This window comes from Aliivibrio finisterrensis, from assembly GCF_008933155.1.
Classification (GTDB): domain Bacteria; phylum Pseudomonadota; class Gammaproteobacteria; order Enterobacterales; family Vibrionaceae; genus Aliivibrio; species Aliivibrio finisterrensis.
Window position 1 is genome coordinate 1 of the sequence record NZ_WBVP01000022.1, and the last position, 47,473, is coordinate 47,473.

Consider the following 47,473-nt stretch of genomic DNA (forward strand, 5'->3'; position numbering starts at 1 on the left):
TTTTTTATGCGGTAGGCACAACTGGTGAATATTTCGATAAATCAGGCCGTTACTATGATCCCTCAACCGATTTAAAGTCACGTCCTTGGTGGAAGCGCTCCGTAAATGAAGGCAAGGCTTGGGCTGCAACCGTAATTGATATTCGCTCAGGTCAAATGAACGGTTCTATCTATATGCCAGTTTATCAAGATAATAAACTTGCTTATATTGCTGGTGCTGATATCAAGCTAGAAGCCTTACAAAAGCTATTACTAAGTAAAACTAACTATGGTGATGGTGCTGAATTACTTGTTTTTGATGATGAAGGTAAAGTGATTCTTTTTTCTGATATGAAAGAAAAAGACTCAAAAGAACTGACACTTCAATTATTAGATCAAGAAAACCCAGGCATAGCTCAACTGAATAATTCAAATGTAGCAACTGATGCTTTACTTAATCTGACATTAAAAGAGCAGCCTTATTATGCCGTTGTACATGATATTTCAGTCGCCCATCCCAACTTATCATGGCATCTAGCTATATTGGTTCCTCAATCGCAACTTGATAACCAATTATCCAATTTAATGCGTAATGTATTACTCGGCTCTTTCTTAGTAATCATTATTGTGGGTATGACCGTTATGTTCGTCATTAACCGCTCGCTACGTAATGTTAATACTATTGCTAATGAACTGGTTGCTCTTTCTCAAGGCGAAGGGGATCTAACGCGTCAGTTAGCTATTACCTCTAACGATGAACTTGGGCAATTAGCGCATGGGTTTAATGGTTATAACGCTAAAATTAAAGATATCATCAATGAATCAAAATTAGTGTCTACCGATGTTGCTGTAACAACACATAGCGTGAGTAATGCATTATTAAAAGCCTCTCGTGATATGGAAGAACAACGCTCTGAACTAGCCGTTATTGCGACAGCAACGACAGAAATGGATCATGTAGTCAAAGACATTGCACAAAATGCAGAGATGACTCGCCAGCATGTTTCGGAAGCGAAAAATAACGTTGAGCATGCCCGATCCCTTACTGAGGGAGCAAATGCGCAAGTACAAACGTTAAACACAGCACTCATTCATTCTGAATCTGGCGTAAATGCTCTTCTTGTAGATGCAAAACAGATTGGGGATGTATTGCGTGTAATCCAAGAAATAGCAGATCAGACTAACCTTTTGGCGCTGAACGCAGCCATTGAAGCAGCTCGCGCTGGTGAGCTTGGACGTGGATTTGCAGTTGTTGCTGATGAAGTACGAAGTTTAGCAAGTAAAACGCAGCAATCGACCCACAATATTCAGCAAATTATTGAAGGTATTCAGAGTAATACACAAAGTGTTGCAAATGACATGGCAACAAATCGAAAAAGCGCAGATCAAACTTCCGATAAAATGGAACAGATCACCCAAGCTCTATTAATTTTAATGCAATCATTTGAAACCGTTTCAATGCAAGCAGAACAAGTTGCATGTGCGACTTCGGAGCAAGCCGAAGCGGTAAAAGAAATTGAACGTAATGTCACCCAAGTTAATCAATTATCACTATCAGCTGATGAAAGCATTGCTGGCATCACAATCGAAGCGAAAGAGCTTCATAGTAAAAGTGACGATTTGAATACATTACTATCACGATTCAAAACCCAATAACTTACCTAAATAATCCTTTAAAACGCCGTGCTAACAACACGGCGTTAATTTACTTACTCTACCGTTACCGCTTTCGCTAAGTTACGAGGCTGATCAACATCCGTCCCTTTAATTAAGGCAACATGGTACGAAAGTAACTGCATCGGGATGGTGTAGTAAATTGGCGCAGTAATATCACTCACATGAGGCATGGTAATGATCTTCATGCTTTCATCCGCTTCAAAACCTGCTTGTTCATCAGCAAATACATAAAGTAAACCACCACGAGCACGGACTTCTTCTACGTTTGATTTTAGTTTCTCTAATAAATCATTGGTTGGTGCAACCACCACTACTGGCATTTCTGCATCAATAAGCGCTAATGGGCCATGCTTTAACTCACCTGCCGCATACGCTTCAGCATGAATATATGAAATTTCTTTAAGCTTCAAAGACGCTTCAACCGCAATTGGGTAAAACTCACCACGGCCTAAAAATAGCGTGTGTTGCTTGTCTGCAAAGTCAGGTGCTAGCTCTTCAATCTCTTTATCAAACGATAACGCTTGTTCAATTTGAGCTGGCAATGCATGCAAAGCTTCAACTATCTCTTTCTCTTTCTCTTTTGAAATACGATTTTGTTGTTTACCTAATGCTGTTACCAACATAAGCAATGCAGCAAGCTGAGTCGTAAATGCTTTGGTTGACGCTACACCAATTTCAGTTCCTGCTCGTGTCATAAAGGCAAAATCTGACTCACGAACCAGAGAAGAGCCTGCTACGTTACATACTGTCATTGCGCCCATGTAGCCACGTTCTTTAGCTAAACGAAGTGCTGCTAACGTATCTGCCGTTTCACCAGATTGAGATAAGGTAATTAATAAACTATTTGGACGACTCACAAATTTACGGTAACGAAACTCAGAAGCAATTTCCACATCACAACTCACACCCGCCAATGATTCAAACCAATAACGAGCTGTCATGCCTGCATTGTAAGAGGTACCACAAGCAATAATTTGTACGTGTTCAACTTTATTTAAAATCTCAACCGCGTTAACACCAATACTCTCAGTTACCACTGAATCATGAGTAATACGCCCTTCCATTGTGTTGATAAGCGCTTTAGGCTGTTCAAACACTTCCTTTTGCATAAAGTGACGATATTGCCCTTTATCACCCGCATCGTGCTCAGCGTTTGATTCTATTACTTCACGTTCCACTCGTTCATCGCGGGCATCGAAAACCACCACATCACGACGAGTAATCTCTGCAACATCACCTTCTTCAAGATACATAAAGCGACGAGTCACATTCAATAATGCCAGCTGATCAGAGGCTAAGAAGTTCTCGCCCACACCAAAACCGATAACGATTGGACTACCAGAACGAGCAACAACGATACGACTAGGATCTTTACGATCAACCGCCACTGTGCCGTATGCACCGTCTAATTGTTTTGCTGTTTTTTGCAGAGCTTCAACCAAAGAAGCTGACGTGCGAAGTTCCCATTCAACAAGATGAGCAATCACTTCGGTATCAGTTTGTGAAGTAAACACATAGCCACGCTCTTGCAGCAGAGTGCGCAGTGCTTCATGGTTTTCGATAATGCCATTGTGTACAACGGCAATATCGCCAGACATGTGTGGGTGTGCGTTTGCTTCAGAAGGCTCACCATGTGTCGCCCAACGAGTGTGAGCGATACCAGTACCGCCAATGACATGTTGTTGATCGACTGCGTCTGCTAACTCTTGAACTTTACCAAGACGGCGTACACGAGTTAGGTTAGACTCGCTATCAACAACCGCAACTCCTGCAGAATCGTAGCCGCGATATTCTAAACGACGTAATCCTTCAACTAAAATCTCCGCTACATCTCTTTGTGCAACTGCACCTACGATCCCACACATGGCAATACTCCAATTATTCTAATTTTAAATTCTAGGTTTTAAGAAGCCTCTTATTGCTTCTTAGGTTATAAATAACCGTTGATTGGCAGCAAAAAATATCAACGGTGTCATATAAATTAAATCACTGAGCTCTGATAACTCGTACATTATGTGATTCAATTTTTTGTTGTTGTTCTTGGCTTAAATCATTATTGGTGATCAACACATCAATGCTGCCCCATGGCAATTCAACGTTAGGAATTTTTCGGCCAATTTTTTCAGATTCCACCATTAAAATAACTTCACGAGCCACTTCAGACATCACGCGGCTTAACCCCACTAATTCATTAAATGTGGTTGTTCCCCGTTCCAAATCAATTCCATCAGCACCAATGAATAACTGATCAAAATCATAGGAGCGTAATACTGATTCGGCCACTTGACCTTGAAAGGACTCAGAGTGACTGTCCCATGTTCCACCTGTCATCAATAACGTTGGTTCGTTTTCAATTTCTTGCAGTGCATTAGCAACAGGTAATGAGTTGGTCATTACCACTAAGCCATTTCGTTTCGATAATTGATTAATTAATGCCGCCGTTGTGCTGCCACTATCAATAATGATCCTGTTATGATCCTTAATCAGATCCACCGCAGCAGTTGCGATAGATAACTTTCGATTCGAAACCTCTTCACAACTGCCTTCTTGTATAATATTTGATGGCATTAAAACCGCTCCGCCATACTTACGCATTAGTAAACCATTCTTTTCTAATTCTGTTAGGTCTTTCCTAATAGTTACTTCAGAGATATCAAATAAATCAGAAAGATATTCGACGCTAACTTCACCTTGTTCTGTTAGTAGAGAAAGGATCATATGACGGCGTTGTTTCGTGTTTCTTTTTGACATAACAAACCCAGTAAGTTTCGATTTGAAAGGATTTTAGTTTCGTTTCATTTGATTGTCTATAGCAAGAAATTAATTCGTTTTAAATATTAAGATCTCATCAAAAATGCCCGTTTATTTAAAATAAGAGATGAGTTAGAGAGACAGCGCAGACTTTAGCGACTAAAAATTGCTCAAAACCGAAGGGGATGTTAATTTTATTTAATCACTTATAAGGAATTTTGTAGCCATGGACGACAACTACACCATTATCATCGCGGACGATCACCCCTTATTTCGCAATGCGCTTTTTCAATCCATTCACATGGCAATCAGTGGTGCTAATTTAATAGAAGCGGATTCGCTTGAAGGGTTATTGACGGTATTACAAAAAGACTCCGATCCAGATTTGCTTCTATTGGATTTAAAAATGCCCGGCAGTAATGGAATGTCTGGATTAATACAACTTCGATCTCAATATCCAGACCTGCCTATTGTTGTTGTATCTGCCAGTGAAGAGCCTAGTATTGTATCTCAAGTCAAAAGTCATGGTGCTTTTGGCTTTATTCCTAAATCTAGCGATATGAAATCACTCATTGCAGCCTTAAATCAAATTCTTGCTGGTGATTCCTATTTCCCTGAAGGGTCAATAAAAAATTCTGCAGCGTGCGATGATCTCGCGACGAAAATTGCGGCACTAACTCCTCAACAATACAAAGTGCTTGGTATGCTATCCGATGGCTTACTTAATAAACAAATCGCTTATGATTTAGAAGTATCAGAAGCCACGATAAAAGCGCACATGACGGCAATATTTAGAAAATTGAGCGTTAAAAATCGCACTCAAGCGGTTATTTTATTGCAACAAACGGAAAGTTAACCTTGATATAACACTCTAACCGTTAAAATAAGTTAGGTTGCCCATTCATTATTTTAATCCCTCTGCGTAACCTAACCTCTGGGAGAACCCATGATAAGTATCCTCATCACTCAATTTGTTGTTCTTTGGGCTGTCATTGACCCTATAGGATCCGTTCCTGTCTATCTTTCACAAACTCAACACCTAACCGCTAAACAACGTAAAGTCGTAGCTCTTAAAGCGGTAGCGATCGCGACGGCTGTACTTTTATTTTTCCTTGTTATTGGTCAACTTCTCTTAGAAGCAATGCAAATTCCTTTACCTGCCTTTCAGGTTGCTGGCGGGTTAGTCTTATTAATCTTTGCTCTTACTATGATTTTTGGTGAGAGCAAGCCAGATCAAGAACAGAAGATGAGCGAGGAACTAAGTCATTCAGATCTAGCAGATTTAGCGGTTTATCCTTTAGCTATCCCATCAATCGCCTCACCCGGCGCTATGATGGCCATTGTGATGTTAACCGATAATTCTCGCTATTCTTTTTTAGATCAGTCAATTACAGCAGCAGTCATGATTGTCGTTCTCGTCATTACGTTATGTTTATTACTTGGTGCAACGTTTATCCATAAGATAATTGGCAACGTTGGTGCCGCGATTATTAGCCGCGTTATGGGATTAATCTTAGCCGCTGTTGCCGTTAACAATTTACTGCTTGGTATTAAAGACTTCTATTTTTAGTTATGAATATACCTTAGACCTTGGTATTAATTAACATAAAATTAACACACCAATTTCTGTAGTCACCTCACATAAAACGCTCATATTTTGGGCGTTTTTCTTTATCTGCTCGACTAAAGTTGCACTGCTTTCTTCTCTTCTCACTGCTAATCTCTTTTTGGTTACATATTATTAACATAAAAAAGGAGCTGGCTATGGCGTTCGAAACAAAAGAACAAGCACAAGCCTATTGGAAGGAAAATCTAGGGATCATGGGTGGACTGCTTGCGATCTGGTTTTTAGTCTCATACGGCGCAGGGATATTATTTGTTGACGCACTTAATACCGTTCAATTTGCTGGATTCAAATTGGGGTTCTGGTTTGCACAACAAGGGTCTATCTATACTTTTGTCGCACTGATCTTTATCTATGTTGCTCGCATGAATGCGCTAGATAAAAAATACAACGTACAAGAAGATTAAGAGGAATTATCATGGGTATCCAAACTTGGACGTTTATATTAGTCGGTATCACTTTTGCTCTCTATATCGGAATTGCAATTTGGGCTCGCGCCGGATCAACCAGTGAATTCTACGTGGCAGGTGGCGGGGTTCACCCTGTTGCTAATGGCATGGCAACCGCGGCGGATTGGATGTCTGCGGCGTCATTCATTTCAATGGCCGGTATCATCTCCTTTGTTGGTTATGATGGTGCTGTGTATCTTATGGGTTGGACCGGTGGCTATGTACTATTAGCGCTTTGTCTTGCGCCTTATCTACGTAAATTTGGTAAATTCACCGTGCCAGATTTTATCGGTGAACGTTACTACTCTCGAACCGCTCGTATGGTTGCCGTGTTCTGTGCCATTTTTGTTTCCTTCACTTATGTGGCAGGACAAATGCGTGGTGTTGGCGTGGTGTTCTCACGATTCCTAGAGGTTGATATTAATATCGGTATCATTATTGGTATGGGTATCGTATTTTTCTATGCGGTACTGGGTGGCATGAAAGGCATCACTTATACGCAGGTTGCTCAATTCTGTGTCCTCATTTTCGCCTTCCTTGTTCCTGCGGTTTTCACCTCAATTATGATGACAGGTAACGTATTCCCTCAAATTGGTATGGGATCAACCGTTACTGGCTCTGAAGTCTACTTATTAGATAAGTTGGATGGATTAACGACTGAACTGGGGTTTACTCCTTACACTGATGGATCTAAGAGCATGGTTGATGTCTTCTTTATCTGTGCGGCGCTAATGGTGGGTACGGCTGGACTTCCTCATGTAATTATCCGCTTCTTCACGGTACCTCGTGTTAAAGATGCACGTATCTCTGCGGGCTGGGCGTTACTGTTTATCTCATTCTTATACACTACAGCACCTGCGGTAGCCGCGTTTGCTCGTGTAAATATGATTGAAACGATTAATGGTCCAGATAGCCAAGGGGTTGCTGCGGCTGATGCACCAAGCTGGTATAAAAACTGGGAAGACACAGGCCTTGTTGGTTGGGATGATAAAAATGGCGATGGCAAAATGTTTTACTCTGGTGATGAACGTAATGAAATGGACATCAACCGAGATATCATCGTACTGGCGTCACCTGAACTAGCAAGTTTACCAAACTGGGTTGTGGCACTATTAGCTGCGGGTGGCTTAGCCGCTGCATTATCAACGGCTGCCGGCCTACTACTGGTAATCTCGACGTCTATCTCTCATGATTTATTGAAGAAAGGCTTTAAGCCTAACATGACCGATAAACAAGAACTGCTCGCCGCTAGATTGGCTGCCGTGGTTGCTATTATCGGTGCAGGTTACTTAGGAATAAACCCTCCGGGCTTTGTAGCACAGGTGGTTGCCTTCTCCTTCGGCTTAGCAGCAGCGTCCTTCTTCCCTGCGATTATCTTGGGTATTTTCTATAAGAAGATGAATAAGGAAGGCGCGATTGCCGGTATGATTTCTGGTGTTACCTTTACCACGGCTTATATTGTTTACTTTAAGTTCATTAACCCTGCTGCAAGCACACCTGATAACTGGTGGTTTGGTATTAGCCCAGAAGGGATTGGTACACTAGGTATGTGTGTCAACTTCATTGTTTCAATTGCAGTAAACAAAGTGACAGCAGAAGTGCCTAAAGATGTGCAGGACCTTGTGGAATCAATTCGTTTTCCTAGAGGTGCAGGCGAAGCACACGATCATTAATTGTATATAAATAACGTCAGATATTGACTAAGCAAAGGGAGTTAGTGAATGCTAACTCCCTTTTATTTTATTTCATTTAACTTTTATCTATTTATATCAATACAATCGCGCTTATTAATTCATGATTACTTTCTAACATGACGATTCAACACGGCTCTTAACTTTAAAGGTTTAACCGGTTTTGCAATAAACCCAAATCCATTCGTTTTAATACTTTCCAATAAATCATCGGTTTTATCCGCACTGATCATCACCCCTTCAAATGCATTCCCTAAACGTAAACGGCATTGTTGTAATACCTCAAGTCCTGTTCTGTCGTTATCCAATCGATAATCAGAGAAAATCACATCTGGTACCCAACCCTCTTCTAGACAACGCAGGCTACTCATTAAATCGGTGGCGGTTTTTACTTCACAGCCCCAACGAGATATCAATGACTCCATACCAATAAGAATATCTGGTTCATTATCCACGCATAACACGCGAACTAAACTCAATGGTAATTCAGGCTTTTGCTCTATCCTAGGCGAATTACTCTCAAGCAGTACCCCTCTATTAAGTGTGACTGAAAATACCGAGCCTTGATTAAGCCATGAACGCAATGAAATCGTATGACCAAGCGCATGAGAAATACCACGAGCAATAGCCAGTCCCAAACCTAAACCTTGGTCAGCTCGGTTTTGATCAACACGAGTAAACTCATCAAAAATGGCTTGTTGTTTTTCTTCAGGAATACCAATGCCGCTATCCCATACATCCAAACGTATTTTACCTTGTACCCTTCTTGCTCCGAGTACTACTTTACCTTGAGGATTATATCGAAACGCATTGGTTAAAAAGTTTTGCACAACTCGGCGTAAGAGTTTGGGATCGGATTCCACCACTACATTTGAATGAATAACCTTAAAATCAATATCTTGCAGCTTGGCTAACGCACCAAACTCCGCTTCCAAATTAGAAAACAGACTGTTTAATGAAAAACTTTGAACATGCGTTTCTAACTTACCGGCTTCTAAGCGAGAAATATCGAGTAAATCCCCAATCAGATCTTCAGCAGCACCTAACGCACTTTCAATATGGCCTGATATTTTTTTTGTTTCTACTTCTTGGGCAACCTCACTTAATGAAGAGGCAAATAAACGTGCTGCATTTAAAGGCTGCATTAAGTCATGGCTAACGGCCGCAAGTAAACGACTTTTCGATTGAGAAGCCAATTCGGCACTTTGGGTTGCTCCAACCAATCGCTGATTTAATTTTTCTAACTCTTTGGTTCGCTCGTGAACTCGTGACTCGAGGGTCTCATTGGTCTCTTTTAGCGCTTTTTCTGCCTGCCTAAATACAGTGATATCCGTAAAACTCATCACAAATCCACCACTGGGCATCGGGTTACCTTGCACTTCAATAACTTGACCATCAGGGCGAATACGAGAAGATACATGACGAGTTCCTCGCTCTAAATGCTCGACTCGTCGTTGAACGTGTATTTCAGGATCACCCGGTCCACACAAACCTTGCTCTGCATTGTGACGGATCACATCAGCTATCGGTCTACCCACTTGAATTAACCCTGAAGGAAAAGTAAATAACTCTAAATAACGTTGATTCCATGCAACTAATTTCATCTGCTTATCAACCACGGCGATCCCTTGGCTAATGTGCTCAATCGCCCCTTGCAATAAACCGCGGCTAAAATCATATAACTCAGAGGCTTCATCAACGATGGTTGCTACCTCTTCCAATTGCATATTTCTGCCTTGTAATGCTGAAGTAAGAACCAAACGAGAAGAAGAAGCGCCAAATACTCCCGCGAGTACACGCTCGGTATGGCGAATTAACGCAGAGCTCGCCTGTTGTTGCGGCAATAAGGATTCATCATGTTGTTGAGAGAATTGGCGAAAGGCTTTTTGAGCTCGGCGACGACCAACAAACCGTGAAGCCAACATTTCTAATTCACCGACAGTAACGCGAGTTTGATAAACACTGACATCTTCATTTTCTGGTAAAGGAGCGCCAACAAATGAAGCCGCTTGTAAGCGCTCACTTAATGATGCCCGAGTGATTGATGAAACAAAAATAAATAATAGGGTGTTAAGGCCTAAACTGAGCATCATTCCCCAATCTGAGGTTTTAACCTCTAGAATCTGTAGCCATTCAGGCGGGGTGATTAACCATAATAAAACGTTATTTTCAGCACTGCCTGCTAACATTTGAGTTTGACTCATCAGAGTAACAACCCAAATTAAAAATCCTATAATTAACCCTGCATACACGCCTTTTTTGTTGGCATTTCGCCAATACAATCCACCAATTAACGCCGGTGCAAATTGAGCAATGGCGGCAAAAGCTAATAAACCGATGACCGACAATGAATCAATCGAATCAAGTGCTTGGTAAAACCCCCAAGCCGCTAATAGCAGTAATAGAATAAGCACGCGTCTAATCGTTACTAATAATTTAGAAAAATGTCCGAACGATCGTCCTGTGGTTTTTACTCGACGTAATAACAGAGGCAAAACTAAATCATTCGATACCATAATCGCAAGCGCAATGGTAGATACGATAACCATGCCACTGGCAGCTGACGTTCCGCCAACAAAAGCCAGTAATGCCATATTCTCAGCACCGACCGACAACGGCACACTGATCACAAAACTATCACTAAGACCTCCAGAGAGTAGAGCTTGTCCAGCCCAAGAGATAGGTAGCACAAACAGACCAATTAATATCAGATAGAGTGGAAACACCCAACGCGCCATTCGTAAGTCTTGCGCCTGCTCATTCTCTACAACCGTGGTGTGAAACTGGCGCGGTAAACAAATTATCGCCGCCATTGTTAAGATCGTATGGAATAAAAGGGTAATAAGATTGGGGGATTGGTAGGTTTCTTTGGCAATAGAAATTAAATCAATATTAGCATCAGAATAAGTCAAATAAAGAATGAAACCGCCAACCGCAAGAAAGGCGACTAATTTCACTATAGACTCAAAGGCAACAGCCATCATCAAACCACGATGATGCTCTGTCGTATCAATATGACGAGTACCAAAAAGAATTGTGAATACAGCAAGAGCGCCGCCAACAAACCAAGAGATATGCCCATCTCGATAGCCTGAATCCAAAGCTAAGTTAGGCGCAACAAGATCAAGCCCCATGGTGATCCCCCTCAATTGCAACGCAATATAAGGCAGTATCCCAACAACAGCGATAATCGTGATCACCCCAGCTAATCCTTGAGATTTTCCATATCGTGCAGCAATAAAATCAGCTATCGAGGTAATGTGTTCTCGCTTGGCAATCAAGATAATTCTGGCAAGAAATCGCCATGCAAATACAAACACAAAAATAGGAGCAAGATAAATAGGAAGGAAAGACCACGGGTTATTAGTGGCTTGGCCTACGGTGCCATAAAAGGTCCATGAGGTACAGTAAACCGCAATAGAGAGGCTATAAATCCACGGGCGGTATTGCGCTAGCCACCCTTTTTGTCTATCGCCATACCAGGCAATTAAAAATAATAATCCTAAATACGCCAGCGACACTGGCACAACAATCCATCCTTGTGTCATCACTCATCCTTGTGGATACCACTCTAGTGCCATAAAAAACGCTAGAAGGGTACAAATACTCTGTAACACCATTCTAGCGTTATAATTGTCGCTTGTTTTTTACTCAAGCCTACAAATGTGATTAAAGCCTATTTATCGGTCACTTTATCCAATTTAATCAGTAAAGCAAAAGAGCCCATTGCTGCCATTAACCAGAAAATATTGGCACCCCACACTTCATATCCCCAACCACTTAATGTCGTCATTAGCGCAATGAATGCCCCTAACGGAATCGCATTGTATAATGCTTGCAAAGGGATCATCTTATTTTGAGGGAAGCGTTGAATGTATTGGATTGCTGCCAAATGAGCCATTGCAAATGTCACCCCGTGTAAGGCTTGAACTAACACTAACGCAAACAGTTCTGTCGTTGCTGCCGTTAGCCCCCAACGAACCATCACCCCAGCAGCAGTTACTTTAAATAGTGTTGATACCTTCCACCCTGCAAACAGTCGCTTACTAAACGCAAATACCATGACTTCAGCAACCACACCAAGACTCCACAAGTAACCAATCGTACTTTCTTGATAGCCCGACTCTTTCCAGTAGATAGAACTAAAACTGTAATATGCTGCGTGGCTACCTTGAATTAGCGAGACTAAAATAATGAACTTTAATACTGGCGTTTCGGTTAATAGTGCAAGTAATGGTGGACGAGTTTGATCTTCTTCAGACACCGAGACGGGCATTGGGTTTGGATTTCGCATCACTAAAAAAAGTGCCGCTAATATCCCAGCAATCGCGGTATACACGATCATGTCAGTACCGAACCCTGAGACTAAATACCCAACAACTGTAGAGCCAGCAATGAAACTCACTGATCCCCACAAGCGAGTACGTCCATAATCTAATAAATTATTCTTTGCGTAATAGTTTGTCATCGCATCAGATAATGGAACGGCTGGCCCACAGGATAAATTAAAGAGCACGGTGACAAATGCCATCCACCAGAAACTCCCTCCATTAATTAAAAACAAACCAAGGGCGATTAATGAGGCGAGAGTAAGAATTCGTAACGCGGGAAGTAAATATTCCACTCTATGCAAACGTGGAGTGATCACCAAGTTAGCCACACAACGCGTCGCAAACCCGAGACCAATTAATACACCAATATCTCCAGCAGATACGCCTTGTTCTTCAAACCACAATGCCCAAAATGGTAAATAAACACCATAGGCAAAAAAGAACCCACCAAAGTATTGAGAGATCCAAGCAAAAGGTGAAACGCGAAACATGACAATGTCCAAAGGGAATAAAAAGAGAGGCTCATTATGGCATTGTATGGGTTTATAAAAAGGGAAAAACGAATTGAAAAAAACTGCACCTTTTAAAATGTGACTTCACCTTCAATTTTCACACTCTTTATGAAAACTCTAGACTAAAGTCGTCTTCATTCTTATTGCATATCTAGCGAGAATAAGGGAAATCGTCAATTAAAGGGTGGAGCTATGCCAAGTGAACTCAATTTCTCAATTGCTCCATTTAATACCCTCACAGCAAACCAGAAAGAGCAATTAACACGTCATGTCGACATTGTCTACTTTCGTGAAAATGACATTATTTTACATCCAGGACAATCCTCAGAAAGCTTATACATTATTATCAAAGGCGTAGTTGAAGAGCGATCTAACGACAGTGGAGAGATCTATACTCATTATACCCATGATGATATTTTTGATGTCCGATCCCAACTCGACGGCTCAGTAAAGCATTGCTATCACGCCCTTGAAGATACGTTATGTCACCTTATTCCTACCGAAGTGTTTCTTTCCATTTATCACGAAAATGCTGATTTCTCTGCTTATTTCAATGGCAGTTTAGCGAAACGTAAAGCGCTTCTCACTCAAGCAAATCAACAACAAAATTTAGCCGAATTTATTCTGACAAAAATTGATGATGATACGATTCAAACCGCCATTTCTGTCGATTGGAATGCGTCATTAAAACAGGTCACACATTTACTTAAAGAACATAATATTGATGCCCTTTTTGTAGAACTAAACCAATGCGACCCAAGACATAAAGGGAATAAAGACTCATTGCCGATCGGGATCATAACCCGCACCGACTTATTACACGCATTAGTCCTCAATAATCACGAGCCGAATCACCCTGTAGGTCCAATTGCGACCTACCCTATCGTATCGATACAAAAACACGACTACCTTTTTAATGCCATGACCCTAATGACTCGCCACCACGTAAAAAGAGTTGCGGTGTTAGAGGAGAACAAATTAATTGGTATGCTCGATATGACACAGGTATTGAGTCTTTTTTCTACTCATTCTCATGTATTAACTCTACGCATAGCCCGCTCACAAAGCATTGAAGAGCTAGCAATAGCAGCCAATAGTCAAACCCAACTCATTAATACTTTAATAAATAATGGCATTCGTACACGATTTATTATGGAGCTAATATCTACCGTTAATGAACAGATCATTGAAAAGGCGTTTACGTTAACGATTCCAAAAAGCCTTCATGAGCATTGCTGTTTACTGGTTATGGGATCAGAAGGGCGTAGGGAACAAATTTTAAAAACCGATCAAGATAACGCTTTAATCATTAAAAACGGATTGGAATGGCATCAAGTTGGCGAACTGATGACACAATTTACCCAGACATTACTGCAACTTGGCTACCCTTTATGCAAAGGAAATGTCATGGCCAGTAACCCTCACTGGGTCAAAACAGAGCAAGAGTGGCTGCGTTATATTGAACGAATGTGCACAGAGCATAATGGTGAGAATATGATGAACTTAGCCATATTTTCTGATGCGCAAGCCATTGCTGGTAATCGAGATTTACTGACGCCATTAAAGCAGAGCATAAGTCATCAGTTAAAAGATAACGAACTTGCCTTAAGCATTTTTACTCGCCCAGCACTGCAATTTACAGTACCGTTAACTCTGTTTGGCAACGTCAAAAATAAAAAAGAAGGGATTGATATTAAACAAGGAGGTATTTTTCCCATTGTTCATGGCATACGCGCACTCTCTTTGGAACAAGGAATCAAAAAAAACAATACCTTTCAACGTATTGAAGAATTAAACTCACGCAAAGTTTTAGAGCACTCAACCGCAGATAACTTAACCGAAGCATTAAAATTATTTTTTAAATGGCGACTTCGTCATCAGTTAAAAAACAGCCAAAATAGAGAGTCTAATTACATTGACATTGAACACCTCGATAGAACGGAAAGAGATTTACTTCGCCATAGTTTGCACGTAGTGAAAAAATTTAAAGAATGGCTTGGCTACCATTATCAAATAAGGGATTAAACGATGAATGCCCTACAGCGATTATGGTGGCGATATAAATTAAAAGACCACTCTCATTATTCTTTATTTTCATCCTACTCTGGTGATGAATTAGTCTCGATTGATTGCGAAACCACCAGCCTTGCTCCTAATCATGCTGAACTGGTTTCTATTGCTGCTATTAAGATTAAAAACAATCGAGTATTAACCAGCCAAACCATTCACTTAAAGCTAGCACCACCACACAATTTAAACTCTGATTCGATTAAGATTCATCAGCTGCGACATCACGACCTCACCAGTGGATTATCAGAAAAAGAGGCGCTTAATCAACTGATTCAATTTATTGGTTGTCGCCCAATTGTGGGTTACCACATTCACTATGACAAAAAGATTTTAGACCGAGCCTGTTTGCGTCACTTCAATCATCCTTTACCTAATTCATTAGTTGAAGTATGTCATCTCTATCATCATAAATTAGAACGACTACTACCAAACGCTTATTACGACCTAAGCATTGACGCTATTTCTAGACATTTAGACCTACCGCAGGCCAAACGCCATGATGCATTAGAAGACGCCATTGCCGCCGCATTAATTTATGTACGCTTAACTCATGGGGATTTTCCAGATCTGCCTACAATAAGGCTAGGTCGTAACAATAACTGACACACTATTACTGATCTGCCTCTCAAAAAACTATTCTCGTCACGCTGAAAATTCAGTAAACCCTTCTTTCTCTGACTAAAGTCTAATTGTTGAAAACCTATTTCTAACCGAAAGTAATATCAACCCAATCAATAAAAAAGCAGAGCCAATGATGGTGCTGCAATGAAATCCAGTCATAAATTGGATATTTGCTGTATTCACAAGGAGAATCAACATGAGTGACATTCACGTATACCCTGTCAATCAAGACATCGCTAACAATGCCCACGCAGATGATGAAAAATATCGTGAAATGTACCAGCAGTCCGTTATTAACCCTGAAGGTTTTTGGCGTGAGCATGGACAGATCCTTGATTGGATGACTCCTTATACAAAAGTGAAAAACACCTCTTTTGATACTGGCCATGTCGATATTAAATGGTTTGAAGATGGCGAATTAAATGTCTCGGTAAACTGTATTGACCGTCACTTAGCTACTCGCGGTAATGAAGTCGCGATTATTTGGGAGGGTGATGATCCACAAGATGACGCCTCAATTACCTTCAACGAACTCCATGAGCAAGTTGGTAAATTTTCAAACGCGCTTAAAAGCCAAGGCGTTCGTAAAGGCGATGTGGTTTGTATTTATATGCCGATGGTGGCAGAAGCCGCAGTCGCAATGCTTGCTTGTACCCGTATCGGCGCGGTCCATACCGTTGTTTTTGGCGGTTTCTCCCCTGAAGCACTAGCAGGACGAATTGTTGATTCCGATGCAAAAGTCGTGATCACGGCAGATGAAGGCGTTCGTGGCGGACGCACGGTTCCACTAAAAAATAACGTGGATGCTGCTTTAAATAACCCAGCAGTTACCACGATTGAAAAAGTTGTTGTGTTCCAACGTACAGGTAATGACATTGAATGGACTGAAGGTCGTGATGTTTGGTGGCATGAAGCAACCGCGATTGCTTCTTCACATTGTGAACCTGAAGCGATGAATGCAGAAGACCCTCTATTTATTCTTTATACTTCTGGCTCAACAGGAAAACCAAAAGGCGTATTGCATACCACTGGCGGCTATCTTGTTTATGCAGCAATGACCTTCAAATATATTTTTGATTATCAAGAAGGCGAAGTTTTCTGGTGTACTGCAGATGTTGGTTGGATCACAGGGCACACTTATCTGATTTATGGTCCATTAGCGAATGGGGCAAAAACCATTTTATTTGAAGGCGTACCTAACTATCCAAGCACGAGCCGCATGAGTGAAGTGGTAGATAAACACAACGTAAATATTCTTTATACTGCACCTACTGCAATCAGAGCATTAATGGCTCACGGTAAAGAAGCGATAGAAGGCACATCAAGAAGCTCTCTTCGAGTGATGGGGTCGGTAGGTGAACCTATAAACCCTGAAGCATGGGAGTGGTATTACAACACTATTGGTGATGCTCGCTGTCCAATCGTTGATACGTGGTGGCAAACTGAGACCGGTGGAATATTAATATCTCCACTACCTGGTGCAACCGCATTAAAACCAGGTTCAGCAACTCGTCCATTCTTTGGCGTTCAACCTGCGCTGGTTGATAACATGGGTAACCTCATTGAAGGTGCTGCCGATGGTAATTTAGTTATTACTGATTCTTGGCCGGGGCAAATGCGCACCATCTACGGTGATCATGACCGTTTTGAACAAACTTACTTCTCAACCTTTAAAGGTATGTACTTTACCAGCGATGGCGCTCGACGTGATCACGATGGATATTATTGGATCACAGGCCGTGTTGATGATGTATTAAATGTCTCAGGTCACCGCATGGGGACAGCTGAAGTAGAATCAGCCTTAGTCGCTTTTGATAAAATAGCAGAAGCCGCGATTGTTGGCGTTCCTCATGATATTAAAGGGCAAGCCATTTATGCCTACATCACGCTAAATTCAGGTGAAATACCAAGTGCAGAGCTGCATAAAGAAGTAAAAGATTGGGTTAAAAAAGAAATAGGTCCTATCGCTACACCTGATTTTCTACACTGGACCGACTCATTACCAAAAACACGTTCAGGAAAAATCATGCGTCGTATTCTTCGTAAAATTGCCACTGGTGATACTTCAAATCTAGGAGATACTTCAACTCTTGCTGACCCAAGCGTGGTTGATAAACTGATTGAAGAGCAAAGAAAAATCGCCTAGAACCATTCAATACAATCTAATTTTTATCTCAATAAGCCACTATTGTTCGCAATGGTGGCTTATTTCATGTGACGCCCTGCTCAAATTTACAGATATGTTATTTCTTTACTGATAACGTGCTAAGTAAACAAAATTTAAAACTGTATAATTGTTCAACAAAGTTGAAAGTATTTGTTAACTAACAAGTAAAATAACGGAACTTAACGGCCCTCTTTGCTTCTTATTATCATATTTGAATTAAAATATGTTTTATTCTCTTCTCATAAAGTGAGAACTTAGAGCTGATAAGACCAGTATTTTGCTGCGATTTGCTGTGATATTGTCTATAATTGCTTTTTATGAGCATTAGCAGTGTAATATTTGCAAAAACTCATCAAATCGAATATATAAATTATGCTTTTTTTACTTCAATAGTAAGAACAAGGAATTTAGCATCACAATGTCGACTCAATCGCGAATTTTAGTTCTCAATGGTCCGAACCTAAATCTATTAGGTCTTCGTGAACCGGCCCATTATGGCAGTCAAAACTTAGAACAGATTGTTAATACTTTAACTATTCAAGCTAACGCATTGAATATTGAATTAGAGCATTTACAGTCAAATCGTGAATATGAGCTGATAGAAGCAATTCATAATGCTTATCAACGTATTGATTTCATTATCATCAACCCAGCTGCGTTTACGCATACTAGTGTCGCTTTACGCGATGCACTGCTTGGGGTTGATATTCCTTTTATTGAAGTACATTTATCAAATGTCCATGCACGCGAACCTTTTCGACACCACTCTTATCTTTCAGATAAAGCGGTTGGTGTGATTTGTGGTTTAGGCGCTGATGGCTACGAATTTGCTTTGAATGCAGCAGCAAAACGTCTGCGTTCAAATTGATCACTGAATATAAACAGAAGAGATTACACAATGGATATCCGCAAAATTAAAAAACTGATTGAACTAGTTGAAGAGTCTGGCATTGCAGAACTTGAAATTTCTGAAGGTGAAGAGTCAGTACGCATCAGCCGTGCTGTAGCACCTCAAGCTCAACTAGCACCAGTACAACAAGTTGCGGCACCTGTAGCTGCTCCTGTAGCAGAAGCAGCTCCTGTTGCTACAGCACCTATCGCTGAAGCTCCAGCAGAAGTTGCTGGTCATAAAGTTTGTTCTCCAATGGTTGGTACGTTCTACGGCGCTTCAAGCCCAGACGCAAAACCATTTGTTAAAGTTGGTCAACAAGTTACTGCTGGCGATACACTTTGTATCGTTGAAGCAATGAAAATGATGAACCAAATTGAAGCGGACAAGTCTGGTACTGTTACTGCTATTTTAGTTGAAGACGGTAACCCGGTTGAATTCGATCAACCACTTGTTGTGATCGCATAATAGAGGTCACTATGTTAGATAAATTAGTTATCGCAAACCGTGGTGAAATTGCACTACGTATCTTGCGAGCATGTAAAGAGCTTGGTATTAAAACGGTTGCAGTTCACTCTACTGCTGACCGTGATTTAAAGCATGTATTGCTTGCTGATGAAACCATTTGTATTGGTCCTGCACGCAGTGCCGACAGCTACTTAAACATTCCTCGCATTATTAGTGCGGCAGAAGTGACAGGCGCTGTTGCTGTTCATCCTGGTTACGGCTTCTTAGCTGAAAATGCTGACTTCGCAGAGCAAGTTGAGCGTTCTGGCTTTATCTTTGTTGGTCCTAAAGCGGAAACTATCCGCATGATGGGCGACAAAGTATCAGCGATTACATCAATGAAAAAAGCTGGTGTTCCTTGTGTACCTGGTTCTGATGGCCCGCTAGATAATGACGAAGCGAAAAACAAATCATTTGCAAAACGCATTGGCTACCCTGTAATCATCAAAGCCTCTAGTGGTGGCGGTGGTCGTGGTATGCGTGTTGTTCGTGCAGAAAAAGATCTAATCGAAGCAATCGCAATGACTCGTGCTGAAGCAACAGCTTGTTTTGGTGACGGTACGGTTTACATGGAAAAATTCCTTGAAAACCCTCGCCACATCGAAGTTCAAGTAATTGCCGATGGTCAAGGTAATGCGATTCACCTTGGTGAGCGTGACTGCTCTATGCAGCGTCGTCACCAGAAAGTAGTTGAAGAAGCACCAGCACCAGGTATTACCGAAGAAATGCGTAAATACATCGGTGAGCGTTGTACACGTGCGTGTATCGATATTGCTTACCGCGGTGCGGGTACATTTGAATTCTTATACGAAAACGGTGAGTTCTACTTCATTGAGATGAACACACGTATTCAAGTTGAGCACACAATTACTGAAATGGTAACGGGTATCGACTTAATCAAAGAGCAACTGCGTATTGCCGCAGGCCAACCTCTTTCGTTTACTCAAGAAGACATTAAACTACGTGGTCACTCAATTGAGTGTCGTATCAATGCTGAAGATCCTGTTCGTTTCCTACCTTCACCGGGTAAAATTGAGCGTTTCCATGCACCAGGTGGTATGGGCGTTCGTTGGGAATCTCACATTTATACAGGCTACACAGTACCACCACATTACGATTCAATGATCGGTAAGTTAATCACTTACGGTGAAAATCGTGATGTTGCTATCGCTCGTATGAAAAACGCATTAAGCGAAATGATTGTGGAAGGCATCAATACAAATATCTCTTTACACCTAGATATTATGAATGATGAGAACTTCCAACACGGCGGTGCAAACATCCATTACCTTGAGAAAAAATTAGGCCTTCAATAGAACGCAATTTTTCATCTTAAGTTAAAGAAGTAAATAAAGGCCGCGAGTGATTACACTCACGGCCTTTTTCTATGGTAAAATTCGCCGATATTTTCAACTAAACAAAGTGATCCCCATGCCTTGGATTCAAGTAAAACTAAATGCAACATCTGAAAATGCTGAACAAATCAGTGACATGCTAATGGAAGAGACGGGTGCTCTTTCGGTAACGTTTTTAGATGCAAAAGATGTCCCTATCTTTGAACCTCTTCCAGGAGAGACTCGTTTATGGGGCGAAACGGATATTGTTGCTCTTTATGATGCAGAAACCGACATGGATTTAGTGATTGCACAATTAAAAGCAAGCACGGTACTTGATGATAACTTTGCTTATAAAGTTGAACAACTTGAAGACAAAGACTGGGAACGTGAATGGATGGATAACTTCCACCCAATGAAGTTTGGTGAGCGCTTATGGATTTGCCCAAGCTGGCGTGAAATCCCTGAGCCAGATGCGGTTAATGTTATGCTTGATCCTGGCCTTGCGTTTGGTACAGGCACGCATGCAACCACAGCACTTTGTCTTGAATGGCTAGAAAGTATTGACCTTAAAGGCAAAACCGTTATCGACTTTGGCTGCGGTTCTGGCATCTTAGCGATCGCAGCGATCAAACTAGGTGCTGCAAAAGTCGTTGGGATCGACATTGATCCTCAAGCGATCACCGCATCAAAAGACAATGCCGCTCGTAATGGCGTAGCCGATCAACTTGAATTATTCTTACCTCAAGATCAGCCAGAAAACCTTGTTGCAGACGTCGTTGTCGCTAATATTCTTGCAGCCCCACTTCGTGAACTTTCAAGTATTATTACCGCTCACGTTGCTCCTGGTGGCGTGCTAGCTATGTCTGGTGTCTTGGATACTCAAGCAAATGATGTTGCTTCATACTACGCAGATAACTTCACCCTTGATGCTATTGCCGAGCAGCAAGAATGGTGCAGAATCTCAGGAATTAAGAAGTAATCGTCCCTCAGACCTACTCTTCCTAAAAAAACTTCAATGCCTCAATACTAAATTTGAGGCATAAAACCGTCTAATTGACTGAAATATAAACAAATTGCATAAACTATTTGTAAATGCTCAAAATTTGGTCTTTTCAGGCGAGCAAAAAATGCGTAAAATGCGCGCCCTTGCTGACACAAACGTGTGTGGATGTTTTGCAGATAGGTAAATATACATTAAAGAACAATCTTATCGTTGCTCCTATGGCTGGTGTAACCGATAGGCCTTTTCGTGAGTTATGTATGCGCTATGGCGCAGGCATGGCTGTGAGCGAAATGATGTCTTCTAACCCAAAACTATGGAAAACATCTAAGTCCCAAAATCGCATGGTACATGAAGGTGAATCTGGTATTCGCTCGGTACAAATTGCGGGGGCAGACCCACAGTTGATGGCGGAAGCTGCGCAACACTGTGTTGAAACCGGTGCTCAAATCATCGATATCAATATGGGGTGCCCTGCTAAGAAGGTGAATAAGAAACTTGCTGGTTCCGCATTATTACAGCGACCTGATTTGATTGAAGAGATCTTATTAGCCGTTGTAAATGCCGTTGACGTTCCGGTAACTCTGAAAACGCGTACAGGCTGGGATCCAGACAACCGAAACTGTGTTCAGGTTGCAAAAATGGCGGAGCAATGTGGCATCCAAGCTTTAGCGCTTCATGGGCGAACCAGAGCTTGTATGTACAAAGGTGAAGCTGAATACGACAACATTAAAGCGGTAAAAGAAGCGATTTCTATTCCGGTTATAGCGAACGGTGATATCGACTCACCGGAAAAGGCTCGTTTTGTGCTTGAGTATACAGGCGCTGACGCTTTAATGATCGGCCGTCCTGCACAAGGTAGGCCATGGATTTTTAAAGAAATCCAACATTATTTAGAAACGGGCGAAATCATGCCACCTCTTCCAATTGAAGAAGTGAAGACCACTTTACTTGGTCATGTCCATGCGCTTCACCAGTTTTATGGTGAATTTTTAGGCCCTCGCATTGCTCGTAAGCATGTGGGTTGGTACTTAAAAGAGCATGAGCAAGCAACCGATTTCCGCCGCAGCTTTAACGCGATAGAGGACGCTTCACAGCAACTCCATCAACTTGAAAGCTATTTCGACCACGTTGCATCATAATAAAAGAAGAGCTAAACAGAATATGTTCGATCAATCTATGACTTCAGAAGCATTAACAGTTACAACAGTTACAGCACAAGACCAAATTACTCAGAAACCACTACGTGATTCTGTTAAGGCTTCGCTGAAAAACTACTTAGGCCAACTAAATGGTCAAGAAGTTAACGACTTATATGAATTAGTATTAGCTGAAGTAGAGCAACCTCTACTAGACATGATCATGCAGCATACTCGCGGCAACCAAACTAAAGCAGCAAACATGATGGGTATCAACCGTGGTACGCTTCGTAAAAAACTTAAAAAATATGGCATGAACTAGTCACGCCTTATTTCGAAAATTTAAAGCAGTGTTAAGCAATTAACGCTGCTTTTTTTATATCTAAGATAACGGCATTCATCTCTTTCTTTGATCAACAGATATAAAAAAACCGATACTACATTTCTGTAATATCGGCTTTTAAATCTCTTACCTACTATGGCGGCCAAGCTCGTTTCTTGCCACCACCAGCACCAGCTCCTGAGCGAATAAGCTCAACGGCTTTTGCTGTTTTTTCTTCAATGCCTTTTAAACGCTCATCAAGTTCACTTAAATCAGCTGCGGCTCCCGCGGTATTCGAACCTTGAGCACCAACACCATCAATCATTTTAGCGATCTTGGCATTCTGAGCTTCAATACGCTTAATACGAGCATCAAGCTCCATTACTGCCTTCCCTTGCTCACTGATTTTTTTATCGATAACTTTCAGAGCGGAAAGCAATTTCATTACGTATTGTTTTTCCATTAATTGGCTCTCACCTAATTGTCGCTCGTATTCTTTCCACTAATTATCGACCATTTTATCAACATCTTGAGTAAACAGGCACAATAATTTATGCTTTTTTCTCTTCTAACTCAGCTAAGGCAGAAAGAATAGAGCAATGAGAGGCATCTTCGTCAACATGACCACAACAAGCATCATTAATTCGCTTTAACGCGGTTCTAATTTCAGTGAGTTGCTCAATCTTTTTATCTATTGTATTTAGTTTAGTTTGAGTAATCGCTTTTACCTCAGCGCAACTGTGCTTTGTTGCTTCCAATCTAATGTCGAGTAACTCTTGTATTTCATCTAACGTTAAGCCCAACTGCTTAGCTTTTAAAATAAAACGAATTTGAGCAAGATTATCATCATTATAAAGACGATACCCACTACTGCTTCTGCCTGATGGTATAAGTAACCCATTTTTCTCATAAAAGCGTAATGTGTCGTTAGTTACATTACATCGTTTTGCCAACTCTCCAATCAAATACATTTTCATTTCGTCTTTTCCCTCTCTTTATGCGCTTTATTTGTATCGTTTTTTAATAAAAATGACATCTTTTTCTATATATGCAATCGATTGCGCGAGCTTTTTTGTTTAAGTTTAGTTAGAATATGCACCATTACGTTAATACAACACTTAATACTTTACTCTTTTCAATTAGGGTGTTTCCCAAAACTGGCCAATATCTGCTTCTCCTTAAACAAGAAATAGAGCAGAACAAGTTCATTTTTGGCAAAAATCCTAACTTAATTCTAAAGGAAGAAAGTAGTCATGAATAACGCACGTCCGATCCGTCGCGCGCTAATTAGCGTATCTGATAAAACTGGTATTGTAGAATTTGCTCAAGCACTGACTGAGCGCGGAGTAGATATCCTATCTACTGGTGGTACCGCTCGCCTGCTTGCTGAAAAAGGCATCTCAGTAACTGAAGTATCTGATTACACAGGCTTCCCAGAAATGATGGATGGCCGCGTTAAAACTCTTCATCCTAAAGTTCATGGTGGTGTACTTGGTCGTCGTGGCCAAGATGACGGCATTATGGAACAGTATGGCATCAACCCTATCGATATGGTTGTTGTTAACCTATACCCATTTGCAGAAACCGTAGCAAAAGAAGGTTGCACCCTTGCTGACGCTGTTGAGAACATCGATATCGGTGGCCCAACAATGGTTCGTTCTGCAGCGAAAAACCACAACGACGTTACCATCGTTGTAAACGCGCACGACTACGATCGCGTTATTACTGAAATGGACGCTAACGAGAAATCTCTTACTCAAGCAACTCGCTTTGATTTAGCTATCGCAGCCTTCGAGCACACCGCTTCTTATGATGGCATGATTGCTAACTACTTCGGTACTATGGTTCCTTCTTATGGAGAGAACAAGGAAGGTGATGAAGAGAGCAAATTCCCACGCACGTTCAATCAACAGTTCGAGAAAAAACAAGACATGCGCTACGGTGAGAACAGCCACCAAGCAGCGGCATTCTACGTTGAAGCCAATCCTGAAGAAGCATCAGTGTCTACTGCTCGCCAAATCCAAGGTAAAGCCCTGTCTTACAACAACATCGCTGACACTGACGCGGCACTTGAGTGTGTAAAAGAGTTCGATGAGCCAGCATGTGTGATTGTTAAGCACGCTAACCCATGCGGTGTTGCCCTAGGTAACAATATTCTTGAAGCTTATGACCGCGCATTCAAAACAGATCCAACGTCTGCATTTGGCGGTATCATCGCATTCAACCGTGAGTTAGACGCAGCAACAGCAACAGCGATCACTGAGCGTCAATTCGTTGAAGTTATCATCGCTCCTTCTGTTTCTGCTGAAGCAGTAGAAATCGTAGCGGCTAAGAAAAACCTTCGCCTACTTGAATGTGGTGAGTGGACGTCTAAAACAACTGGCTTTGACGTGAAACGCGTTAACGGCGGTTTGCTAGTTCAAGATCGCGACCAAGGCATGGTTTCTGAAGATCAGCTTAAAGTGGTTTCTAAACGTCAGCCAACGGCTGAAGAGTTAAAAGATGCACTGTTCTGCTGGAAAGTAGCTAAATACGTTAAATCTAACGCGATTGTTTACTCTAAAGGTGACATGACTATCGGTGTTGGCGCAGGCCAAATGAGCCGCGTTTACTCTGCGAAAATCGCTGGTATTAAAGCCGCTGATGAAGGTTTGGTTGTTGAAGGCTGTGCAATGGCATCAGATGCATTCTTCCCATTCCGTGATGGTATCGACGCGGCAGCAGAAGCAGGCATCAAATGTGTTATCCAACCGGGTGGATCTATGCGTGATGATGAAGTTATTGCCGCTGCCGATGAACATGGTATGGCGATGATCTTTACCGGTATGCGTCACTTCCGCCACTAGTTCTCTTGTCATCATTGGGGCGGTAACTGCGTTGACTACGCTCGCTTACCCTAATCACATAGCGAGCTATTCTCATAGGGATAAGCTCGCTTGTCGCCTTGTTAGCGCTCCCACTGATTTAAAGAGACCTCGAATAGTTGAATCGCGTAAGCACCAACTACTTTGAGCAAAACTTATTATTTTGTTTTTTTAAATATTCCGATATTTGAAATACGTAGAGCAAATCAGTGACTTTAGTTCAAGGAAAACACGCGGAGCTTATGACCATAAGTGAGCATGTTTGACACAGAAATAAAGGCTCTGAAGCAGCTATAAGGATTTTAAAACATGAATGTATTGATTATTGGTGCCGGCGGTAGAGAGCATGCTTTAGGTTGGAAAGCAGCACAAAATCCAAACGTTGAAACGGTATTTATCGCTCCAGGTAATGCAGGAACAGCGCTTGAACCAAAACTAGAAAACGTAGCGATTGATGTTGAAGACATAACAGCTCTTGTTGCCTTTGCAAAAGAGAAAGCAATTGAGCTAACAATCGTTGGCCCTGAAGCACCATTAGTTATCGGCGTTGTTGATGCATTCCGTGACGCAGGATTACCTATCTTTGGCCCTACAAAAGCAGCGGCACAACTAGAAGGCTCTAAAGCGTTTACTAAGGACTTTTTAGCTCGTCATGATATCCCAACAGGCTCTTATGCAAACTTTACTGAAATTGAACCTGCATTAGCTTACGTGCGTGAACAAGGCGCACCGATTGTCGTTAAAGCCGATGGCCTTGCTGCCGGTAAAGGCGTTATCGTTGCAATGACACTAGAAGAAGCAGAAGACGCGATTAAAGATATGCTAGCGGGCAACGCATTTGGCGAAGCTGGCAGCCGTGTCGTTATTGAAGAGTTTTTAGAAGGTGAAGAAGCAAGCTTTATCGTTATGGTTGATGGCGCAAGTGTTCTACCAATGGCAACTAGTCAAGATCACAAACGTGTAGGCGATAAAGACACTGGCCCTAATACCGGAGGGATGGGCGCGTACTCTCCTGCTCCTGTTGTTACTCCTGAAATCCATAATCGTATTCTAGAAGAAGTTATCTATCCTACGGTTCGTGGAATGGATGCTGAAGGCGCTCCTTACACTGGATTTTTATATGCTGGTTTGATGATTGATGCTGATGGCACGCCAAAAGTCATCGAATACAACTGTCGCTTTGGTGACCCTGAAACGCAACCTATTATGATGCGTATGGAATCGGATCTTGTTGAACTTTGTCTAATGGCTATTGACGAAAAACTGGACGAGGCAGAATCTAAGTGGGATCCACGCGCTTCTATCGGTGTTGTTCTTGCGGCTGGCGGTTACCCTGCTGACTACGCGAAAGGTGACGTTATTTCACTACCAGCAAGCGAAGTTGAAGGACAAAAGATCTTTCACGCAGGTACCACAAATAACGAAGCAGGCGACGTTGTGACAAATGGCGGCCGCGTACTTTGTGCAACAGCATTAGGAAATACAGTCTTAGAAGCTCAGCAACGTGCTTACGAGCTAACAAAACAAGTTAGCTGGAATGGAATGTTTCATCGCAATGACATTGGTTATCGTGCCATTGCGCGTGAATTAGAAGGTAAGTAATCACTTAACCTACAAATAACAGCTCCAGAAAACAAAAAAGGCGCTATCACAGCGCCTTTTTATATCAATGTAGATAAAGAATAAATTTATACTAATGTAACTGATCAGATGATCTATTTTCCTACGCAATAATGATCAGATAATTAATTGAATTAGTATTACTCTTCAATTAATTCCGGTCGCTCTACACAAGTGTAGCTATCATCGGTTAACAACAATAATTCAGACATTTTTAATACTTTTTTATCGCGATTTTTCTCTTCACCTAAAAATGAGATAAAGCTGTCTAAGCCGGATAATCGTGCGACGACAAAATTCGGTAAGATTTGATTAAATTCTAATTGATCGTATTGCTTACCATTACAAGAGTAAAATGTTTCACCATCCCACTCACCTTGATATAAAGCGATGCCTTCCTTATCAAAATTTTCTACATTTGTGATTAAATATTTAGATTGTTCTTGAAATTGAGCGAGTTGATTTGGCATTAATGGAAATATACGACTATCTTTACGATAGCGTTGATACACGGCCTCTCCATTGCCATTATAACGAACGTGCATCATATAAGGGATGAGGCTGCTGTCAGTATTATCTAACATCTCACCTTCACGAACGGCTTCGACTAATACGTTCTTGTCCCAGCGATAAGTTGTTTTATACCAACCATAATCGCCCATAGTAACGTAATCTGACGCACTCAGAGACTGTTGGTTTCGACGTGTATACCAATAGTAACTGGTTGCATCACCTTGGATTTGACCACCGGTTAAGGTGACTGATTTGATTCGTTGTTCAACTGATGGGCTTGATGAACAGCCAAAAAGAAATGCAGAGAAAAGTAAAGTAGAGAGAATGCGTTTCATAAAAATGCCGAGTTAAGGGTTAACTCGGCAAAGTATATCTTAGTTCACTGATTCTTTCAGTGCTTTACCAGCAACAAATGCAGGAACATTCGCAGCTTTGATTTGAATCTCGTCACCAGTCTTAGGGTTGCGACCAGTGCGTGCTGCACGATGATTAACTTTAAAAGTACCAAAGCCGATAAGTTGAACCTGTTCGCCATCTTTAAGTGCGCCAGTTACGCCTTCTAGAGTCGCTTCAAGTGCTGCTTTTGCTTGTGCTTTTGATAGGTCTGCTTTTTCAGCAATAGCATCAATTAACTGGGTTTTATTCATTAGGGTTTCCCTTCTATTTTTTGAAATCCTGTTCACTCTAATGCATAAAGCCCCCACCTGGCAAAGGTTTGTCACACTTCTTGCTACAGAATGCGCGTTCTTTAGACACAAACTGAGTAACGTCTCACAAATTATCACTATTTTTCATTTGTGAGGCATTGCTTTTTGACCTATCAGCACCCATTTTATAAGGGCTTGCTTACTTTTTTGAGATTAATAATGTTTATTTTATCCATCTATATTGCCATTTCTATTAGCGTATCCTTCATTTGTTCTGTGCTTGAGGCTATTTTACTTAGTATCAGTCCAAGCTATTTGGCTCAAATGCGTCAAGAGAACCACCCTGCAGCCGAAAGATTAACGCAATTAAAAAACAATGTAGATCGCCCTTTAGCGTCAATTTTAACCCTAAATACTATTGCCCATACTGCGGGGGCTGCAGCTTCTGGTGCTCAAGCGTCTATCGTTTTTGGTAGTGAGTGGCTAGGTGTTTTCTCCGCGTTCTTAACGTTCGCAATCCTATTATTTTCTGAAATTGTACCGAAAACTATCGGTGCAACCTACTGGCGCCAACTCGCGCCAATGGCTGCAAGAATGCTGCATTGGATGGTGCTGTTATTAAGCCCTGTTGTTTGGGCGTCAGAGCAATTGACTAAACGCTTAGCTCGCGGACATCAAGCGCCAAAATTACGAGATGAAATTGCTGCGATGGCCACGCTTGCAAAAGAGAATGGTGAATTTGCAGAAGGCGAGTCAAAAATCTTAACTAATATTCTAAATATTAGAGATGTACCAGTGACTCAAGTAATGACACCAAGAACAGTGCTATTCCGAGTCAATGCTGAAATGACGGTGGAAGACTTTATAAAAGATTGCGCAGAAACCCCATTTTCACGTCCATTAGTTTACAGTGAAGACAGCGATAACATTGTTGGCTTTATCCATCGCTTAGAATTATTCTCTGCAATGCATAAAGGCCAAGGAAAACGCCTTCTTGGTTCTGTTATGCGCCCAATTCAAGTCGTTATCAGTACTTCAACACTACCAAAAGCATTTGAACACTTAATGAAGCACAGAGCACAGTTAGCGCTCGTGATTGATGAATACGGCACAGTACAAGGCCTACTTACTTTAGAAGATATCTTTGAATATATGGTTGGTGAAGAGATCATTGATGAAGCAGATAAAACTACAGATATGCAGCAACTAGCTCAACAGCGTTGGACTAACTGGAAAAACAAGCACGGTGTTATCGATAATACCGATGTAGAAGAAGAGAAAGAATAGTTAAAGGTGTTAGCAAGCCCCTTTAAATTAAAAAACCGATGAATATTCATCGGTTTTTTTTGTAACGTCAGAAAGTTAGTAATCTAGCTCTAGACCGATATTACTTACATTCTCGTCTCTTAGTTCTTGGCGTAAGTCTTTAATTAAATCAATATCACGCTCTTCTGCTTCACGAAGTGGTCGGAAAATTGCCCACTGGACATCCCATTCTTCACAAATCACATCAATGTCTTTTTGATTTTCATCTGTCACTTCTTCGCCCGTTTGCGCTTCAACCAGCTGAGCAACTGTCATTACTGATAGCTGGCTAATCTTAAACATGGCTTCTTTTAATACATCACGATCTAAGATACCGTGTAAAAAAGTCGATAACGCAACACAAGCATCAATTGCTGGGTAAGTCAGGTAAATTGAATCATCATCTAACTCAGGGATCATTTCTTCTAGCTTTTCTAATTGACGTTCAAAATTAATCTTGGCATTTTTAACGGTCAATAATTCCCAAATACTATCTAGTATAACACGATAGGTTTGAGGCTCAGCAAAGCCGGTTGCTTCACAGTAATGTACGTAATTTGGGTACATACGCTCACATAAAGAAGCCATAAAAGTAATTTGTTGCCATGGTTCAAACTTTTCTAAACGAACTTGGATAGGATTGCGTAACATATACGATTCTACACTATAAAAAAATGACGCTTTAAGTGTACTTGATAACCACGAATGACAAAAGGAAGGTTATGAACAAATTACTTATCATTTCAAAAGAAAAAGAGAAATACCTCTCACTTTTTGAGCTATCGGATCTTCCTGATCTTGAAATTTGTCATGATCTTAGAAAAGCCAATATTATCCTTGCCGATCCACCACTCATTTCTGGTTTACTTAATCAATTTAAATCTGTTGAGTGGCTTCAGTCTACCTTTGCTGGAATCGACGCCCTCATAAAACCGAGCTTACGACAAAACTATTCTCTCACCAATGTTAAAGGGATCTTTGGGCAACAAATCTCTGAATATGTTTTAGGTTATTGCATTCAATATTTTCGCCACTTTTCTTTATATGCTAAACAACAAAAACAAAAGCAGTGGGTACCCCATCACTACTCTTCATTAACTGATAAAGTGATGGTGATCTTGGGAACTGGCTCCATTGGTTGCTACCTTGCAAATTCAGCAAAAGCATTGGGATTTATAGTTCATGGGATTAACCGCTCAGGTATTCCACCAAAAGAATCACCTTTTGAAAAAGTATTCCATATTTCAGAGATTAATGAGGCATTTAAACAAGCGAATGTAATTGTCAGTACTTTACCTAACACAGAGCAAACTAATGCTTTGTTAAATGCGAACACATTAAGTGATTGTAATGGTGGATTGCTGTTTAATGTTGGTCGTGGTGAGGTTATTGATAATTTGGGGTTATTACAGGCGCTAGAAAATGGTTCTCTCTCTCATGCTTTTCTTGATGTATTTATCAATGAGCCATTATCGCAGGAGTGCCCTTACTGGCATCACCCAAATATGACGATAACACCGCATATTGCAGCGCTTAGCTTCCCTGAACAAGTTTTTGAACAGTTCTCTGAAAACTACTTACTTTGGCGTGATGGCTTTTCTTTAAAGAATCTTGTAGATTTTGACAAAGGTTATTAAAAGTAAAATAAAAGCCTGTGATATATCAGGCTTCACTGCATTATGCTTGTGGTGCTGCGGCAAGCTTTGCTCGAATAAACTCAAGATGATCAAGATAAATCAAATCGGATACCTGACGAATTACCGCCTCTTCCATTGGCTCAATCACACCATCGGCATACGCTACCGTCCACATGGCTTCGATTAGATCGTAACGCTCGTTTGGCATCAATGCTCTCAACTTAGTTGTAAACTCATATAAAGACGTTGAGGCCTTACTTTTAGCCGTAGCTTCAAGCAATAAACTCTTTGCTTGTTCGTCGTTAATATCAAATAATTTACTTAATAGCTGTAATTTTGCGTTATCTTCTCTTTCATCATTCTGGTGATCGGCACCTGATACTTCACATAATAAAGACGCCATTGCTAAATGCATCGAAGCGACTTCACCAGCACTACCGTCACTCGCTTCATGCATGACTTTTTTTAATAACGTACTCAATTTCTTAAACATAAAAAACTCTCAATACCGATAATTAATAATATGAACATTTAAGTATAGATCTATTCCAATAAAAAAGGAGACTACAATGAGTCTCCTTTCTATCTAGAATCTTAAACTAAGATTTTATTTATGGTACGGTTTAGATAAATCATGCACCGCTTCCACAAACACTCCAGCATTTTCTGGCGGAACATCTAAATGGATACCGTGACCCAAGTTAAATACGTGACCTGTACCTTCGTTACCAAACCCTTCTAGAATCGTACCTACTTCTTGACGGATACGTTCAGGTTGTGCATAAAGGATTGATGGGTCCATATTACCTTGTAGAGCAACTTTATCACCAATACGAGCTTTTGCATCTGCAATATTAATTGTCCAATCAAGGCCAACCGCATCACAGCCTGTTGCTGCAATTGATTCTAACCACATGCCACCATTCTTAGTGAATAGCGTTACTGGTACTCGGCGACCTTCGTTTTCACGAATTAAGCCATCAACAATCTTATGCATATATTGCAAAGAGAATTCGTTGTAATCACGAGGAGTTAATACGCCCCCCCATGTATCAAATACCATCACAGATTGTGCACCGGCTTTAATTTGCGCGTTTAGGTACTCAATAACCGTATCTGCTAATTTATCTAGTAATAGGTGTAATGTTGCTGGTTCTGCATACATCATTTTTTTGATCTTAGTGAAAGCTTTTGAGCTTCCACCTTCAACCATGTATGTCGCTAGTGTCCAAGGGCTACCAGAAAAACCAATTAATGGTACTTCACCTTTTAGATCTTTACGGATCTGACGTACTGCATTCATTACATATTGCAGCTCACCTTCAGGATCTGGAAGGCCAATTTTAGTTACGTCAGCTTTACAAGTAATTGGACGCTCAAACTTAGGACCTTCGCCTGTTTCAAAGTAGAGTCCTAACCCCATAGCATCAGGAATAGTCAGAATATCTGAAAATAGAATCGCAGCATCTAGAGGAAAACGACGTAGAGGCTGAAGCGTCACTTCAGAAGCAAGCTCTGCATTTTTACACAGAGACATGAAATCACCCGCTTCTGCTCGTGTCGCCTTGTACTCTGGAAGGTATCGACCTGCTTGGCGCATCATCCAAACTGGTGTGTAATCTACTGGTTGTTTTAATAACGCACGTAAATAGCGGTCATTTTTTAATTCTGTCATGATCTTTCCTTATATTAGCTCCTGCTATTGTATCACTCAATGGCGCGAACAAAAGCCCACCTTTGCTATCGAGATCATATTTAATTAATCTTGTTTATGATGCAAATTGTGCAATAGTTAACCTCATGATAGAAATTGCTTTGCTAGTAAAAGAATAACATTAAATTAACAATCATATTTAATTGACAGCATAACAACACCTTACTTACACCCAGTATCTTGATTGGGTGCTTTTTTATTTATGGTATCTAACGTTGCTTCTATGAGCGTTCGTGCAATAGTGCCTTTAGGGGCGAGCTCTGGCAATTGATCTTGGCAATACCATCCGGCTTTCACTAGCTCATTTCTATCGACGTTGATTTCACCTGACTCATAATCTGCCAAGTACCCAACCATAAGGCTTGAAGGAAAAGCCCAAGGCTGACTACCAAAATATCGGACATTGGTAATTTTAATGCCTGTTTCTTCAAATACTTCACGCTCTACCGCCATTTCAAGCGTTTCACCGACCTCAACAAAACCCGCTAAAACCGTAAATAACCCACCTTTATGCCTTTGATGTTGAGCAAGTAAAATCGAATTTTCTCTACGAACCGCTACAATAATAGACGGAAAAATTCTAGGGTAATGCAACTTGCGACATTCATTGCACTGCATGGCGATTTGATTAAGGTTCAGTTGAGTACGGCCACCACATTGAGGGCAAAAACGGAATTCTCGAGCCATAAATCCATATTGAATCGCTTTACTGAATAATAAAAACTCAGTTTCTTTATATTCTAATAAGTCTCTTAAATTCATATAAGAAAGTGTTTGCTCAACTGACTCATCATTTAACCACATAACAGGATAACCATTGTGTTTTCCTATACATACGGCTTGCTCAAAAGGCAATTTAAAATCACTTGCACTGCCGTAAGGGAGACCATCTGTCTCTAGCCAAATAGTAGAATCATTGACGACACACCAGTAGACTTTTGTATGTTGGTTTAACATCTTTATCACAACCCTCTTGCAGCCTTTAATATTTACTGGCAATCTTAATGAATATAGTAATGAGAGTATATATAAGAACTTTGGTTTATTGCTTGCAACTACAAGGATATCGTTATGCTGACTAAACTAAATAAATTCCAAGAGCAGTGGGGTGGTAATAACGATGTTATTGATCACTGGCTTTCGACTCGACAAGATCTATTGGTTGAGTTCTGTAAATTAGCAGGCTTACCCCCTTTCGATTCATCGACTCCATCCCTCCCTACTTTCTCGTCAATTCAATCTTTTACTCAGCATTTGATTGATTATATTTCAGAAGGTCATTTTAAAATTTACAACATGGTAATGGCGAAATGGGATGCAACAGGTTTTTCTCCTACGGAAGATATGAGTCAAATTTACGCTAATATCACTAAAACCACCGATCCGATCCTAAACTTTACAGATAAATACTCAAAAGAAGACGAAGCGCTTTTATTGACTGATTTTGATAAAGATTTTTCAAAAATAGGTGAGATTATTGAAATGAGGTTTGAGCTAGAGGATGGATTAATCGAGCTGATTGCCAGCAGTTTAAGTCACCCACCCGGCGCATAAATGGCAAAAATAGAGCACTTAAAGTTATTTAATAGCTTATCGCAAATTCGTGGAATTGAAAACAACATGGCAACACAACTTTTTTATCAGTTTTTCTCGAAGTTAAAAGTATGCCTCATTATATTATTGTGAAGCGATTAATAACAAAAGTAAGCTAATTAAAGGATAGAGTATAGTTACAGAGATATGAACTATTTCTTATGAAGATAAAAGCAACTTTCCCCGGGAAGTTATAATGAACCAAAAAAAACCCTGCATCTCTGCAGGGTTTTTTATTTGCGCTTATTAAATCAATTACTCTTCAGAAGAGAAACCTGCATTTAATAGAGCTGCTAAGTTGTCCGTCGCTTGCTCAGCAGATGGAGCTGCTTGCTCTGCTGTTTTTTGCTTTTGACGTTCTTGGTGGTATGCGAAACCTGTACCCGCTGGAATTAGACGACCAACGATTACGTTTTCTTTCAGACCACGTAGTTCATCACGCTTACCAGAAACCGCAGCTTCAGTAAGTACGCGCGTCGTTTCTTGGAACGATGCAGCAGAGATGAACGACTCAGTAGCAAGAGACGCTTTAGTAATACCTAGTAGATCACGACCGAAACGTGCTGGTTGTTTGCCTTCTGCTTCAAGCAGACGGTTTGCAATCGTTACGTTAGCGAATTCTAGTTGCTCACCTTCAAGGAAAGTAGAGTCACCAGAATGTGTAATCGTACACTTACGTAGCATTTGACGAACGATAGTTTCAATGTGCTTATCATTAATCTTAACGCCTTGTAAGCGGTAAACTTCTTGAACTTCGTTAGTGATGTATTCAGTAACTGCATGGATACCACGTAAACGTAGGATATCATGTGGAGTTTCTGGACCATCAGAGATAACGTCACCACGTTCAACTTTATCACCATCAAAGATGTTAAGTTGACGGTGCTTATGAATCATTTCTTCATAAACTTCGCCGTTATCGTCACGAGTGATCAATAAGCGTACTTTACCTTTAGTTTCTTTACCAAACGCAACAATACCTGCGTGCTCAGCAAGAATTGCTGGCTCTTTAGGTTTACGAGCTTCAAATAAGTCCGCAACGCGTGGAAGACCACCGGTAATATCTTTAGTACCACTTGACGCTTGAGGAATACGAGCTAGTGTTTCACCGATACCTACGTTACCGCCATCTGCAAGGTTAACAATCGCCTTACCAGGTAGGAAGTATTGTGCTGGCATTTCAGTGCCAGGGATCATGATATCACGACCATTCGCATCAACAAGTTTCACTGTTGGACGCATGTCTTTACCAGCAGAAGCTCGTTCAGCCGCATCAAGGATTACAATTGAAGATAGACCAGTTAACTCATCAGTTTGAGTTGTGATCGTAACACCATCAATCATGTCCACGAATTGAACCTGACCTTGTACTTCTGTGATGATTGGCATTGTATGCGGGTCCCAAGAAGCGATCTTATCGCCTTGAACCACCGCATCGCCATCTTTCTTAGAAAGAATAGTACCGTAAGAAAGCTTATAGCTCTCTTTCGTACGGCCATGCTCATCAATAACGGTTAATTCAGAAGCACGAGAAGTAATAACTAAGTTACCTTCGCCATTCGTTACGTGCTTAGCATTATGAAGTTTAATCGAACCAGTCGTTTTAACTTGAATGCTGTTGTCTGCTGCTGCCGTAGATGCCGCACCACCGATGTGGAACGTACGCATCGTTAGCTGTGTACCTGGTTCACCGATTGATTGAGCAGCAATAACACCTACTGCCTCACCTTGGTTTACCATATGGCCACGAGCCAAGTCACGACCGTAACAGTTTGCACAACAACCGAAGTCAGCTTCACAGCTTACTACTGAACGTACTTTAATTTGGTCAACTGAGTTATCTTCAACGATTTGACACTGCTTCTCATCAAGAAGCGTGTTACGTGGAAGAAGGATCTCATCTGTACCAGGTTTCAATACATCTTCAGCAACCACACGACCTAGAACACGCTCGTGTAGAGGTTCTTTAACATCACCGCCTTCAATTAGAGGGATCATGGTCACACCTTCGTATGTACCACAGTCATCTAAGTGAACAACTACATCTTGAGCAACGTCTACTAAACGACGAGTCAGGTAACCTGAGTTCGCTGTTTTAAGTGCTGTATCGGCAAGACCTTTACGCGCACCGTGCGTTGAGATGAAGTATTGGTTTACGTTTAGACCTTCACGGAAGTTCGCCGTGATCGGTGTTTCGATGATTGAACCATCTGGTTTAGCCATCAGACCACGCATACCTGCTAGCTGACGAATCTGAGCTGCAGAACCACGAGCACCGGAGTCGGCCATCATGTAAACGCTGTTAAACGATTCTTGTTGCTCTTCTTCACCATCGCGGTTAAGCACTGTTTCTGAAGACAGGTTATCCATCATCTCTTTAGCAACTTGTTCGTTTGTTGCTGCCCAGATATCGATAACTTTGTTGTAACGTTCGCCCGCAGTTACAAGACCAGATTGGTACTGTTCTTGAATTTGCTTAACTTCTTCTTCTGCATCAGCAACTTTCGTGTACTTAGCATCAGGAATAACCATATCATCGATACCAACAGACGCACCTGATAATGCTGCGTATGCAAAACCTGTATACATGATTTGGTCAGCAAACACTACTGTGTCTTTAAGGCCAAGAGTACGGTACGCTTCGTTTAGTAGGTTAGAGATTTGCTTCTTACCTAACTTCTGGTTAATGATGCTGTAAGGAAGACCTTCTGGAACGATCTGCCATAGCATTGCACGACCAACAGTCGTATCAACCAGTTTAGTTTCACGAGTCTCAATACCGTTCTCATCACGAATAACTTCAGTGATACGAACTTTAACGCGAGCATGTAGCTCAGCAACACCTGTACGGTATGCTTTTTCAGCTTCAGCAAAACCTTCAAGGTACATGCCTTCGCCTTTCGCGTTAATTTTTTCACGTGTCATGTAGTACAGACCTAATACAACGTCCTGAGAAGGTACGATGATTGGGTCACCTGATGCTGGCGACAGAATGTTGTTTGTCGACATCATAAGGGTACGTGCTTCTAATTGAGCTTCCAGAGTTAGAGGTACGTGTACCGCCATCTGGTCACCATCGAAGTCGGCGTTATATGCCGCACACACTAGTGGGTGAAGCTGAATCGCTTTACCTTCGATTAGTACTGGTTCAAACGCTTGAATACCAAGACGGTGAAGTGTTGGTGCACGGTTAAGCAATACTGGGTGTTCACGAATTACGTCATCTAGGATATCCCAAACGATCGCTTCTTCACGCTCTACCATTTTCTTAGCAGCTTTAATTGTCGTAGCAAGACCACGGCCTTCTAATTTGCTATAGATAAATGGTTTAAATAGTTCAAGTGCCATCTTCTTAGGAAGACCACACTGATGTAGACGAAGTGTTGGACCTACTGTAATTACAGAACGACCAGAGTAGTCTACACGTTTACCAAGCAAGTTCTGACGGAAACGACCTTGCTTACCCTTGATCATATCAGCAAGAGATTTCAGAGGACGCTTATTAGAACCTGTGATCGCACGACCACGACGACCGTTATCAAGCAGCGCATCAACAGACTCTTGCAGCATACGTTTTTCATTACGTACGATGATGTCTGGTGCAGCTAGGTCTAAAAGACGCTTCAAACGGTTGTTACGGTTAATCACACGACGGTATAAGTCATTTAGATCAGACGTAGCAAAACGACCGCCATCTAGTGGAACTAGAGGACGAAGATCTGGCGGAAGAACTGGTAGTACAGTAAGGATCATCCATTCTGGGTTGTTACCAGATTGAACAAACGCTTCTACTAGTTTCAGACGCTTAGTCAATTTTTTACGTTTTGTTTCAGAGTTAGTAGTTTCTAACTCTTCACGCATATTTTCAATCTCAGCGTGCATATCCATAGAAGCAAGTAAATCTTTAATTGCTTCAGCACCCATCTTAGCGATGAATTCGTCACCGAATTCTTCTAGCTTATCAAGGTACTCTTCTTCTGAAAGAAGTTGGCTGCGCTCTAGATCAGTCATACCTGGCTCAGTAACCACATATGATTCAAAGTAAAGTACACGCTCAATATCACGTAGCGGAATGTCCATTAACAAACCAATACGAGACGGCAGTGACTTCAGGAACCAGATGTGCGCAACTGGAGACGCTAATTCGATGTGGCCCATACGGTCACGACGAACTTTAGTTTGCGTTACTTCTACGCCACATTTTTCACAGATAACACCACGGTGCTTAAGGCGTTTGTATTTACCACATAAGCATTCGTAGTCTTTAACTGGGCCAAAGATACGTGCACAGAAAAGACCGTCACGTTCTGGCTTAAAGGTACGATAGTTGATTGTTTCTGGCTTTTTAACTTCACCAAAAGACCATGAACGAATTTGGTCAGGTGAAGCAAGACCGATTTTGATTGCATCAAATTCTTCAGTCTTATGTTGTGCTTTCAGAAACTTTAATAAGTCTTTCACATTCGGCTCCTGTAAGGAGAAAAAAGGCGCTCGGCGAGCGCCTTATATTCTACCGGACAATCTCAATGAGATTATTCTTCGTCTTCTAACTCGATATTGATACCAAGTGAGCGGATCTCTTTCAACAATACGTTGAATGATTCTGGCATACCTGGTTCCATACGATGATCGCCATCTACGATGTTCTTATACATCTTAGTACGACCGTTCACGTCATCCGACTTAACGGTTAGCATTTCTTGTAGAGTATAAGCGGCACCATATGCTTCAAGTGCCCATACTTCCATCTCACCGAAACGCTGACCACCAAACTGAGCTTTACCACCAAGTGGTTGCTGAGTTACAAGGCTGTAAGAGCCGGTAGAACGTGCGTGCATCTTGTCATCAACTAAGTGGTTTAGTTTTAGCATGTACATGTAACCAACAGTTACAGGACGCTCAAACGCATCACCAGTACGACCATCAAACAGTTTCAACTGGCCAGATTCAGGCAGATCAACAAGTTTTAATAGCTCTTTAATTGATGCTTCTGGAGCACCATCAAAGATTGGTGTTGCGATTGGTAAACCACCGCGTAAGTTCTTAATTAATGTACGAACTTCGTCATCAGACAATGCAGCGATGTCTACTTCTTGGCGAGTTTCACCAAGATCGTATACTTTTTGTAAGAAGTTACGGAACTTATGTAGTTCTTGTTGCTCTTTAAGCATTTGGTTGATCTTATCACCAACGCCTTTCGCAGCAAGACCCATATGAACTTCAAGGATTTGACCGATGTTCATACGAGAAGGTACACCCAGTGGGTTCAGTACGATATCTACTGGCTGACCTTTTTCATCATAAGGCATGTCTTCAACAGGGTTGATCTTAGAGATTACACCCTTGTTACCATGACGACCCGCCATCTTATCACCAGGCTGAATACGACGTTTTACCGCTAGGTAAACTTTAACGATTTTCAGTACGCCCGGTGCAAGATCATCACCTTGAGTGATCTTACGACGTTTAGTTTCGAATTTCTTATCGAACTCTGCTTTAAGCTCATCATATTGCTCAGCAAGCTGCTCAAGTTGATTTTGTTGTGATTCATCATCAAGAGTGATTTCTAACCACTGCTTACGATCCATCGCATCAAGCTTAACTTCAGAAGTACCTGCAGCAAGTAGAAGTGTGCGAACACGTGCTAATAAGCCACCTTCAAGAATCTGGAACTCTTCAGTGATGTCTTTCTTAGCTTCTTTAAGCTGCATTTGTTCGATTTCTAGAGCACGTTTGTCTTTTTCAACACCATCACGAGTAAATACTTGTACATCAATGATAGTACCTGAAACAGAGTTTGGTACACGTAGAGAAGAATCTTTAACATCAGATGCTTTTTCACCGAAGATAGCTCGTAGTAGCTTCTCCTCAGGAGTCAGTTGAGTTTCACCTTTAGGCGTTACTTTACCAACTAGGATGTCACCACCCTTAACTTCAGCACCAATGTAAACAATACCTGATTCATCAAGTTTAGACAGTGCAGCTTCACCTACGTTAGGGATATCTGCAGTGATCTCTTCTGAACCAAGTTTAGTATCACGAGCCACACAAGATAGTTCTTGAATATGGATTGTCGTGAAACGGTCTTCCTGAACTACACGCTCAGATACAAGGATTGAATCCTCGAAGTTATAACCATTCCAAGGCATGAACGCGATACGCATGTTCTGACCAAGTGCAAGCTCACCAAGATCCGTTGAAGGACCATCAGCAAGTACATCACCACGAGTTACAGGTTCACCAGGAAGTACTGTAGGACGTTGGTTGATACACGTATTTTGGTTAGAACGAGTGTATTTAGTTAAGTTGTAGATATCGATACCAGCTTCGCCAGGTACTAATTCTTCTTCGTTCACTTTAATAACGATACGAGAAGCATCTACTGACTGAACCATACCGCCACGTTTAGCAACAGCAGTTACACCTGAGTCAACAGCTACATTACGTTCAATACCAGTACCAACTAAAGGCTTATCAGCTCTTAGTGTAGGAACCGCTTGACGTTGCATGTTCGCACCCATTAGGGCACGGTTCGCATCATCGTGTTCTAGGAACGGGATAAGCGATGCAGCTACAGATACAACTTGGTTTGTCGCGACATCCATATATTGGATGTGTTCACGTGGGTGCAGTCCAGATTCACCTTTCTGACGAGCGATGATTAATTCATCAGCAAAAGTACCTTCTTCTGTTAACACGGCGTTCGCCTGTGCAATAACAAAAGTACCTTCCTCGATAGCAGATAGGTAATCAACATCTTCAGTAACAACACCATCAACAACACGACGGTATGGAGTTTCTAGGAAACCATACTCGTTACATTGTGCAAATGCTGACAATGAGTTAATTAGACCGATGTTTGGACCTTCAGGTGTTTCGATTGGACATAGGCGACCGTAGTGAGTCGCGTGTACATCACGAACTTCGAAACCAGCACGCTCACGAGTTAGACCGCCAGGACCTAAAGCAGAAATACGACGCTTATGCGTAACTTCTGACAATGGGTTGTTTTGGTCCATAAACTGAGATAGCTGTGAAGAGCCAAAGAATTCTTTAACTGCAGCTGAAATCGGTTTAGCATTGATAAGATCTTGAGGCATAATTGCATCAAGGTCACCAAGACTTAAACGCTCACGAACAGCACGTTCTACACGAACTAGACCAACACGGAATTGGTTTTCTGCCATTTCGCCAACAGAACGAATACGACGGTTACCAAGGTGATCGATATCATCAACCTCGCCTTTACCGTTACGAATATCGATCAGTTTACGCATAACCTCGATGATATCTGTCTCATCAAGAATGCCAACGCCTTCGTCATTATCACGGCCAATTGAGCTATTAAACTTCATACGACCAACAGTCGATAGGTCATAGCGATCTTCAGAGAAGAATAGGCTTTCAAATAATGCTTCAGCAGCTTCTTTTGTTGGTGGCTCGCCAGGGCGCATCATTCTGTAGATTTCAACAAGAGCCGATAAACGGTCAACCGTTGAATCTGCACGTAATGTGTCAGAAATATATGCACCATGATCAAGATCATTCGTAAATAATACTTCGATCTTTTTATGGCCAGCTTGAGATAAATTAGCAAGATCTTCTAAGCTAAACTCTTGGTTAGCGGCAACAATGATCTCACCAGTGTCTTCATTCACATAATCGTGAGAAGCCACTTTACCTACGATATAATCTACTGGTACTTCGATATAATTTACTTCGTCTTTCGTCAATTGACGAATATGACGCGCAGTAATACGACGACCGGCTTCAACATAAACTTTGCCGTCCGACTCAATATCAAATGTTGCAGTCTCACCACGTAAACGCTCAGGAAGTAATTCCATCATTAGCGTTTGATCTTTCACTTCAAATACAACTTTATCGAAGAATAGATCTAAGATTTCTTCAGTTGTCTTGCGAAGTGCACGTAAGATGATCGTTGCTGGTAATTTACGACGACGGTCGATACGTACGAATAAGTTATCCTTAGGATCAAATTCGAAATCTAACCATGAACCACGGTAAGGAATTACACGTGCGTTATAAAGAACTTTACCAGATGAATGGGTTTTACCCTTATCGCTGTCGAAGAAGACACCTGGGCTGCGGTGCAGCTGGGATACGATAACCCTTTCAGTACCATTGATTACAAAAGTACCATTGTCTGTCATAAGCGGAATTTCGCCCATGTAGACTTCTTGTTCTTTAATGTCTTTTACCGTGCCTGCAGGTGCGTCTTTATCGTACACAACTAGACGTAATTTCACACGTAGTGGTGCAGAATATGTAACACCGCGAATTTGACATTCTTTTACGTCAAACTCTGGTTCACGGAGATTGTAGCTAACGTATTCTAGCTTAGAGTTGCCATTATAGCTCTGAATTGGAAAAACAGAACGGAAAGCAGCCTCAAGACCGTATTGCCCTTCAGGATCTTGCTCGATAAACTTAGTAAAAGAATCAAGCTGGATCGATAGCAAGTATGGTATGTCCAACACTTGTGGACGCTTACCAAAATCCTTACGGATGCGCTTTTTCTCTGTATAAGAGTAAACCATGGGGTTCCTCAGCTCGCTGATAAGTGACCCGAACCGTCCGCCTTCGAAAGGTTGGGACAGTGACTAATAACACTGTTTTCTGTAGGACATAATCTCTGATTGAAATTATGTTTTTTGCTCGGATATAGGGACTTTAAACAGTGTGAAATTACCCTACACCCTACAGCGCAAAAAGGCCGGTGGTTAATAAACCACCAGCCATTAGCCGTTAGGCTATGAAACTAAGTAATAATTACTTGATTTCAACAGAAGCACCAGCTTCTTCTAACTGAGCTTTAAGAGCTTCAGCTTCAGCTTTGTCAACGCCTTCTTTTAGAGGTGCTGGAGCTGAGTCTACAAGACCTTTAGCTTCTTTAAGACCTAGGCCAGTTGCGCCACGTACAGCTTTGATAACTTGTACTTTGTTTGCGCCAGCAGAAGTTAGGATAACGTCAAATTCAGTTTGCTCTTCAGCAGCGTCGCCCGCAGCTGCGCCACCTGCAACTACTGCAGCAGCAGCAGAAACACCAAATTTTTCTTCCATAGCTTCGATAAGCTCAACAACTTGCATTACAGACATTTCTGCAACTGCGTCTAGGATTTGCTCGTTAGTAATAGACATAACAATTCTCTTTTAAGTCAACAATAATTTATTTTGTAATCAAATAAAGCAGGGCTTATGCCGCAGCTTCTTCTTTTTGATCACGAACAGCAGCGATAGTACGTACCAATTTAGCAGCAGAAGCTTCTTTCATGCACATCATTAGGCGTGCGATAGCTTCGTCGTAAGTTGGTAGTGTCGCTAGTACATCAGCATCAGTAACTACGCCTTCAAATGCAGCAGCTTTGATCTCGAAGTCTTTATTCTCTTTAGCAAAGTCTTTAAAAAGACGTGCTGCAGCACCTGGGTGCTCATTAGAGAATGCAAGTAGAGATGGACCAGTAAATGTGTCTTGTAGACACTCGTACTGAGTACCTTCTACTGCACGACGTGCTAAAGTGTTACGAACAACTCTCATGTAAACACCCGCTTCACGCGCTTGTTTACGTAGAGAAGTCATCGCGCCAACAGCAACGCCACGAGAATCAGCTACAACTGCAGAAAGTGCACCACTGGCTGCTTCGTTGACTTCAGCAACAATTGCTTTTTTGTCTTGAAGATTTAAAGCCATTTGGATTAACCTCTGGTTGTGATTACACCACTCACTACAAAATTGTAGGAGAGTAATTACGATGCATTCCCAGAAAACCAATTTAAAAAACTAGCTTTTAGTTCGGGCACCGTCTACGCAGGCTTTATTAAGCTCTTGCGAGCACCTACGGTCTTGGACGGAGACTATTTAATATAAAATTAAACAGCCCCAACCATAAATTTGATAAGCGCAGAATTATACATTAATTCTACACTTTTGCAAATTAGTTTGTAGCAGTATCTAAAGTCGCTTGATCTAGAGATACACCAGCACCCATTGTAGTTGAGATGCTTACCTTCTTCAGGAAAGTACCTTTCGCTGAAGTTGGTTTTGCTTTCTTAAGTGCAACTAAAAGAGCTTCTAGGTTCTCTTTAAGTTGAGCAGCATCAAAATCCACTTTACCGATAGTAGTATGGATGATGCCGTTTTTGTCGTTACGGTAACGAACCTGACCAGCTTTAGCATTTTTAACTGCTTCAGCAACGTTAGGAGTTACAGTACCAACTTTAGGGTTTGGCATAAGACCGCGAGGACCTAGGATAGTACCTAGTTGACCAACAACGCGCATTGCATCAGGAGAAGCAACAACAACGTCAAAGTTCATTTCGCCTTTCTTAACTAGCTCAGCAAGATCTTCCATGCCTACTAGATCAGCGCCAGCTTCTTTAGCTGCTTCTGCGTTTGCACCTTGAGTAAACACAGCAACACGGATGTCACGACCAGTACCGTGAGGTAGTACAGTTGCACCACGTACGTTTTGGTCTGATTTACGTGCATCAATGCCAAGGTTAACAGCAACGTCAACGCTTTCATTGAATTTAGCAGTAGCTAGTTCTTTTAGAAGAGCAACAGCTTCATTGATTTCGTAGTCTTTAGTAACTTCCACTTTTTCGCGGATATTACGCATACGCTTAGTAAGTTTAGCCATTCTATTAACCCTCTACCACTAGACCCATTGAACGAGCAGTACCAGCAATTGAACGCTTCATAGCTTCAATGTCAGCACCAGTCATGTCCGCAGCTTTAGTTTCTGCGATCTCTTGTAACTGAGCGTCAGTAACAGTACCAACTTTCTCAGTGTTTGGACGACCTGAACCAGACTTAACGCCTGCAGCTTTCTTAAGAAGAACTGCTGCTGGTGGAGTCTTAGTTACAAATGTGAAAGAACGGTCGTTGTATACAGAGATAACAACTGGGATCGGTAGACCTTTCTCAACAGATTCTGTTCTTGCGTTAAACGCTTTACAGAATTCCATGATGTTCACACCGTGTTGACCTAGAGCAGGACCAACTGGTGGACTTGGGTTCGCCATACCTGCTGCAACTTGCAGTTTGATATAAGCTTCAACTTTCTTAGCCATAATATTTCCTAATTTTGGGTTCAAACGCCATCCAACTGGATTAGCTCCCCGTTAACAAAAACGCGCGAGATTATAGTAATAATTCGCGCGCTTTACAATAGCTTTGCTGATTTTTCGATCAGTTTTTTTCTACTTGGCTAAACTCAAGTTCAACAGGAGTTGCACGACCAAAAATAGAAACAGAAACTTTGATTCGACTCTTCTCGTAGTCTACTTCTTCAACAGTACCATTAAAGTCAGCAAATGGGCCTTCCGTAACACGTACCACTTCACCAGCTTCAAATAATGTCTTAGGACGAGGAGCTTCGCTCGCTTGCTCAAGACGATTTAAGATGGCATCAGCTTCTTTGTCTGTAATTGGCGCAGGGCGATCCGAAGTACCACCAATGAACCCCATTACACGTGGAATACTACGTACTAAGTGCCATGATTCATCATTCATGATCATTTGCACTAAAACGTAACCAGGGAAAAATTTACGTTCGCTTTTACGACGTTGGCCAGCACGCATTTCTACCACTTCTTCAGTTGGTACTAGTACTTCACCAAATAACTCTTCCATGTTATGCATTTTAATATGTTCGCGTAGCGATTGAGATACACGACCTTCAAAACCTGAAAAGGCTTGAACTACATACCAACGTTTCTTTGGAGCTTCACTCATGATCACTTATCCTCAAACACCTGTGATTAAGCCAATTAGTCTGACCATAATACCATCAATACCCCATAAAATCAGAGCCATTACGATACATACAGCTAGAACAATGAAAGTTGTTTGTGTTGTTTCTTGGCGTGTAGGCCAAATAACCTTTCTAACTTCCATTCTTGATTCACGAGCAAATGCAATTGCAGTTTGACCTTTTGCTGTGAAAGCAGCAATACCACCAGCAGCAGCAATTAATGCAACCACACCGGCAGCTCGAATAACAACAGATAAATCAGCTAGTAAGTAATTACCAACAACAGCAGCAGATAATAGAACTAAAACAAGTAACCATTTTACTGTATCAGCTGCGCCTGAAGTTTCTGTTGTCTCAGTATTTGTTTTCATAAACCAACCTGTGACATAACCATAATTTACTTCTATCACTTGATAGAAATTGTTAACCAGACTTAATATAGCCTAGTATCTTCATTCCATAAACCAACAATTTCGTTGATTCATCTGCGCTGTACTGTGTATTTTCTAAAAATGCAAAACAACACACAATACAACGCAGAAAAAGGGCATCAAATGATGCCCTTTTTACTAGTATTTAGTCAAATCTTAAGCAAAGATTTTAGCAACAACACCAGCACCAACTGTACGGCCACCTTCACGGATTGCGAAGCGTAAACCTTCGTCCATTGCGATTGGAGCAATTAGCTCAACCGTCATTTGAACGTTGTCACCAGGCATTACCATTTCAACACCTTCT

General features: G+C 41.4%; 40 protein-coding genes. 19 read left to right on the plus strand and 21 right to left on the minus strand.

The annotated features are described in order from the left end of the window. On the plus strand, window positions 1-1,634 hold a 1,634-nt coding region (locus F8B77_RS15300), incomplete at its 5' end, for a methyl-accepting chemotaxis protein (protein WP_151656350.1). A gap of 53 nt (window positions 1,635-1,687) precedes the next feature. On the opposite strand, the gene glmS is transcribed toward F8B77_RS15300, so the two are convergent. Together glmS and F8B77_RS15310 are read right to left on the minus strand one after the other, a co-directional pair. Continuing rightward, the gene (gene glmS, locus F8B77_RS15305; RefSeq protein WP_151656352.1) at window positions 1,688-3,520 is read right to left on the minus strand and encodes a glutamine--fructose-6-phosphate transaminase (isomerizing); all 1,833 of its coding nucleotides are present in this window, start codon (window positions 3,518-3,520) and stop codon (window positions 1,688-1,690) included. Between the two features lie 121 nt (window positions 3,521-3,641). After that, window positions 3,642-4,406, minus strand: a complete 765-nt coding sequence (locus F8B77_RS15310; protein WP_151656354.1) for a DeoR/GlpR family DNA-binding transcription regulator — start codon at window positions 4,404-4,406, stop codon at window positions 3,642-3,644. A gap of 226 nt (window positions 4,407-4,632) precedes the next feature. Here F8B77_RS15310 and F8B77_RS15315 point away from each other — a divergent pair, with 226 nt between their 5' ends. The 4 genes from F8B77_RS15315 to F8B77_RS15330 all read left to right on the plus strand — a co-directional run bounded on the left by F8B77_RS15315 (window position 4,633) and on the right by F8B77_RS15330 (window position 8,152). Next, window positions 4,633-5,262: a response regulator gene (locus F8B77_RS15315; RefSeq protein WP_151656356.1), complete on the plus strand. Its 630-nt coding sequence runs from the start codon at window positions 4,633-4,635 to the stop codon at window positions 5,260-5,262. 90 nt (window positions 5,263-5,352) lie between these two features. Further along, window positions 5,353-5,976, plus strand: coding sequence for a MarC family protein (locus F8B77_RS15320; protein ID WP_151656358.1), 624 nt, complete (start codon window positions 5,353-5,355; stop codon window positions 5,974-5,976). 194 nt (window positions 5,977-6,170) lie between these two features. After that, entirely contained in the window at window positions 6,171-6,437 is a 267-nt protein-coding gene (locus F8B77_RS15325) for a DUF4212 domain-containing protein (RefSeq protein WP_130043815.1), read from the plus strand. A gap of 11 nt (window positions 6,438-6,448) precedes the next feature. Beyond that, window positions 6,449-8,152 carry a sodium:solute symporter family protein gene (locus tag F8B77_RS15330; RefSeq protein ID WP_151656360.1) on the plus strand — a complete coding sequence of 568 codons (1,704 nt, stop codon included), beginning with the start codon at window positions 6,449-6,451 and terminating at the stop codon, window positions 8,150-8,152. Window positions 8,153-8,277: 125 nt separating this feature from the next. Here F8B77_RS15330 and F8B77_RS15335 read toward each other — a convergent pair whose 3' ends face one another. Continuing rightward, window positions 8,278-11,718, minus strand: a complete 3,441-nt coding sequence (locus tag F8B77_RS15335) for a PAS domain-containing hybrid sensor histidine kinase/response regulator (protein WP_151656362.1) — start codon at window positions 11,716-11,718, stop codon at window positions 8,278-8,280. A gap of 128 nt (window positions 11,719-11,846) precedes the next feature. Continuing rightward, window positions 11,847-12,992: a 3-phenylpropionate MFS transporter gene (locus F8B77_RS15340; RefSeq protein ID WP_151656364.1), complete on the minus strand. Its 1,146-nt coding sequence runs from the start codon at window positions 12,990-12,992 to the stop codon at window positions 11,847-11,849. A 213-nt stretch (window positions 12,993-13,205) separates the two neighbouring features. On the opposite strand from F8B77_RS15340, the gene F8B77_RS15345 reads away from it, so the two are divergent. The 9 genes from F8B77_RS15345 to fis all read left to right on the plus strand — a co-directional run bounded on the left by F8B77_RS15345 (window position 13,206) and on the right by fis (window position 23,065). Then, on the plus strand, window positions 13,206-15,038 hold the full coding sequence (locus F8B77_RS15345; protein WP_151656366.1) for a DUF294 nucleotidyltransferase-like domain-containing protein: 1,833 nt from the start codon (window positions 13,206-13,208) through the stop codon (window positions 15,036-15,038). 3 nt (window positions 15,039-15,041) lie between these two features. Continuing rightward, window positions 15,042-15,686: a 3'-5' exonuclease gene (locus F8B77_RS15350; protein WP_151656368.1), complete on the plus strand. Its 645-nt coding sequence runs from the start codon at window positions 15,042-15,044 to the stop codon at window positions 15,684-15,686. 214 nt (window positions 15,687-15,900) lie between these two features. After that, window positions 15,901-17,850 carry an acetate--CoA ligase gene (acs, locus tag F8B77_RS15355; RefSeq protein WP_151656370.1) on the plus strand — a complete coding sequence of 650 codons (1,950 nt, stop codon included), beginning with the start codon at window positions 15,901-15,903 and terminating at the stop codon, window positions 17,848-17,850. Between the two features lie 439 nt (window positions 17,851-18,289). Continuing rightward, window positions 18,290-18,739, plus strand: coding sequence for a type II 3-dehydroquinate dehydratase (gene aroQ / locus F8B77_RS15360; protein WP_151656372.1), 450 nt, complete (start codon window positions 18,290-18,292; stop codon window positions 18,737-18,739). Window positions 18,740-18,769: 30 nt separating this feature from the next. Beyond that, window positions 18,770-19,228, plus strand: a complete 459-nt coding sequence (accB, locus tag F8B77_RS15365; protein ID WP_130043807.1) for an acetyl-CoA carboxylase biotin carboxyl carrier protein — start codon at window positions 18,770-18,772, stop codon at window positions 19,226-19,228. 11 nt (window positions 19,229-19,239) lie between these two features. Further along, complete coding sequence (gene accC / locus F8B77_RS15370; protein ID WP_130048517.1) at window positions 19,240-20,583, plus strand: acetyl-CoA carboxylase biotin carboxylase subunit; 1,344 nt, start codon at window positions 19,240-19,242, stop codon at window positions 20,581-20,583. Between the two features lie 115 nt (window positions 20,584-20,698). Next, the gene (gene prmA, locus F8B77_RS15375; protein ID WP_130043805.1) at window positions 20,699-21,583 is read left to right on the plus strand and encodes a 50S ribosomal protein L11 methyltransferase; all 885 of its coding nucleotides are present in this window, start codon (window positions 20,699-20,701) and stop codon (window positions 21,581-21,583) included. A gap of 194 nt (window positions 21,584-21,777) precedes the next feature. Then, window positions 21,778-22,746: a tRNA dihydrouridine synthase DusB gene (gene dusB, locus F8B77_RS15380; RefSeq protein ID WP_165367202.1), complete on the plus strand. Its 969-nt coding sequence runs from the start codon at window positions 21,778-21,780 to the stop codon at window positions 22,744-22,746. A gap of 22 nt (window positions 22,747-22,768) precedes the next feature. Beyond that, window positions 22,769-23,065 carry a DNA-binding transcriptional regulator Fis gene (gene fis / locus F8B77_RS15385; protein WP_005421285.1) on the plus strand — a complete coding sequence of 99 codons (297 nt, stop codon included), beginning with the start codon at window positions 22,769-22,771 and terminating at the stop codon, window positions 23,063-23,065. 154 nt (window positions 23,066-23,219) lie between these two features. Here the strand turns inward: fis and F8B77_RS15390 are convergent, their stop codons facing one another. Both F8B77_RS15390 and zntR read right to left on the minus strand, forming a co-directional pair. Beyond that, the gene (locus tag F8B77_RS15390) at window positions 23,220-23,528 is read right to left on the minus strand and encodes a hypothetical protein (RefSeq protein ID WP_130043803.1); all 309 of its coding nucleotides are present in this window, start codon (window positions 23,526-23,528) and stop codon (window positions 23,220-23,222) included. Window positions 23,529-23,616: 88 nt separating this feature from the next. Continuing rightward, window positions 23,617-24,036, minus strand: a complete 420-nt coding sequence (gene zntR, locus F8B77_RS15395; RefSeq protein WP_130043996.1) for a Zn(2+)-responsive transcriptional regulator — start codon at window positions 24,034-24,036, stop codon at window positions 23,617-23,619. A 282-nt stretch (window positions 24,037-24,318) separates the two neighbouring features. Here zntR and purH point away from each other — a divergent pair, with 282 nt between their 5' ends. Both purH and purD read left to right on the plus strand, forming a co-directional pair. Continuing rightward, window positions 24,319-25,911: a bifunctional phosphoribosylaminoimidazolecarboxamide formyltransferase/IMP cyclohydrolase gene (gene purH / locus F8B77_RS15400; RefSeq protein WP_151656376.1), complete on the plus strand. Its 1,593-nt coding sequence runs from the start codon at window positions 24,319-24,321 to the stop codon at window positions 25,909-25,911. Window positions 25,912-26,238: 327 nt separating this feature from the next. Continuing rightward, window positions 26,239-27,531: a phosphoribosylamine--glycine ligase gene (purD, locus tag F8B77_RS15405; protein ID WP_151656378.1), complete on the plus strand. Its 1,293-nt coding sequence runs from the start codon at window positions 26,239-26,241 to the stop codon at window positions 27,529-27,531. 158 nt (window positions 27,532-27,689) lie between these two features. On the opposite strand, the gene F8B77_RS15410 is transcribed toward purD, so the two are convergent. Together F8B77_RS15410 and F8B77_RS15415 are read right to left on the minus strand one after the other, a co-directional pair. Further along, a complete protein-coding gene (locus tag F8B77_RS15410) occupies window positions 27,690-28,397 on the minus strand; it encodes a DUF1481 domain-containing protein (RefSeq protein WP_151656380.1) in 708 nt (235 codons plus the stop codon). 39 nt (window positions 28,398-28,436) lie between these two features. Next, window positions 28,437-28,709: an HU family DNA-binding protein gene (locus F8B77_RS15415; RefSeq protein ID WP_122033826.1), complete on the minus strand. Its 273-nt coding sequence runs from the start codon at window positions 28,707-28,709 to the stop codon at window positions 28,437-28,439. Between the two features lie 219 nt (window positions 28,710-28,928). On the opposite strand from F8B77_RS15415, the gene F8B77_RS15420 reads away from it, so the two are divergent. Continuing rightward, on the plus strand, window positions 28,929-29,996 hold the full coding sequence (locus F8B77_RS15420) for a CNNM domain-containing protein (RefSeq protein ID WP_130048511.1): 1,068 nt from the start codon (window positions 28,929-28,931) through the stop codon (window positions 29,994-29,996). 75 nt (window positions 29,997-30,071) lie between these two features. On the opposite strand, the gene F8B77_RS15425 is transcribed toward F8B77_RS15420, so the two are convergent. Continuing rightward, the gene (locus F8B77_RS15425; RefSeq protein ID WP_151656382.1) at window positions 30,072-30,665 is read right to left on the minus strand and encodes a YjaG family protein; all 594 of its coding nucleotides are present in this window, start codon (window positions 30,663-30,665) and stop codon (window positions 30,072-30,074) included. Window positions 30,666-30,736: 71 nt separating this feature from the next. Here F8B77_RS15425 and F8B77_RS15430 point away from each other — a divergent pair, with 71 nt between their 5' ends. Beyond that, window positions 30,737-31,651, plus strand: coding sequence for a D-2-hydroxyacid dehydrogenase (locus tag F8B77_RS15430; protein ID WP_151656384.1), 915 nt, complete (start codon window positions 30,737-30,739; stop codon window positions 31,649-31,651). 40 nt (window positions 31,652-31,691) lie between these two features. Here F8B77_RS15430 and F8B77_RS15435 read toward each other — a convergent pair whose 3' ends face one another. The 3 genes from F8B77_RS15435 to nudC form a co-directional block, all read right to left on the minus strand. Beyond that, on the minus strand, window positions 31,692-32,144 hold the full coding sequence (locus tag F8B77_RS15435; RefSeq protein WP_151656386.1) for a tellurite resistance TerB family protein: 453 nt from the start codon (window positions 32,142-32,144) through the stop codon (window positions 31,692-31,694). A gap of 114 nt (window positions 32,145-32,258) precedes the next feature. After that, a complete protein-coding gene (gene hemE, locus F8B77_RS15440) occupies window positions 32,259-33,326 on the minus strand; it encodes a uroporphyrinogen decarboxylase (protein WP_045103104.1) in 1,068 nt (355 codons plus the stop codon). A gap of 201 nt (window positions 33,327-33,527) precedes the next feature. Then, window positions 33,528-34,322: an NAD(+) diphosphatase gene (gene nudC / locus F8B77_RS15445; RefSeq protein ID WP_151656388.1), complete on the minus strand. Its 795-nt coding sequence runs from the start codon at window positions 34,320-34,322 to the stop codon at window positions 33,528-33,530. A gap of 114 nt (window positions 34,323-34,436) precedes the next feature. On the opposite strand from nudC, the gene rsd reads away from it, so the two are divergent. Further along, the gene (rsd, locus tag F8B77_RS15450; protein ID WP_151656390.1) at window positions 34,437-34,919 is read left to right on the plus strand and encodes a sigma D regulator; all 483 of its coding nucleotides are present in this window, start codon (window positions 34,437-34,439) and stop codon (window positions 34,917-34,919) included. A gap of 294 nt (window positions 34,920-35,213) precedes the next feature. Here rsd and rpoC read toward each other — a convergent pair whose 3' ends face one another. The 9 genes from rpoC to F8B77_RS15500 all read right to left on the minus strand — a co-directional run. Continuing rightward, window positions 35,214-39,419 (minus strand): DNA-directed RNA polymerase subunit beta', encoded by a 4,206-nt coding sequence (gene rpoC, locus F8B77_RS15455; protein WP_151656392.1) that lies wholly within the window; start codon window positions 39,417-39,419, stop codon window positions 35,214-35,216. Window positions 39,420-39,490: 71 nt separating this feature from the next. Continuing rightward, window positions 39,491-43,519 (minus strand): DNA-directed RNA polymerase subunit beta, encoded by a 4,029-nt coding sequence (gene rpoB / locus F8B77_RS15460; RefSeq protein WP_151656394.1) that lies wholly within the window; start codon window positions 43,517-43,519, stop codon window positions 39,491-39,493. Window positions 43,520-43,751: 232 nt separating this feature from the next. Next, window positions 43,752-44,120 carry a 50S ribosomal protein L7/L12 gene (rplL, locus tag F8B77_RS15465; RefSeq protein ID WP_151656396.1) on the minus strand — a complete coding sequence of 123 codons (369 nt, stop codon included), beginning with the start codon at window positions 44,118-44,120 and terminating at the stop codon, window positions 43,752-43,754. 55 nt (window positions 44,121-44,175) lie between these two features. After that, window positions 44,176-44,670: a 50S ribosomal protein L10 gene (gene rplJ, locus F8B77_RS15470; protein ID WP_130049332.1), complete on the minus strand. Its 495-nt coding sequence runs from the start codon at window positions 44,668-44,670 to the stop codon at window positions 44,176-44,178. Between the two features lie 244 nt (window positions 44,671-44,914). Next, window positions 44,915-45,619 carry a 50S ribosomal protein L1 gene (rplA, locus tag F8B77_RS15475; RefSeq protein ID WP_130049333.1) on the minus strand — a complete coding sequence of 235 codons (705 nt, stop codon included), beginning with the start codon at window positions 45,617-45,619 and terminating at the stop codon, window positions 44,915-44,917. A gap of 4 nt (window positions 45,620-45,623) precedes the next feature. Further along, entirely contained in the window at window positions 45,624-46,052 is a 429-nt protein-coding gene (gene rplK / locus F8B77_RS15480) for a 50S ribosomal protein L11 (protein ID WP_130043788.1), read from the minus strand. 118 nt (window positions 46,053-46,170) lie between these two features. Next, window positions 46,171-46,716 (minus strand): transcription termination/antitermination protein NusG, encoded by a 546-nt coding sequence (gene nusG / locus F8B77_RS15485; protein WP_130043787.1) that lies wholly within the window; start codon window positions 46,714-46,716, stop codon window positions 46,171-46,173. Window positions 46,717-46,728: 12 nt separating this feature from the next. Beyond that, complete coding sequence (gene secE, locus F8B77_RS15490) at window positions 46,729-47,106, minus strand: preprotein translocase subunit SecE (protein ID WP_130043786.1); 378 nt, start codon at window positions 47,104-47,106, stop codon at window positions 46,729-46,731. Between the two features lie 216 nt (window positions 47,107-47,322). Continuing rightward, on the minus strand, window positions 47,323-47,473 hold a 151-nt coding region (locus tag F8B77_RS15500), incomplete at its 5' end, for an EF-Tu C-terminal domain-related protein (RefSeq protein WP_456294023.1).

What these genes read in the sequence shown, in the direction of transcription:
- glmS (WP_151656352.1), bottom strand. Translation starts at nt 3,520, where the DNA reads ATGTGTGGGATCGTAGGTGCAGTTGCACAAAGAGATGTAGCGGAGATT.
- F8B77_RS15310 (WP_151656354.1), bottom strand. Translation starts at nt 4,406, where the DNA reads ATGTCAAAAAGAAACACGAAACAACGCCGTCATATGATCCTTTCTCTA.
- F8B77_RS15315 (WP_151656356.1), top strand. Translation starts at nt 4,633, where the DNA reads ATGGACGACAACTACACCATTATCATCGCGGACGATCACCCCTTATTT.
- F8B77_RS15320 (WP_151656358.1), top strand. Translation starts at nt 5,353, where the DNA reads ATGATAAGTATCCTCATCACTCAATTTGTTGTTCTTTGGGCTGTCATT.
- F8B77_RS15325 (WP_130043815.1), top strand. Translation starts at nt 6,171, where the DNA reads ATGGCGTTCGAAACAAAAGAACAAGCACAAGCCTATTGGAAGGAAAAT.
- F8B77_RS15330 (WP_151656360.1), top strand. Translation starts at nt 6,449, where the DNA reads ATGGGTATCCAAACTTGGACGTTTATATTAGTCGGTATCACTTTTGCT.
- F8B77_RS15335 (WP_151656362.1), bottom strand. Translation starts at nt 11,718, where the DNA reads ATGACACAAGGATGGATTGTTGTGCCAGTGTCGCTGGCGTATTTAGGA.
- F8B77_RS15340 (WP_151656364.1), bottom strand. Translation starts at nt 12,992, where the DNA reads ATGTTTCGCGTTTCACCTTTTGCTTGGATCTCTCAATACTTTGGTGGG.
- F8B77_RS15345 (WP_151656366.1), top strand. Translation starts at nt 13,206, where the DNA reads ATGCCAAGTGAACTCAATTTCTCAATTGCTCCATTTAATACCCTCACA.
- F8B77_RS15350 (WP_151656368.1), top strand. Translation starts at nt 15,042, where the DNA reads ATGAATGCCCTACAGCGATTATGGTGGCGATATAAATTAAAAGACCAC.
- acs (WP_151656370.1), top strand. Translation starts at nt 15,901, where the DNA reads ATGAGTGACATTCACGTATACCCTGTCAATCAAGACATCGCTAACAAT.
- aroQ (WP_151656372.1), top strand. Translation starts at nt 18,290, where the DNA reads ATGTCGACTCAATCGCGAATTTTAGTTCTCAATGGTCCGAACCTAAAT.
- accB (WP_130043807.1), top strand. Translation starts at nt 18,770, where the DNA reads ATGGATATCCGCAAAATTAAAAAACTGATTGAACTAGTTGAAGAGTCT.
- accC (WP_130048517.1), top strand. Translation starts at nt 19,240, where the DNA reads ATGTTAGATAAATTAGTTATCGCAAACCGTGGTGAAATTGCACTACGT.
- prmA (WP_130043805.1), top strand. Translation starts at nt 20,699, where the DNA reads ATGCCTTGGATTCAAGTAAAACTAAATGCAACATCTGAAAATGCTGAA.
- fis (WP_005421285.1), top strand. Translation starts at nt 22,769, where the DNA reads ATGTTCGATCAATCTATGACTTCAGAAGCATTAACAGTTACAACAGTT.
- F8B77_RS15390 (WP_130043803.1), bottom strand. Translation starts at nt 23,528, where the DNA reads ATGGAAAAACAATACGTAATGAAATTGCTTTCCGCTCTGAAAGTTATC.
- zntR (WP_130043996.1), bottom strand. Translation starts at nt 24,036, where the DNA reads ATGTATTTGATTGGAGAGTTGGCAAAACGATGTAATGTAACTAACGAC.
- purH (WP_151656376.1), top strand. Translation starts at nt 24,319, where the DNA reads ATGAATAACGCACGTCCGATCCGTCGCGCGCTAATTAGCGTATCTGAT.
- purD (WP_151656378.1), top strand. Translation starts at nt 26,239, where the DNA reads ATGAATGTATTGATTATTGGTGCCGGCGGTAGAGAGCATGCTTTAGGT.
- F8B77_RS15410 (WP_151656380.1), bottom strand. Translation starts at nt 28,397, where the DNA reads ATGAAACGCATTCTCTCTACTTTACTTTTCTCTGCATTTCTTTTTGGC.
- F8B77_RS15415 (WP_122033826.1), bottom strand. Translation starts at nt 28,709, where the DNA reads ATGAATAAAACCCAGTTAATTGATGCTATTGCTGAAAAAGCAGACCTA.
- F8B77_RS15420 (WP_130048511.1), top strand. Translation starts at nt 28,929, where the DNA reads ATGTTTATTTTATCCATCTATATTGCCATTTCTATTAGCGTATCCTTC.
- F8B77_RS15425 (WP_151656382.1), bottom strand. Translation starts at nt 30,665, where the DNA reads ATGTTACGCAATCCTATCCAAGTTCGTTTAGAAAAGTTTGAACCATGG.
- F8B77_RS15430 (WP_151656384.1), top strand. Translation starts at nt 30,737, where the DNA reads ATGAACAAATTACTTATCATTTCAAAAGAAAAAGAGAAATACCTCTCA.
- F8B77_RS15435 (WP_151656386.1), bottom strand. Translation starts at nt 32,144, where the DNA reads ATGTTTAAGAAATTGAGTACGTTATTAAAAAAAGTCATGCATGAAGCG.
- hemE (WP_045103104.1), bottom strand. Translation starts at nt 33,326, where the DNA reads ATGACAGAATTAAAAAATGACCGCTATTTACGTGCGTTATTAAAACAA.
- nudC (WP_151656388.1), bottom strand. Translation starts at nt 34,322, where the DNA reads ATGTTAAACCAACATACAAAAGTCTACTGGTGTGTCGTCAATGATTCT.
- rsd (WP_151656390.1), top strand. Translation starts at nt 34,437, where the DNA reads ATGCTGACTAAACTAAATAAATTCCAAGAGCAGTGGGGTGGTAATAAC.
- rpoB (WP_151656394.1), bottom strand. Translation starts at nt 43,519, where the DNA reads ATGGTTTACTCTTATACAGAGAAAAAGCGCATCCGTAAGGATTTTGGT.
- rplL (WP_151656396.1), bottom strand. Translation starts at nt 44,120, where the DNA reads ATGTCTATTACTAACGAGCAAATCCTAGACGCAGTTGCAGAAATGTCT.
- rplJ (WP_130049332.1), bottom strand. Translation starts at nt 44,670, where the DNA reads ATGGCTTTAAATCTTCAAGACAAAAAAGCAATTGTTGCTGAAGTCAAC.
- rplA (WP_130049333.1), bottom strand. Translation starts at nt 45,619, where the DNA reads ATGGCTAAACTTACTAAGCGTATGCGTAATATCCGCGAAAAAGTGGAA.
- rplK (WP_130043788.1), bottom strand. Translation starts at nt 46,052, where the DNA reads ATGGCTAAGAAAGTTGAAGCTTATATCAAACTGCAAGTTGCAGCAGGT.
- nusG (WP_130043787.1), bottom strand. Translation starts at nt 46,716, where the DNA reads ATGAGTGAAGCTCCAAAGAAACGTTGGTATGTAGTTCAAGCCTTTTCA.
- secE (WP_130043786.1), bottom strand. Translation starts at nt 47,106, where the DNA reads ATGAAAACAAATACTGAGACAACAGAAACTTCAGGCGCAGCTGATACA.